The sequence below is a fragment of the Amazonocrinis nigriterrae CENA67 genome, from assembly GCF_016056305.1.
GTDB lineage: Bacteria > Cyanobacteriota > Cyanobacteriia > Cyanobacteriales > Nostocaceae > Amazonocrinis > Amazonocrinis nigriterrae.
The window spans coordinates 1-46,000 of sequence record NZ_JAECZC010000042.1 but is presented as its reverse complement, the minus strand read 5'-3'; the positions used below and the strand labels follow the sequence as shown (position 1 = coordinate 46,000).

Genomic DNA, 46,000 nt, shown 5'->3' with positions numbered 1-46,000 from the left:
GGGGATTGGGAATTGGGAATTGGGAATTGGGAATTGGGAATTGGGAATGGGGTATTAGTTCTTTTTCCCTATCTCCCCATCACCCCTGCTCCCCTGCTCCCCTGCTCCCCTGCTCAAGAAACCTGAACAACAAAAAAGCCCGGAGACTTAAAGTTCCGGGCGCGTTGTGATTCATCAGCATGACGCTATTTACCCGGAATTTGCTCTGGGCCAAAAGTAAAAGCCATAAAACCAGCTAGTCAAATAGGTCATGATGATGAAATTCTCCTCTTAAAACACAAAAACCGCAGAGTTGGCTCTGCGGTTCACCGGGCGGTTTCCAGACGGAAACTTGACTCACTCCCGGTGAACCGCCTTAAACCAAAAATAAAAGTAGTAACTGTTGCTGAACATTGTGGGGCGCTGGGCTAAAAACTTAATGTACACCTTTATTCGTCACAATAACAAAAGGAGTAGATGGCGTCAAGACCCGCACAACATAAAAAAAAGCGATAGACTCAGTACAACTCTGACAATGATGCCTTATTGCTTGTTGGCGTAGACAATCAATAGTTTGTGACTTAACATGACCAAATTTATATTAATTTTATTCTTTAGGCAATGTGTAATGAGTAATTAAAATCACCAGTGATAAATACTGAAAACTTAGACATTGACTTGATTAACTTTTGAGCAAAACTTAGTTCTATTATGCCCAGTTCTAAAATCTTAACTACATCTTTCAACTACCAGGGTGTTTATCCCTGCCCAGTCTGTCGGATAGGTAAGATTTCTCATATGCCATTAATGGAGGCGATGGCTTGTGACTTCTGCCATGAAATTTTTACCGTCAACTTAGAACAACAGCAAATAAAGATGCCTTCTCGGCAACCTCCCTTGATTTGGCGTTGGAATGGCTTTAATTGGACTGAAGCCCAGTTAGAAGGTATGGAGTTGGGCTGGGGTTATGGACTGGCTGCAATTGCTTTTGTATTTTTTCCTACTACTTTAATTGGCGTAGTCGCTTACTATTTTCCTCCAAATCCTCATGCTCCCATTACCTGGATGCCATATATCTGGACAATATTAACTTTTTTATCGCATTTATCAATTATTATTTGGATTTTTATTGAAGTTTATCAGATTCCAGTAGCGGCATATTTGAGAGCTATGAATCGATGGAGAAATGGAGAAATGGGCAGATAGGGATATTAAGTCAAAAGGTAACAGTAAAAAGTACAAAGAACAAATAAAAATTTAATTGACTTAGTGACAAAACTATGGGTAGATAACTGACAAATAACTGTATCTGTATTCATTGTCTATGAGATTAGCTTGCCTAGTGGCTCGCTGATGTCGGCTGGTGAACAGGAGTATACGGAAAAAAATGAATTTTATTTACCTGCTTTCTATGTACAAGTACAACTCAATTTCTGGCCGAAAATCCAGATCAATTTGGGAAATGGGTAAAAAGTGGCTTTGACATCTACACATAACTTCACGTTCTGCCTGACACAGAGTGTAACCACGAGTCAACCGACATAGTGGTGATATTTCGGTGTATATCAAGAACCATTAGTATTTTGGCTTTTGCCAACAAAAGAGTTATTGATGGACTTAGTTCACTGCGCTACGCTTGTATAATATTCAAATGTCAGTTGATCACCAAGCAACTTAAGCATAGTAGTAGCTGCTAGGGAACGGTTAGTCCTACTTCGTCCAAAATACTAAAAAAATATAAAACTGTATTTTATCTAAAATTTGATAACAAAAGGGATATTTGATCAAGGATTAAGCCTATAGAGAGTTGCATTACTCATAGTTAATTTGATTGTCTACTAAAACACCTTATGAGCGAGTTGGAGCGGTATTATCGAGTCTTGGAATTGGAACCTGGGGCGACCCTTGAGGAAGTCAACCAGGCTTACAAAGATTTGGTTTTTGTATGGCATCCCGATCGCATTCCCAATGACAATCCCCGCTTACAAAAGAAAGCACTGGAAAAGCTGAAAGCAATTAATGAAGCTCGTGAAAAATTGCGTTCTTTCAATGGTAAGCGTCAAACCATATATCATTCTCCCCCAACTCCACACAAAAAACCGTCTGCAAACACCTCTACTCCACCAAAGCAAAATACTGATTTAAGTGGTAAAGACTTCAGTCGAGCCAATTTAAGCAACAAAGATTTATCTGGCAGAAACATGAGTTATGCTAACTTAAGCGGTGCTGATCTGAGTGATACTTTCATGCACAAAGTTAATCTCAGGGGCGCAAATTTGTCAGAAGCAAATTTGTTTAGAGCCAATTTACTTTTAGCTGATATGAGGGAAGCGAATTTGCGATCTGCTAACTTGATTGGGGCAGATCTGAGTGGTGCTGACTTGCGGGGAGCCGATTTAACAGGAGCGCGGATTCGCTCTGGCGATCGCTTGCTGGTGAAACTGATTGGTGCTAACTTAGCTGGTGCAATTATGCCTGATGGTGTAATTCATAGTTAACAGCATTTAATACTAAGTTCAGTAGTGCTGAGGAGCCACTGCGTTGCGGAGGTTCCCTCCGTTGTAGCATGTGGCGTTGCTGAGTGCTGAGTGCTGAGTATAACCCCATAGTTAAAACCGCGGTGGCTTTGAAATCTTTTTTGAGATTTTGACTTGAATCCAAAATCTCAAATCTCAAATCTAAAATTGTCTCAACCATTAGTCATAAGTTACTAGTCAAAAACTCTTGTACTATTAACTTGAGACTCTGTGTTGAAATTATCATGAACATTGCAATCATAGGTTGTGGCTACGTTGGTTATGCTGTTGCTCAATATTGGCAGCAAAAAATGACTTTGATAGTTACTGCTACCACAACTACTCCTGAACGTGTGCCAATACTAGAAGCAGTCGCCCAAAAAGTCGTAGTAACCCAAGGAAATGACCCAGAAAAGCTCAAGTCTGTAGTGCAAAATCAAGACCTTGTGCTATTAAGTGTCGGTGCCCGCAGTGGTAATTTATATCGAGAAACCTATGTAGATACTGCTAAAACTTTAGTTTCTGTTTTACAGCAAAATACTTCTGTCAAACAACTTATATATACAGGCAGTTATTCAGTTTATGGTGATCAAAATGGTGCTTGGGTAGATGAAGCAACGGCAATTGAACCTACTCATACCAATGGACAAATTCTCAAAGAAACTGAGGAGATTTTGCTAACAGCATCTAGTGAAAAACTCCGCGTTTGTATCTTAAGATTGGGTGGAATTTATGGCCCTAACAGGGAACTGGTAAAAATATTTGGTGCCGCTGCTGGTAGAACCCGTCCCGGTGATGGTAAGGATATAACAAATTGGATTCACTTAGATGATATTGTTGGGGCTATAGAGTTTGTGCGGCAACACCATTTGCAAGGAATTTATAATCTAGTGGATGATGCACATCTTTCTAGCCAAGAATTACTTGATACTTTGTTTGAAAAACATAATTTACCCAAGGTGACATGGGATAATTCTGTTAAAAGCAACCGTTCATATAATGCCAAAGTATCAAATCAAAAGTTCAAATCAGCTGGATATCAGCTAATTCATCCAAAAATGATTTTTTAGCAATTATTGGTAATTGGGAATTATGCAACCATCTACTGGCGCTAACACAATCACTTTCTCCGCATCTCCTACGCAGTTTTACACTTGGCATAATTACCGCTGTGCTTACGAAATATATCAACCCGCTAATTTTACACCAGAGGGCATTCCTCTACTTTTAATTCATCCGATTGGTGTAGGATTGTCGCGGCAATTTTGGCGACGCTTTTGCAGCCAATGGTATAACACAGGTCATCGGAATAGGATTTATAATCCTGATTTGCTGGGGTGCGGTGAAAGTGATATGCCTCATGTAGCTTATAGTCCCAAAGATTGGGCAAAGCAGTTGCACTATTTTTTACAAAAAGTAGTGCAAAAACCTGTGATTATAGTAGTACAAGGTGCTTTATTACCAGTTGCCATAGAGTTAGTCAAGCAAGACGCAAATTTAATTGCCGGACTGATACTAGCCGGGCCTCCAGCTTGGGCTGTAATCACTAAAAAATCACCAGAATGGCAACAAAAAGTGATTTGGAATCTGTTAGATTCACCTTTTGGTAATGCTTTTTATCACTATGCACGTACACCCAAATTTTTGCAGTCTTTCTCAACTCGCCAACTTTTTGCTTCAGAAGATACTGTTGATGCTGAGTGGTTAAATACTTTGGTAAAAGGTGCAGAAAATATTGCCAACCGCTATGCAGTGTTTTCTTTTTTAGCTGGGTTTTGGCGACAGGATTATGGTAGTGATATCGCCTCTATCAAACAGCCCACATTGGTTGTTGTGGGACAAACAGCATCAAGTATTAGTGAAGAAGGTAAAAAAGAAACACCTGATGAACGCTTAGCTGATTACCTTGCCTATTTACCCCAAGGTCGTGGGATTAAATTGTTGGGTCGGAATGTTTTGCCATATGAATCAACTGCTGAATTTGTAGCAGCGATCGCACCATTTATTGAAAGCAACGGGAAACTCCATCCTCTTATGGGTGGAGAGGGATAGTCGCCCCGTCGCTTGGGCCAAGTGGGCATTAGTAGCTTCTTCCCCATGCCCTATGCCGATTCCCAATGCCCAAAAACTCCATCCCCTTGTGGATGGAGTTTTTCATTCGTCCTAGTGTACGCAGTGATGATGGCTACTTACTAACTTGGGATTTTGCGAATTACCAAGTAGTATTTTAGAAATTACACAATTGTATTAACTAAGACGAAACAAAAAGACTGATGAATGCCAAGATCAGAAAAAAAGCACGCCCTCAGCTAATTTAAATTATTATGCCAGAAATACACCAATCCATTGCACAGCACTACCACGAACGTACTAAATATCACCCTGAGACCCTTGCTTCAAAAGGTAATAGGTTAGACTGGACTAAGCAGCCAGTGCCGTTTAAAGAGTACAAAATAGGCTCTTCTTTTGATCTCAAACCTTATATCCAAGAGATACCAGAAACATTTGTTAACAATGTAGATGCTCAATGGTGGCAAAGACTATCACGACTACTGTTCCGCAGCTATGGACTAACAGCAAGAATGCCTTCTATGGGTAGTGCGGTGTATTTACGCGCTGCACCAAGTGCAGGTGGTTTGTATCCCGCTGAAGTGTATGTGGTTTCCCGTGGTACGCCGTTATTGCCACCTGGATTGTATAATTACCAGTGTCGAACTCATTCACTGATGCATTTTTGGGAAAGTGATGTTTGGCAGTCTTTGCAGTCAGCTTGTTTCTGGCATCCCGCCCTGGAAAGTACGCAATTAGCAATTATTATTACCGCGGTTTTCTATCGTTCGGCGTGGCGGTATGAAGATAGGGCTTACCGCCGGATTTTTTTAGATACGGGGCACTTATTGGGTAATATCGAGTTAGCTGCTGCTATTACCGACTACCGTCCGCACTTGATTGGCGGTTTTGTTGATGAAGCCATCAACGATCTGCTTTATATCGATCCGCAACAGGAAGGAGCGATCGCAGTTCTACCGCTGGCAGACTTATTAGATATTAAACAAAATTTGCCCACAGGATGTACAGCTTTACCGTCTGCTACTGAAACTAGTTACCCACAGATTCCTGATGGTGAACTGCTGAGATATTTTCATCAACACACCCAGCTACCAACAGGTATAATCGGTAAACTCAATCTACCAATGGTCAAACAAGAAAAGTCATTGGAAGATAAATATAATTTCCCTTTCTGTCTGAAAATTCCCACCTCCACCACACCCATTTTTTGGGGAGAACAACTGACAGACTTAGAAATCACTCTGCACAAACGACGTTCTACCCGTGCCTACACTGGTGAAGATTTAACTTTCGATGAACTTAAAGCTTTACTCGATTTTACTTATCAACCGCAAAATTATATTGACCAAAATTTAGATAGTTCACCAGACTACTTTGATCTCAATCTTATAGAAACATTTATTGCTGTTTCTGGCGTCAAAGACTTGGAGGCAGGCTGTTATTATTATGCACCCAAAGCACAGGAATTAAGACAAATTCGGTTTAAAAACTTCCGCCGAGAGTTACACTTCCTCTGCTTGGGACAGGAATTAGGGCGGGATGCAGCAGCAGTTCTTTTCCATACAGCCGACCTCAAATCAGCTATTTCCCAGTATGGCGATCGCGTTTACCGTTACTTACACATGGATGCTGGACATTTGGGACAAAGGCTGAATTTAGCCGCAATCCATCTGAATTTGGGTGTCAGCGGTATTGGTGGTTTCTTTGATGACCAAGTAAATGAAGTTTTAGGGATTCCTACTGATGAAGCTGTTCTCTACATCACTACCTTGGGGCGACCAAGATGAAAAACTATGCCCCTTGTGGGCATAGTTTTTGGGCATGGGACATGGGGAAGCCAGCGCACAGGCTCTTCTTTGCAGTTAGTTTTCGGTTTAGAAGTCAAGATTGTAAATAATTTTACCTGATAGTTTGTAAGTGTTTAATGCGATCGCCTCAATTTGACCCTGACTTTTGACTGATAGCCGAGTTTATGCCACTGCAAACATATATGAAAAATATTTAAGCAAAGTCTGCGTAGTTTCCTCCATGTGCCCAGTCCCTTTTACGTATTGCAAAAAGCGACCATAGTCTGTTAAAAGTGCTGGTAGAAGAGTATTTTTTTTCTCTTAAACCACTTTTAATGCACAACAAGAACTAATTTAAATGGTAACAAATTTTCTGCATTGACATTTAAACGCTACTATATAAATTATTAGTGTTTAACAAAATGGATACGAGCGTTAAAGATGATTTATAAAGTAAATCTTAAATTTTAGGGTGCGTTAAGCGTTGCTATAACGCACCATATTTATTTATAAATAGGCTCTTGGTAATTAGATATTTTACCTAAATCAACCAAATTAAAATATTTTTGTCAAAAATCAGTAATGTTGTTACCTGAAAATGAAAAGCGGCGGCTAGAAGTACTTGAACAATATCAAATTTTAGATACACCACCTGAAGAAACTTTGGACGAACTAACTCAACTAGCAGCAGATATTTGTGAGACACCTATTGCTGTAATTGGCTTAGTCGATGCTGAGCGAGAATGGTTCAAATCGAAAGTGGGATTAACTGCACCAGAAGTGCCTCGCAGCGAGTCTTTTAGTACTCATACTATTTTACAAAGTGAAATATTAATTGTACCGGACACTTTACAAGATGAACGGTTTGCTCAAAATTTCTTTGTGAACTCAGAACTTGATTTTCGCTTCTACGCGGGAGTTCCCTTGATTACCTCAAGTGGTTTCCCATTAGGTAGTCTTTCTGTAATTGATTTTGTTCCTCGGAATTTCAGCTTAAAAGAGCAAGCAATTCTAGAAAAACTAGCACGACAAGTAATGAGGTATTTGGAGTTATATCGACGCAAAAATATTGAAAATAATTCTATCAATAGAAATATTTTTTTTAAGAATCATCCTCATCTCATGTGGATTTATGATCAGAAGACTCTGCAATTTGTAGATGTCAATGAAGCTGCTATTATTCAATACGGCTACTCTCGTGAAGAGTTTTTGCAGATGCGAATTACTGATATTTGCCCCCCACAAGATGTACCAATACTGCTGAATTATTTAGCGAACAATCAAGATGAATTAAACTTCTCTGGACGATGGCAGCATATTCGCAAAAATGGACAGGTAATTGATGTTGAACTTTTTACACAGGTAATAGACTATGCTGGTTATGATGCTCGATTGGTTGATATCAGAGATATAACAGAAAACAAACAAATAGAACAAACTCTACATGAAAGTGAAACTAGATTTAGAACAGTTTCAGAAGCAATTCCTATTCCGTTAGTGATTTCTCGCTTGTCTGATGGATTAATTTTGTACGCTAACATTGAATTTATTCAAACATTTCGTTTTTCTCCAGATCATTTTAGTAATTGTCTAGTTTCAGATTTATACCACGATCCCAAAGAATTACAGGCACTTTTGGAAGCTCTTGACCAACATGGTTCGCTGCAAAATTATGAACTTCCACTCAAAAGGGCAGATGGAACTTCTTTCTGGGCGATGACTTCACTTCAATATTTAACTTTTAATGGAGAATCGGCGTTATTAACTGTATTATCTGACATCACTGAGCGCAAAAATACAGAAGTAAAACTCCAAGAAAAGAATGAATTTCTTCAGAATATTTTCGCTCGTCTACCTTTAATGATTGCACTGATTGATGCTGAAGGTAAGTTGCATTGGGTGAACCAAGAATGGGAAGATGTTCTTGGTTGGCAAATCAAAGATTTTGAAACAGTAGATGCTCTTTCTGTGTTATATCCTGATCCTGAATATCGACAGTATGTAATCAATTTTATTCAGTCTGCAAAACGCACTTGGGCTGATTTTAAAACTCAGGTGCGCTCTGGTAATGTCATAGATACTTCTTGGACAAATGTTAACCTTCCCAATGGTCAAATCATAGGTATTGGGCAGGATATCACAGAACGCAAGCAAATTGAACTTACTCTCAAGGCTCAGGCTGAACGAGAGCAATTGATGCGAGCTGTTGCTTTGCGAATTCGTCAATCTTTGAATCTCAAAGATATTCTCAATGCCACAGTTAAAGAAGTGCAAGATTTGTTGAAAGTTGATCGAGTTATAGTTTATCAGTTTGCTGCCGATATGAGCGGTAAAGTTGTAGCGGAATCAGTGCAGCCTGGTTGGACAGTTTCTTTAGGTGTAGAGATTGAAGATACCTGTTTTCAGACAGGGGGAGGCGTAGAGTATTATCAAGGGCGTAAACGAGCGATCGCAAATATTTACGAAGCTGGACTCAGCGATTGCCATCTTCAGCTGCTCGAACAGTTTCAAGTGAAAGCAAATTTAGTCGTACCTATTCTACTACAAGTAGGTGGAGATAATCCTGCCTCTTGGCTTTGGGGTTTACTCGTCGCCCACCAATGCTCTAGTTTCCGCGAATGGCAAGAAAATCAATTGGATTTACTTGATCAACTTACCGTGCAAATTGCGATCGCAATTCAACAATCTACTATATTTCAACAAGCTCAAAATGAACTAGTGGAGCGGCAAAAAGCTGAAATTAACTTAAGAAGTGCCTTGGCGGAAAAAGAAGTTCTCTTAAAGGAAATTCATCATCGAGTTAAAAATAACTTACAAATTGTCTCAAGTCTTTTACAACTCCAGTCGCAAACACTCAAAGACCCAGAAGTCATCAGAGTTTTCCGAGACAGCCAAAATCGCATTGATTCCATCTCTCTGATTCACAAAAATTTATATACTTCACCTAATATTGGACATCTTGATGTTGCTGACTATATCGAAAATCTGGCAACCAGCTTACTTATTTCTTATCAGATAGTAGCTGGGCAAATTGGTCTAGAAACCAATATAGATATAGTTCACTTAAATGTTGACCAAGCTATTGCCTGTGGGCTAATCATCAACGAATTAATTTCTAATGCTCTCAAACATGCTTTCCCTCAACAACAAACAGGTCAAATTATGATTAATTTACGTAATCTTGGCAATAGTATTGAAATGATTATTCAAGATGATGGCGTTGGTTTCCCAGATAATTTAGATTTGAGTAATACTGATTCTTTGGGTCTTTCGTTAGTTTATGATTTAGTCACAGAACAACTCGAAGGCTCTATTACTTTAGAAAGTAATCAGGGAACGGTATTTAAAATTCAATTTCCACGAATTTGTTTGTAGCAGTAAATTATCAAATGTACCAAGTGAGAATTTTAGTCGTTGAAGATGAAGTGATAGTGGCTAGAACTATTGCTAGCCAACTCAATCAACTAGGGTACATAGTTACGGGTACGGCTTCTTCTGGGAAAGTTGCCATTGCCAAGGCATCAGAGACGAAACCAGAATTAGTTTTGATGGATATCATCCTCAAAGGAGAAATGGATGGGATTACAGCCGCCGGTTTTATTCGTGAACAATTAGATATTCCGGTGATTTTTCTCACTGCTTATGGAGATCAGCATACTTTACAACGAGCGAAAATTACTCAACCTTTTGGTTATGTCGTCAAACCATTTACATTACAAGATTTACGTATCGCTATCGAGATCGGTTTGTTAAAACATCAATTAGAACGTGACCTGCGGGAGAATCGCGATCGCCTAGCAACTTTGTTAAACTCAATGAGCGATGCTGTAATAGCCACAGATGAACAAGGAATGGTGACATTCATGAATCCCGCAGCCGAGGCGCTGACTGGCTGGGAACAAACAGAAGCCCTCGGACATGACGTGTCAAATATTTTTCGTATTGTCGATGAAGTTACAGAAACTACACTAGAAAATCCAGTAAAAAAAGTCTTGCGGGAACAAGAGGTTGTTTATTTAGGGGAATATACATCTTTAATTACCAAAAATGGTCAAAGAGTACCCATTGGTGATAGTGCTTCACCCATAATGCGACCATCTAACCAAATAAGTGGTGTTGTAGTTGTTTTCTGGGATCTCAGTGAACGACGACAAACAGAATTTTTAGAGCAAGCATTAAATAAAGAGCGAGAACTCAACCATCTAAAATCCTTATTTATCTCAACTGTTTCTCACGAATTTCGTAATCCTTTAACTGTGATTCAAACAGCAGTAGAATTGATTGAAATTCAAGGAGATAACTTAACAGAAGCCAAAAAACAGACATACTTAAAACGAATTAAAAAAGCTGTTCAATCCATGAAACAACTCATGGAAGATGTACTATTCATGGGCAGGTCTGAGGCAGAAAAAGTTGTATGCGAACCTGCACCACTGAATATTGAAAATTTATGTAGAGAGCTAATTGCAGAATTTTCTGCTGTCACAAACACCGCTCATCAAATCATTTTTACTTGTCATAGTGATAATACAAATGCTGTGATGGATGAACGGCTGTTACATTATATCTTCATAAATCTACTTTCCAACGCAGTTAAGTATTCTGCCATTGGTAGTACAATTTGGTTTGATTTAACTTGTGACCGAATTGCAGGGGTAGCTATTTTTCGGATTCAAGACCAAGGTATTGGCATACCTGAAGCAGACCAAACTCGACTTTTTGAGTCGTTTTATCGAGCCTCAAATGTGCAATCAATTCAGGGAACTGGGCTAGGATTAGTAATTGTTAAAAGGTGCGTTGTAGCACATCATGGTGAAATTAATGTCAGCAGTCAAGTTGGGGTTGGCACTACATTCACAGTAATTTTGCCATTAGATTTTCAAGCATAATTAAATGAAACTTGAGGATATCTCCAACTTTCATTTTTTTACCCTGCTACTTCATTTAATACACCTAATTCACAAGATGCAGATAAACATGCTTTCTGGCTCGTGTCTATGAAATAATTTGCAAACAATTCTGATCTTGTCTTGTAGGAGTTAGTTAAATCTTTGTTGAAGAAGCTTGTTCTGCTGGATACAGCAGTTTGCAAGTAAATGAAGTACACAACGCAGAATTCATTCATCATATCAAGTTCGGCTAATTACTTATATCCTAATCCTCAACAATTTAATCCCGAACGTTTTCTAGAACGGCAATATTCTCCTTGGGAATATATTCCAGACTGAATGCAGAAGATAAAAGCGATCGCCTCTCATCCATCCTTTAACCTGGTATTCTTGCAACAATGGTAATTACAGCCATATTACGCAGCCATGACAGACGCAGCCGTTAGCATCAGCCAAACCGATATTGCAACCCTTGAGCAACTGTACACCTTCCAGTGATACTCACGCATATGTCTGGGAGCAATTTAAGCTTAATCCTGACGCACAATATCAATTAATTGCCAGGAACTTAAAACGATTGCGAGAATATCGTAATCAAGCAGATTATATTGATAAGTATCCCGGTTTATCTGGTATCACAATAATAGCTTTAAATTTATCTGAAGAAGTTATTGCCACTTTGATAAATCTCTAATCATCTACCTAAAACTTTATGCTTACCCAAGATAAACAACAACGTAACTGGAAACCCGTCATCAAAGCGTTAGAGGCTGTACTTGGTAAAAATGGGGTAGTGCAACGCCGCGAGGAACTGATTACTTATGAATGTGATGGTTTAACTAGCTATCGCCAACGTCCGGCTTTGGTGGTGTTACCCAGAACCACAGAACAAGTGGCTGAGGTGGTGAAGATATGTAACAAATACTCTGTTCCTTTTTTAGCACGGGGTTCTGGGACTGGTTTATCTGGTGGTGCTTTGCCTGTGGAAGATTCTGTTTTAATTGTGACTTCCTTAATGCGACAAATCCTGAATGTTGATTTGGATAATCAGCGCATTGTGGTACAGCCAGGCGTTATTAATAGTTGGGTGACACAAACTGTTAGCGGTGCTGGTTTTTACTACGCGCCTGACCCTTCTAGCCAAATTATCTGCTCTATTGGGGGCAATGTTGCCGAAAATTCTGGTGGAGTACATTGCCTCAAATATGGTGTCACTACTAACCATGTTTTGGGATTAAAAATTGTCACTGCTGAAGGCGAAATTGTCGATTTAGGCGGACAAATTCCAGAAATGCCAGGCTATGATTTAACGGGTATATTTGTCGGTTCCGAAGGCACTTTAGGTATTGCTACAGAAATTACTTTGCGAATTCTCAAAAGTGCAGAATCGATTTGTGTACTGTTAGCAGATTTTACTAGCATTGAAGATGCTGGGGCAACTGTTTCTGATATTATCAGCGCGGGCATTATTCCCGGTGGTATGGAAATGATGGATAACTTCAGCATCAATGCTGTTGAAGATGTTGTTGCAACTAATTGTTATCCCCGCGATGCTACTGCAATTTTGCTGATAGAAATTGATGGTTTGGAAGTGGAAGTTGCAGGAAATAAACAACGGATTACCGAAATTTGTCACAAGAATAATGCGCGTAGTGTCACTTCTGCCACTGACCTAGAAACTAGACTGAAATTATGGAAAGGGCGTAAAGCTGCTTTTGCTGCTGCTGGACATTTAAGTCCAGATTATTATGTACAAGATGGTGTGATTCCCCGGACTCAGTTACCATATGTTCTGCATGAAATTAGGATGTTAAGTGAACAATATGGTTATCGTATTGCCAATGTATTTCATGCTGGTGATGGCAATCTTCATCCGCTGATTCTTTATGATAGATCTATCCCTGGAGCGTTAGAACAAGTTGAAGAATTAGGTTCCAAAATTCTCAAACTTTGTGTGAAAGTCGGTGGTAGTATTTCTGGTGAACATGGCATTGGTCAAGAGAAAAAGTGTTATATGCCAGAGATGTTTAGTGCTACTGATTTAGAAACTATGCAATGGGTACGACAAGTATTTAATCCCAAAGGTTTAGCAAATCCTGAGAAAATATTTCCCACACCACGGACTTGTGGTGAAGCAGCAAATAAGGCAACTGATAAGCAGTTTGAAGGAGTGGAAAGATTTTAATTTTGAATAGAAATGATGACTAATGACTGTTAACGGTTGGAATTGACTCTCCGGGGCGTACAGCTGTACGCCCCTACAAGGTATCTGTTGTATTTTTTTTAAATTCGTATTATTTTTGACAAATTACATAGGCTGCATATATAACAATCTTTGTGTGTGACAAGTTATGATATCATTACAAGATCCGGATAAATACTATTTTATTTTGTAGGGATAAGTATTCGTCGAAAACTCAGTCAAACCCACAAATGAATTGGTTGACTAGAAGTAGCTTGATTTACTTGCTGTGCTTGGACTTAATATTATGCTTAACAGCATTTTCAGTTCCTTCACTTTCCAACTTGGAACAACAAACAAGCCCACAAACTATAACCGAAATTCGTGGTGTTTGGCTAACTAATGTTGCTAGTGGCGTATTCTTTGTACCTTGGGGAATTGAACGCGCTGTCAATCAACTATCCGCACTTAATTTCAATACTATTTATCCTGTAGTTTGGAACCGAGGACACACTTTTTATAAGAGTAATGTCGCCCAAGTTGTTACTGGTTCCCAGACTCAACCTATTGTTAATTTAATACATAGTGGACAGGATGTTTTAGCAAAGCTTGTGTATTTGGCTAAACCTAAAGGTTTGAGTGTTATTCCTTGGTTTGAATACGGTTTTATGACACCAATTAATTCAGAAATAGTCAGGCGTTATCCTGATTGGTTAACTAAGGGACAACAAGGTGTCAATTCTATTAAAGAAACTCCACCGGAAGAAGTCGATAATGGCTTAATACATAAACAAGCTTGGTTAAATCCGTTGCATCCAGAGGTGCAAAAGTTTATCCTCAAGTTAATTTTGGAAGTTGTTAGCAATTATGATGTAGATGGAATCCAATTTGATGACCACTTTGGAATGCCAGTACAGTTTGGCTATGATGCCTTTACTGTTGACTTATATCGCCAAGAACATCAGGACAATAGTCCCCCAAATAATCCATTTAACTCGGAATGGATGCGTTGGCGAGCAAACAAAATTACTGATTTTATGGCAGAAATTTATCAAGCTGTGAAAGAAGTTAAACCTGATGCTAAAATATCTCTGTCTCCAAATTCACATGCTTTTGCTTATAAATACTACTTGCAAGACTGGGATAGTTGGGTAAAAAAAGGTTTGGTAGATGAATTAATTGTACAGGTGTATCGAAATGATCGCAGCAGTTTTATTGCCAATCTGGAACAACCAGCGGTAAAATTTGCTCGTACTCAAATTCCTGTAGGTATTGGTATTTCAACGGGAACAGTACAAAATCCTGTAGAAATGACCCAAATTAGAGAACAAGTGGAGATAGTGCGCGATCGCTCTTTTGTTGGTATATCCTTCTTTTACTGGGAGAGTTTGTGGGGTTACATCACACCAGAATCACCCCGACAACGACGCAGGGCTTTTTTAGAGATGTTTGCCCAAAAAGCCACAAGACCATTACCACCGAACAAAGTTTGATGCGATCGCCAACTAAAACCCAATTAAAATTTATATTGCTGTGGATTGCAGCTACTTTTGGCGGTTTTCTGGTGAGTTTGTTGTTAATTGAAGTTGGTGAAAAGCCAGATGTTGGAGTGACACAAGCAACTCTTGGCGGATTAGCGATCGCACTACCCCAGAGCTTAATTTTCAGACAAACCGTCTTTTCTGTCAAATGGATTTTGTTAACTGTGATGGCTTGGGCTGTAATCACTGCTATAGGAGTAGGCGCAGTTGGTTGGATGATACCTACTAATCAATCTCTTGCCTCCAGACTACTCTTTGGCGCTATCTATGGAGCAATAGGCGGCTTGGGAATTGGGGTTGCACAATCGTTGGCAATTCAACAGCCAGTCTCCTCCTGGCTATGGATAGTTGTGAGTTCGGCAAGTTGGTCTGTAGCAATACCTCTAGGTTCTACTGTGGGCATCATTTTACACCGCTTGACGCACTTGTTCTTAGGCGAAGTCGTAGGATTAGCTGTTACTTGGCTTGTGGTTGCTATGCTAACAGGTGTCAATGCCTACAAATTACTTAGGTGATACGATTTTGGATTTTGCGAAAAGTTGAGCCAGTGCGTTGGACGGGTTTCCCGGCTTGAAGCAACTGGCGTTGCGTGCGGGGGTTCCCCCCGTTGAGTAAACTTTTCAAGACGGATTTTAGATTTTATTTCGCACATTAGGGTTGAGGCTTTTACGCTTCTCGTTGCCTTTCCAGACTCCAAACAAGCAAACTAAATATTTATTAACTGCCTATTAACCATTTATTGACTTACTACAATTTCTGGGGAAAAATGTCTTACTATTAACTGCTATTTTCTGTTATCCACGAGTGACGCAAACAATAGCGGAAACGCTTATCGTCACGTAGCGGCAATTTATCAATTGTCGCTACATCATGTGGCGTTGCGTCAGTCTTATTATGGAATCGCAACTTTATTAAAAAATGTAACATTTGTTTAATCTATAACGGAAGTTTAGTTAAAAATATGCAACAATTTTAGAAAATTATTAATAATAAATGTCATCAAAATCGCACCGTTCTGCAAATGTATTCTCATACTCAAAAAGCAGGATTTGTTATATTTAGTGCTATTAATTTGCTTACATTTCTGATAAAAAGTAGACAAAGGTACAAATATTTATCAGCAAAGATTCAATGCTTTGCTATAGGCGCTCTTATTAATTTTATACACGGAAATTCACAACAAAAAGCGCCTATAAGAGTCGGTAACAGCAAATAGGGACTCTCGCATGAATATAAATCCAACGGAATCTACTGTAGAGTTGAAACAAAAATCACATCCTCATATTCTCTTCGGGACAGAATTAGATGAAAACAGTGGCAGTGAACAGTTTCTGCTGAGCATGTATGATTCTGTGCAAGCATCTATATTTGTGGTGGATGTTTTGGAGGATGGGGATTTTCGGTATGTGGCACTCAATCCGACTCATGAGCGATGGTTAGGCATTCGCTCAGAAGATTTAAAGGGCAAAAAACCAGAGGACATTCTTTCACCAGTTGATGCTGTTAGAGTGCGTCAACATTACGCTGATTGTGTGCTATTTGGCAAAACTATTTCCTACGAACAATGCTTGCAATTCCAGGGAGTACCTACTTGGTGGAGTACCACTCTCACGCCCCTGCGGGATGCTAATTCTAGGATTTACCGATTAATTGGCACTAGTAGCAACATTACCCCAGCGAAACAAGTAGCACAAGCCAGGGAAATTCAAGCCCGAGGGCAGCAACTGTTAGAAGCGATCGCGCAACGAATTCGTGAATGTCTAGATTTAGAAACAATTCTGGATCAGACAGTTAAAGAAATCAGGCAGTGTTTAGACTGCGATCGCATACTGATTTATCAGTTCCAGCCTGATGGTAGTGGCACAATCGTTGCCGAATCAACAGTTAGCGCTGGTAGTGCGCTTTTAGGCAAAAACTTTCGAGATCCCAGCTTCAGTGATAAATATAAAGAACCCTATGGGCGGGGTTGTATTCAAATTATTGAAGATATTTATGCAGCAGGGTTACATCCACAACAAATAGATTTCCTCGCCTCTTTACAAGTGAGAGCCAATCTAGTATTGCCAATTTTGTTACAGCAAGACTTGTGGGGGCTTTTCATTGCTCAGTATTGTCATGAACCCCATCAATGGCAGCAAATAGAAATTGATCTAATCAAACAACTAGCAACTCAAATCGGTATTGCTGTGCAGCAACAAGAACTGCATCAGCAGATACAGCATCTGCAAACACAGTTAGAATCGCAGACACAGCAGCATCAAATACAGTTAGAGCAGGTGCGGAACTTTCAAGCCCTGGTACGATGTATTACCGAACAAATCCGCGACAATCAAAATGAAGCTCAGGTGTTGCAAACAGCCATTGAAGAATTGGCAAGGTTACTGAAACTTGAGTCTTGCTATATCGAGCTATATAACCCCTATCGCACCAGCACCACTGTCACCTACAAGTACGCAACAACTACCTTACCCCCAAACAAAGGATTTACCAGACAGATTGCAGACTTTATGGAAGTTTATCGGCCACTATTGGCAAAAGAATATCGGCAATCTGTGGAAATTGTTTCTGGATGGCATCCCAAGTTAATTGTTGTCACACAGCTAGCTTGTCCGATCTTTGACGATCAAGGAATTCTGGGAAATCTTTGGCTTGTGAGATCCACACAAGAGATGTTCGAGCAATTTGAAATCGAACTAGTGCAGCAGTTGGCAAATGAATGTGCGATCGCCATTCGCCAAGCAAGGCTTTATCAAGCAACTCAGACACAGCTACAAGAACTAGAAAAACAAGAACGCCTCAAAAACGAATTTCTCAGAACCCTCTCTCAAGAACTGCGGACACCCATAACTAGCATCAGCCTAGCGGCTCAAACACTCGAAAGTGTGCTGACCACAGAAGGAGTATTAAATATTGAAATAGTACCGCAACTATTGCAGATTTTGCATAACGAATGTGGACGAGAAAGCAAGTTAATTAACGATCTACTCACACTCACATATTTAGAAACCGAACCCGAACCCCCGACTTTAATTGCGATCGATTTACAAACCTGGCTTCCCCCCATTGTCGAGCCTTTTCGGGAAATTACAAGTTGCCAGCGACAGCAGTTAAAGCTGACAATTGACACTGCACTACCACCTTTAGAGACAGATATCACCGATTTAGAGAGGATTGTCACTGAATTGTTGAACCATACTTGCAAATATACCCCCCCAGGCGAATCAATCACAGTCTCTGCTGAGTTGACAGCAGACATAGTGCAACTGAGTATCAGCAATTCTGGATTAGAAATTCCCGCTAATGATTTGTCACGGATTTTTGAGCCGTTCTATCACCTTTCCAAAAACGACCCCTGGAAATATAGCGGTACAGGATTGGAAATGGCATTAGTGCAAAAAATGGTCAAGCATTTAGGAGGCTCAATTCATGTAGAAAGTGCAGTGGGTCAAACTACCTTCATTGTCCAATTCCCTAGAACAATTGCACTATAACTCATGCCATGCAACAAAACTAGTCAATCCCTGAGAAATTTGCTAATATGATTTCCATCACGGGTGACTAGCTCAACGGTAGAGCAGTAGACTCTTAATCTATTGGTTGCGGGTTCAAATCCCTCGTCACCCACTACCAGCCATTCATTTTTTCTCTCAGGTTTCTCTCATGGTGTAAGCTTAATTGACCCTATGAGACGTGATACGAATGGATGGCTGAAATAGAAATAACTTATAAATTACTGATATAGCCGTTGCCAGTAGTGTTACACCATTTCACGAAATCTCTGATACAAAAACATGGTAGAGACGTTCCGGTGGAACGTCTCCACAGGCAATTTACCGATGAAACGTCTCTACAGGCAATTTATATGTTGCAAATATTTTTGGAAATGGTATTAGGACATCAACAGATGATAAAACCTAGACACAAAGCGAAAAGCCGAAGTGGCAGCTAATGCCCTATCTGAACTTTTCAAGACAAAGACTTTTTACCCAATCCCCAGTCGCCAGTCGCCAGTCCCCAGCTATATCAGTTAACGCCTAAAACAAATATCTCAAAATTGACATATCCCAATGCCTAAAGGAACACAGAGGCGTATAATTCATTAGTTTGAGTGATGATTTGTGCGTCTATGCCTGCCAACACAACAGAGTTAGAAAAACGTTTATGGGATGCTGCTGATGAGCTAAGGGCAAACTCTAGACTGAAATCTTCAGAGTATTCTGTACCCGTACTGGGGTTAATCTTTCTCCGTTATGCAGACTGGAAATTTACCCAGGCTGAGAAAGTCTTAAAAAGCCAAGGAAGCGGTAGAAGAGGAATTACTAAAACAGATTATCAGGCAAAGGGTGTAATGTACTTGCCTGAAAATGCACGTTTTTCTCAATTACTAGAGTTACCTGAGAGTGCAGATTTTGGTAAAGCCATCAACCAAGCCATGAAGGCGATAGAAGATGAAAATACAGATTTAAATGGTGCTTTACCTAAAAATTATAATCGTCTCGATAATGAGCTACTTATAGAACTACTCAAAAAGTTTAGCAAGATTGATTTTGATGCTGACATAGAAGGGGATGCTTTCGGGAAGATTTACGAATACTTCCTTGGTAAATTTGCCATGAGTGAAGGGCAAAAAGGCGGAGAGTTCTTTACACCTACTTCTATAGTTAAATTAATAGTGGAAATCTTAGAACCATATTACGGACGTATATATGACCCAGCCTGTGGTTCCGGTGGTATGTTTGTTCAAAGTGCCAAGTTTGTAGGAAGGCATAAGAAGAACCCTAGCACAGAAATTAGTATTTATGGTCAAGAGAAAGTAGGTGAGACTGTTAACTTATGTCAGATGAACTTAGCAGTACATGGACTTTCAGGCAACATTAAACAGGGAAATACTTATTATGAGGTGAACCACGCCAATATAGATATAGGTCAATTTGATTTTGTCATGGCTAATCCACCATTTAATGTTGATAAGGTGGATAAAGAGCGAATGCAAGGTGATGTTCGCTTTAAAGATTTGGGATTACCCAAGGTAGATAATGCTAACTATATTTGGATTCATTTATTTTATAGTGCCTTAAATGAGACTGGTAGAGCAGGGTTTGTTATGGCTAACTCTGCTAGTGATGCTAGAGGTTCTGAGTTAGAAATCCGTAAAAAGTTAATACAGTTAGGTGTAGTAGATGTAATGGTTGCTATTGGTTCTAACTTCTTCTACACAGTGACTTTACCTTGCACATTATGGTTTTTAGATAAGGGTAAATGTAGAGACGTTCCGGTGGAACGTCTCCATAATCGCAAGAATAAAGTCTTATTTCTTGATGCTAGACATATTTACACGCAAGTAGATAGAGCGCATCGAGAATTTACAGCACAACAGATTGAATTTATCGCTAATATTGTTAGGTTATACAGAGGTGAGGCGGTAGAAAATACTAATCGTAGTGATGCAATGCTGCTAGAGAAATTCCCAGAAGGTAAATATATTGATGTAGCTGGGTTATGTAAGGTAGCAACTATTGAAGAGATAGAAGCACAGGGTTGGAGTTTAAACCCTGGTCGTTATGTGGGGGTTGCTGAAAGGGTAGTGGAAGATTTTGATTTTGCTGAGAAGTTGGAAGAGTTGAATGAGGAATTGGAAGTTTTAAATACTGAGGCTAGGGAGTTAGAAGAAAGAATTGCTGAGAATGTCAGTTTTTTATTAGAACAGAGTTAAATTTATATGCAAAAAAATATCAAATCGGACTGGAGTTCTAAAAAACTAAATGAATTAGGTTTTGTTGGTAGGGGTAAATCAAAACATCGTCCTAGAAATGAGCCATCACTTTACGGAGGTAATTACCCTTTTATTCAAACAGGAGATGTTAAAGCTGCTGAATTATACATATCAGAATACAGCCAAACCTATAATGATAAAGGTTTAGCTCAAAGTAAGCTTTGGCAGAAAAATACTTTATTAATAACGATAGCAGCTAATATTGCTGAAACTGCAATACTAAAAAAAGATGCTTGTTTTCCTGATAGTATAGTAGGATTCATAGCAGACCCATTAAAAGCAGATGTGAGGTTTATTAAGTATTACATAGATACTATTAAAATACAAATGCAGAGTATATCAAGAGGAACAACTCAAGATAATTTAAGTGTTGATAAACTTTTATCATTTGATATTTTAACACCTCCTCTTCCCACACAACAAAAAATAGCCTCCATTCTCTCAACCTATGATGACCTAATTGAAAACAACACAAGACGCATCAACATATTAGAAGAAATGGCGCAAACTCTCTACCATGAGTGGTTTGTCAAATTCCGCTTCCCTGGTCATGAACAGGTAAAAATGGTTGAGTCAGAGTTAGGTTTAATTCCTGAAGGGTGGAAGCGAAGCAAAATAAAAGATTTGCCTATTAAAATTATTGACGGCGACCGTTCAAAAAAATATCCTAAAGCTAATGAATTTCAGAAAGAAGGAATTTTGTTCTTAAATACTAAAAATATTGTTGACAATAAACTAGACTTTAGTGAAGCTAATTTTATTAGTAGTGAGAAATTCGACCAAATTACTAAAGGTCGTTTACAGCCTCTAGATATTGTCATGACTACGAGAGGTAGTATCGGTAAACTAGCACTTTTTAACTGTAAGCATTTAACGGGGCTTATAAACGCTCAAATGCTTATATTAAGAGCAGATAATCAGTGTGTTTATCAATTATTCTTATTTTATTTAATGTGTACCCATGATTTTCAAGAGTGTATTAGAGGTTTTTCTTCTGGTTCTGCTCAACCGCAAATTCCAATTCAAGACCTTAAAGAAATAGAAATTATTTGTCCGCCAGTTGAACTACAAATTAAATTTTCAGACTTTACTTACAACATCAATCAATTTATCAAAAATATTCAACACAAGAACGAAACCCTTCGCCAAACCCGTGACTTACTCCTACCCAAACTCATCTCAGGACAAATAGACGTAGAAAACCTAAACATTGACACCCTAGACATTGCCGCATAACATGGTAGAGACGACCCGCTGGGTCGTCTCTACTATATGATTGGATAAATATTGATAATTAATAACAACATCAATTTTATTTTTTATGACTCTATATAAAAATAAATATCGTATTGAATCAGCAAGATGCCCAAAATGGGATTACACATCTAATGGCTATTATTTTGTTACCATTTGCACCCACAATAAACAATCTTTTTTTGGAGAAATTATTAATGGGGAAATGCTGTTAAATCCTATTGGTGAAATTGTTGCCTTAGAATGGCAGAAAACCGAACAAATTCGCTCTAATATTAAATTAGATGCTTGGGTAATCATGCCAAATCATATGCATGGGGTCTTGATTATTGATAAACGTCTAGATAGGGAAAACCAGGTTCATGAGGTTAATGAGACGTTCCATCGGAACTTGATTATTGATAAATGTCTAGATAGGGAAAACCAGGTTCATGAGACGTTCCATCGGAACTTAATTATTGATAAATGTCTAGAAACGGAAAACCAGGTTCATGAGACGTTCCATCGGAACGTCTCTACGAATACAACGCGATTACAATCTAATTCTCTAGGCTCAATCATTGGTCAATTTAAATCTGTTTGCACTAAAAAAATTTGCACTGCTGGATATATAGATTTTCGTTGGCAAAGTAGATTTCATGACCATATTATACGTGATGAAGAATCTCTAAATCAAATTCGACAATATATTATTAATAATCCTCTGAAATGGGATGATGACGAACATCATCCGGCAAATATTCATGTGAAAAAATAACATGTAGAGACGACCCGGTGGGTCGTCTCTACCGAATAATATTCATTATTAAAAAATATTTCGTAGTAGAGACGTTCCGATGGAACGTCTACGCATTTAATGAAAAAATATTGCATAGTAGAGACGTTCCGATGGAACGTCTACGCATTTAATGAAAAAATATTGCATAGTAGTTATAGATAACCTGTGTAAATATACCAGCATCTATGCACTACCCTCACCCTGACTCAGAACAAGCGTTAGAAAATGCCACAATTAAACTATTCTCAGAATTAGGCTGGAATACTGCCAATTGCTACGATGAAGAACTAGGCATAAATGGCACATTAGGTAGACTAACCAGGGATGAGATAGTGTTACTTCCCAAACTGCGTACAGCCTTAACCAGACTGAACCCAGACTTACCAGATGAAGCTTTAGAACTCGCCACAGAAGAACTTACCCGCAGTCGTAACACCTTAAGTTTAGAAAACGCTAACCGCGAAATTCACCAACTACTCAAAACAGGCGTAAAAGTAAACTTCAAAGATGCTAATGATGAAGAACAGGTAGAAACAGTTAAGGTTATCGACTGGGAAAATCCTACAAATAATGATTTCTTCCTAGCTTCCCAGTTCTGGGTAACTGGAGAAATCTATACTAGACGTGCTGACTTGATAGGCTTCGTGAATGGTTTACCCCTAGTATTTATTGAACTTAAAGCCCATCACAAACGCTTAGAACTAGCCTATAAAAACAATCTGCGAGACTACAAACAAACAATTCCTCAGCTTTTCTGGTACAACGCCTTGATCATTCTTTCTAACGGTAGTAAAAGCCGTATAGGTAGCCTAACAGCATCCTGGGAACACTACAGTGAATGGAAGAAAATCAATAGTGAAGGGGAAGAAGGCATAATTTCCTTAGACACAATGATTAGGGGAACTTGTGACAAGACAAGACTGTTAGACCTGTTAGAAAATTTTATCTTTTTCTACACTGCTAAAGGTTCATTAGTTAAAGTAGTAGCTAAAAACCACCAGTTTCTAGGCGTTAACAGTGCCATTGAGGGAGTTAAACACATTCAAGACAACCAAGGTAAATTAGGTGTATTTTGGCATACTCAAGGAAGCGGAAAAAGTTATTCAATGGTGTTCTTTTCGCAAAAAATACTCCGTAAATTAGCAGGAAACTGGACATTTTTAATCATCACCGATAGAGAAGATTTAGACGACCAAATTTATAAAAACTTTGCTTATGCAGGTGTAGTCACAGAACCGGAAAAAGAAGTTAGAGCTAAAAACGCTGAACATTTAAAGCAATTACTCAAAGAAGACCACCGCTATATATTCACCTTAATTCAAAAATTCCGCACCGAAAAAGGTCAAAGCTACCCTCAACTATCTGACCGTACAGACATCATTGTAATTGCCGATGAAGCGCACCGTAGCCAATACGATACATTCGCCTTAAACATGAGAAATGCTCTACCAAATGCAGCATTTATCGGCTTTACAGGTACACCTTTAATGGCAGGAGAAGAAAAGACTAGAGAAGTATTTGGTGATTATGTTAGTATTTACAACTTCCGCCAATCGATAGAAGATGAGGCTACAGTACCTCTCTACTACGAAAATAGAATTCCTGAACTCCAACTTACAAATGATGACCTCAATGAAGATATGCAGCGCATCATTGAAAATGCAATGCTGGATGAAGAACAGGAAAATAATCTTGAGCGCCAATGCACTAGAGAATATCAAATTATTGTTAGAGAAGACCGCCTAGAAATCATAGCGGCTGATATAGTGACACACTTCTTAGGTAGAGGCTATAAGAGTAAAGCAATGGTAGTCTCAATTGATAGATTTACTGCTGTAAAAATGTACAATAAAGTACAGAAATATTGGCAGCAACATTTAAATAAACTTAAATCTGAACTAGCAACATCTAACCTGAGCGAATTTGAACAAAAGAAACTGTCTAAACAAATTCGCTACATGGAAGAAACAGACATGGCGGTGATAGTTTCTCAGTCTCAAGGTGAAGTAGAAGCTTTTCAGAAGAAAGGTTTAGATATTACGCCACACCGTAAACGAATAGTCACTGAATCACCTGGACTAGATGAGAAATTCAAAGATGCAGATAACCCGTTAAGGATAGTCTTTGTTTGTGCAATGTGGATTACAGGTTTTGATGTACCTAACTGTTCCACTATCTATTTAGATAAGCCTATGCAAAATCATACCCTAATGCAAACCATAGCAAGGGCTAACCGTGTATTCAAAGATAAAGTTAATGGTTTAATAGTTGACTACATAGGCGTATTCAGAGATTTACAAAAAGCCTTAGCAATATATGGTTCTGCATCTGGTGGTGGTATTCGTGAAGGGGAAACACCAGTTAAAGACAAATCCGCATTAGTAGAAAAACTGCGGGAAACTATAACTGAAGCTAAAGCATTTTGTACTGATAGAGGAATTAACCTTAGCACGTTAGAAAATACTCAAGATGCTTTTTTACGTACCAAAGTCTGGGATGAGGCTGTAGAAGCTATTTTAATTAATGACGATTCTAAACGTACTTATTTTTCTATCACCAGCCACGTAACCAGACTATATAAGGCAATTCTACCTGATACGGCTGCTAATGAATTTTCTCACGTTCAAGCCATTTTAGAAAGACTAGCAGAGAAAATCCGCTTAGAACTTCCAGACACAGATGTTTCCGATGTAATGGAAGAAGTAGGGGAACTTTTAGACGATTCTATTATGGCTGGTGAGTTCGTCATCTCCAGTAATCCTAAGCAATTAGTAAATCTTAGTCAATTAGACTTTGAAGAATTACAAGCAAGATTTAACAGTGGTTATAAGCGTACTGAAGCAGAAAAGCTCAAAGGTGCTATCAACCAAAAACTTCAGCAGATGGTGCAGTTAAACAGAACCCGCATTAACTATTTAGAGAAATTCCAAAGCATGATAGATGAGTACAATGCAGGTTCTCGGAATGTGGAATGGTTCTTTAGTCAGTTAATTAACTTTGCTCAAGATTTGAATGTAGAAGATAAAAGAGCAATGTCAAATAATTTAACTGAAGAAGAATTAGCTATCTTTGACTTACTGACTCAAGCCAAAATTAAGTTAACTAAGCAGGAACAACAGGAAGTAATACAAGTAGCTAGGGAACTACTAGAGACGTTAAAGAAAGAAAAGCTAGTTTTAGACTGGCGAAAACGTCAGCAAACTAGAGCAGGTGTAGAAGTCACCATTAAAGATATACTGGATAAACTTCCAGCAAGTTATTCAGCAGAAGTGTATGATAAAAAATGCTTAGAAGTCTATCAGCACATCTATGAAAATTATTCAGAGCGAGAGATTAGTATTTATCAAATATTTCATGATTAACTTTGTATAGCCCTAAAAACTCTCATTTATCTAATACCTTTTCCTAAAATATTTGCAATAATAAATAAATAGCCTGTAGAGACGTTCCACCGGAACGTCTCTACAGTATCAGATATTTCGTGAAATGGTATAATTTAGGGCATGATATTAAATATGGGACTCATATTTGATTTTTGAACAAAACTCAGTACACCTTTATTCCTTCTTCCCAGTCCCCAGTCCCCAGTCCCCAGTCCCTTACCTCTACGAGTGATTCTCCAAATCAAATCGGATTACTATATCTCTCAGATGTCTAGCCATACCCTGAAATAGTCCAGTTACCTACTATGTGGTAAATAATACATATGAATTACTATGTTATCTGTACTAAACATCAAATAACATTAAGACAGCATTAGGACAGCTTAAGGTAATCTAGGCTGTTAAAGATAGCGCCAGCTATGGAGAATAGGGAACTCGAATCCCTGACCTCTGCGGTGCGATCGCAGCGCTCTACCAGCTGAGCTAATTCCCCTTACAAGTGCTGAGTCAACAAAAATCTCTCTCGTTAACTCAACGATCTAATATAGTATAATATTTTAACATTCAGTTGTTGTAGGCTGAGACTCTTTTTGCAAAAAGACTTCCTGTACTCGTTCGAGTTCTAAATCAGTCAAATAATCCACAGTCCAGTTACAGCAGCGCTGGAGCATATGAAATGGGTAAGTATTCGCTACACCAACAACTTGCATATTAGCTCGTTTCGCCGCTTGAATACCCGCTGGGGTATCTTCTATTGCTAAACACTCTTGCGGTTGCAGATTCAAATCAGGGTATTGTTGATTCAGCCGTTCCACTGCCAGCAAATAACCGTCAGGTTTAGGCTTACTAGTGTTAACATCGTCACCCGACACGATAACTTGAAAATATTCAGCTAGCTTGGCGCGGTTGAGTACAAATTCTATTTCTTTGCGAATTGCACCACTAACTAACCCTATTTTCAGATTGCGGGAACGCACTTGATATATCAAGTCCTCCACACCTGGATATATAGGCAGTTTTTCGAGTTTTTCTATTTCCACGGCATAGGCTTTTGCCTTGCGGTTGAGTAACCCAGTTAAATACTCTTCAGTGGCAACTCTACCACGATTGCTGAGCAGTTCTTCAAAACAAGCGCGATCGCTGCGTCCCAGAGAAGCTTGACGCTCACTCACTTTTTGGGGTTGGAGATTTTCCTCAATGAGAATCTCGTCTATTAATTGTAGGTGAATGGCCTCATCTTTAATGATGATGCCATTAAAATCAAATAGAATTGCCTTTAAACTCATGCTGTTATGCCAAAAACTGGAGATCCAAAGTCCTCCAAATCATTATTATCTATTGTGCTATCTATTGATATCGGATTGTACTGTTGTACTTTTTTTTGAGCATTTACATCTGTTGAAGAAATGGGTTTAACGCCGCTATTTACCTGATTTACCCACCAAACATCTTGAGTTTGCACTGCTGCAAACCCTACCGCACTTATATTCGCAGCCAAATTTCCAGCAGCATACTCACGAATATACGGCTCCTCAAAAATATCATTGAGCCAGTCTAACTGATGTAAAGTTTTCTGATTACCATCTAAAACCAATATTTGCCCACCAGCAACCAACAACCGAAAACTTTCTCGCAAAATTGCCTGGCATACTACACTGGGTATTTCATGAAATAGCAAAGAAGCCGTGACTAAATCAAAAGCACCATCCCTAAAGTTGGTTTTTTCAGCATTCCCATGTCGCCATCTGATATCTAAACCAGCTCTTCTAGCTTTATCTTCTGCCCTCACCAGCATATATGGTGATAAATCTAAACCGATGACTTCTGCTTGGGGAAAAGCCTGCTTCAACATTAAAGTAGTTGAACCTGTGCCACAGCCTAAGTCAAGTATACGTCGCGGCTGTACCTTAACTGCATCAATCAAAGCTTGCCGTACTACAGTTTCATTAGGTAGGAGAACGTACTGAGTAATGGGATCGTAGGAAACCGCTGCTTGGGGGTTGAGATATCCGCCCTCAACACCGTGAAAGTTTTGGCTATCGTAGTATGAGGGAATTATGACATCAGGTTGACGCAAGCGATCGCTTTGTTTTTCCCAGTCGATACTATCTGCGTAACGCCGCCACTTTTCCTCATCAATCAAAAAACGCACCATCGGTGAAAGAAAATTTTCCCACATTGGATTTTGATGCACTGCCATAGGTGAGGGCACAGTCTTTTACTTTACAGATTTTAATAAGGGCGCTTGTGGGAGCGATCGCGTTGACACTCAAATTTATTTATACTACATTTGTAGTATATAATTAAAATCTAAATGCCATGCCATATATAAATTTTTATAAATAGCTACTGATCAACTACCAAATTCAGAGCTTAAACTCAAATTTCACGTTACGGATTCAAAATATCGCAAATTATGCCCTACGAAGAGTTAGAAATTACCACTCCGACACCCGTTTTATCTTGGGCAAATCATCCTTTGGGACATGAAGAAACCAAGATGGCGAAGAATGTCGCATCACTACCATTTGTATTTAAACATATAGCCTTGATGCCAGATGTTCACTTAGGAAAAGGTGCTTTAGTTGGTTCTGTAATTGCCACAAAAGAAGCGATTATCCCTGCTGCTGTAGGCGTGGATATTGGTTGTGGTATGTCCGCCATCAAAACACCATTTACAGCTGAACAATTAGAAGGCAAACTAAAGAAAATCCGCTTAGATATTGAAGCAGCAATTCCTACTGGATTCAACGAAAATAAAGACGTTGAAAAATTAGTTACCAACTGGCAACGCTGGCGTGATTTTCAAGATTTACACCCAGGTGTACAAGATTTGCAAGGAAAAGCAATGAAACAAATGGGTTCTCTCGGTGGGGGTAAAGAATTGCTCCTTACTGTAGTAATACAGTAATCAAAACTCGTCCAAATCGGTGAAGGCTGAGATTGCTAATACCGAGGGAAGCGGTAAAACGCCCCGTAGAGAGCAGAGGGACTTGGGCATCCTAGATTATTTAGGATGAAGGTGTGCTCCGAACTATATCGAATAGGAAGATATAGAATCAAGCAGAAATGACTTGATCGATTGTAACTTTCATTGAAAGCGTTAAGTAGAAGTCGAAAGAGTATTGAATTAAGACTCTGGAGACTTAGCAAACTTAACAAACAATCAGTAACAAATTGAATCACTTTATTGAGGTATGCCTCGATACAGAGAACCAAGTTTGGCTGATGCTACATTCAGGTTCACGTAACATCGGCAATAAACTAGCGCAGTGCCATATTCAAACAGCTAAGGAATTAGCTAAGCTAGCAGGTAATCACTTGCCAGATCCAGATTTAGCCCATTTTGTCGCTGGTACGCCCGAATTTCAGGCTTACTGGAACGATTTGCAATGGGCGCAAAACTATGCAAGTTTCAACCGTGATGTGATGATGGCACGTTTCAAGCACGTTGTTGAAAAACATTTAGCTGGTGGGAAGACAACTAAACCTTTATTGCAGGTAAATTGTCATCATAATTACGCTGAAAAAGAAGTGCATTTTGGTGAGGATGTCTACGTTACTCGCAAAGGTGCAGTACGCGCCCAAACTGAAGATTATGGTATTATTCCTGGTTCAATGGGGACGAAATCTTTCATTGTTAAAGGTAAAGGAAATGCCCACAGCTTTTGTTCTTGCAGCCACGGTTCAGGCCGTTTGTTGTCTAGAAACAAAGCTAAAAATGTCTACACCCTTGATGATTTGATTGCCCAAACTCAAGGCGTAGAATGCCGTAAGGATACTGGCGTGTTAGATGAAATTCCTGGTGCTTATAAGCCGATAGATCAAGTGATGGAAAACCAAGCCGATTTGGTTGAGGTTGTAGCAACGCTCAAGCAAGTTGTTTGCGTGAAAGGGTGAATTTTGTAGGGGCGTACAGCTGTACGCCCCTAGAATCAATTAATTTGTTGCAAAGATTATTCTGAAGACAAAAGTATTTTTATATACCTTTAATTAAATATTACGTTAGTCAATCTTATCTTAGTAAAATTTTACACTTGGTAAAATTCATCAAATACTATATATTTATTACCAATCAATTAAATGTTTTTTAGTAACAAAAAACATGAGAATTATACCTCTCATCATTCTGGTACTAATAGTTACCAGTTTATCTATCTACTTTCTACTCACTTCCAACGGTAGATGGCGAAAAAAGCAGAGAATCAATTCTCTGCCATCTAAACTACTGGTATCTAAGTTTAACAAAGCGATTATAATTGTGGCGGTCATAGCGATCGCCATCATTGCTGGAAACACTGTATCCGCCCAAGTTACCCCACCCTTAGCTTCCCTCAAAACAGTCAAAGTTCCAGAACCTGACAATCTCACAGACTTCGTGAAAAACAAAGTTGCCGCAGTCAAGTTAGGAAAAGCACTGTTTTGGGATATGCAGGTGGGTAGCGACGGAATAACCGCCTGTGCAAGTTGTCACTTCCATGCTGGTGCTGACAATAGATCCAAAAATCAAATTTCTCCTGGACTATTGCGAATTAACGCTGATAAAACAGCAAATCCAGATACAGTTTTTGATGTTGGTGGCGCACCCAACTATCAACTTAAGCCAGAAGATTTTCCCTTCCACCAGCTATCAAACCCCAATGACCCCACGACGGTGACATCAGACCGTAATGATGTCGTTTCTTCCCAAGGTATCTTCAATAGCGAGTTTGTGGATGTTAAGCCCGGTAATGCTGTAGACCAAGTAAATTTTTCGCCAGATCCAGTGTTCAACGTCGGCGGTACAAATGTGCGCCGTGTTGAACCGCGTAACACACCAACTGTAATTAATTCTGTATTTAACTTCCGTAACTTCTGGGACGGTAGAGCGCAAGACATCTTCAATGGAGTCAATCCATTTGGGTTGAGAGACCCTAACGCTTATGTTGTTAAGGCAAATACTCCCAGTCATCTGGAATCTGTAAAAGTTAGTCTCAACCATGCGTCTCTAGCCTCCCAAGCTGTCGGCCCCCCAATCAGTTCTTTTGAGATGTCTGCTGATGGTCGCACCTTTGCAGAAATTGGTGATAAGTTCGGAGTAGTTGATAAAAAATCCCACAGCGTTGGCAAGGGTAAGAAACTACTCAGAAAACTAGGAAAAAAGTTATTGGGCAAAGATACAGCTCTCAGACCGCTAGGTAAACAGATTGTCCATCCCCAAGATAGCGTCTTAGGTGAAGAAAGTAGATCCCCCTTACCCGGACTGCAAACTGCAACCTACGAAAATCTAGTTGCTGATGCTTTCAAACCTGAATGGTGGCGCTCAAATCGCATTATTCAAGTAAATCCCGACGGTAGCAGAACTTTTGTTAAAAAGCCAGACAACTCTTTGCAGACCAATGAATATACATTGATGGAGTACAACTTCCCTCTGTTCTTTGGGCTGGCGATACAGATGTACGAGTCCACACTCATTGCTGACGATACACCTTTAGATCGCTTCTTGGAAGGAAACACCACTGCGCTAAGTGCCCAGCAGCAACGAGGAAAACAACTGTTTGAAGGTAAAGCTCAATGCACTATTTGTCACAATGGAGCAGAACTTACCAGAGCTTCAGTTAGTGCTGTGCAGCAACAACGTATTGGCATACTAACCATCCCGAACTTTCCCAGAATTATCTTTGACGAAGGCTTCTTTAATATTGGTGTAAGACCCACTCTAGAAGATGTTGGTGTTGGTAGTAATGACCCCTTTGGTAATCCACTGTCAGAATCGCGATTATCTCTGTTAGGGACTTTTAAGCAATTGCTTGGTTCTGACCCGAATACTACTGTTACTTCCAATGACTTATTAATTGCGGACGGTAGTTTCAAGACACCCGGACTACGCAACATCGAACTTACAGCCCCTTACTTCCACAGTGGTGGCTATTTGACCTTGCCACAAGTTGTGGATTTTTACAGTCGTGGCGGAGACTTTCGTCAGCAAAGCGCCCTCGCCCAGTTGAATTTAACGGAAGATGAAAAAGCTGATTTGGTGGCGTTCCTTCAATCCCTCACTGATGAGCGAGTTCGCTATGAAAAAGCTCCCTTTGACCATCCGCAATTGTTCGTACCTAATGGTCATCCAGGTAACTCTAATTCTGTGACTGATGATGGTACAGGTAAAGCTACAGATAGCTTCTTAGAAATTCCCGCTGTTGGTGAGTTTGGTGGCAATGGTACACCTAATTTCTTAGCACAATAGTAAATTAGCTCAGAGTGCGTAATTCCTGTAATATCTTAGTACTGCCCCTGTATTTATACAGGGGTTTTCTGTAGAAATAAAGCTTAGTTTTTCCTCATGATTGCGTAAATCTTCAATTGGTTCGGAATTCTGTTTTGATAAAAACTAATCTAGAAATAACGCTATCAAATACTGGATAAAATCATGGTTGAGCAACTTCTAATCAATGATGATGATTACTATGTGCCAGATGCCAACCTGTTAATTACTGAAGATGATACACCTGTAGATAATTTCGCATCTGCCAAACAACAACGCCTTTTGGTTGGCTCTCTTTATAGTTCTTTACAAAATCAGACTTTTTTAGCAGCAGCAAATGTTGGCATTTACCATACAGATGGACATCCAGCAATTGTACCCGATATCTTTCTCAGCTTAGATGTCCAAGTACCTGCAAATTGATGGGAAAAGCAAAATCGTTGTTATATGGTTTGGCGATTTGGTAAACCTCCAGAAGTTGTGATGGAAATTGTCTCAAATAAAGAAGGTGATGAACTGACTAAAAAGCTGACAATTTATGAACATATGCGGGCGAGCTACTATATCGTATACGACCCCACTCAGCAATTAGGAGAGCAAATACTGCGCGTTTATGAACTCAGGGGAAGCCGCTATTTTGAAACTTCAGAAAATTGGTTAGAACAAGTTGGTTTAGGTGTAAATTTATGGCAAGGTGAATTTGAAGGTAGACATGATGTTTGACTACGCTGGTGCTACCAAGATGGAACTATTCTCACAACTGGAGATGAACGTGCTGAACAAGAAAAACAACGTGCTGAAGAAGAAAAACAACGCGCCGAACAAGCCCAACAACGCGCCGAACAAGCCCAACAACGCGCCCAATTACTAGCAGAAAGACTACGAGCATTAGGAGTTGAGCCTGATACTCTTAGTTAGCTTAGTTAGAATTGTCGAGAAAGTTTTGCACACGTTGCCAAACTTTCTCTAATAAATCAGGAGCATCTGCATCAAACCATGCAATTTGTGGATATGCACGAAACCAAGTGCGCTGGCGTTTAGCAAATTGTCTTGTATGCAAAACAATTAATTCTTTTGCTGCATCTAAGGAAATCTCCCCAGCTAAATATTGCTTGATTTCTTGATATCCTAAAGTGTTCAATAAAGGTAATTCAAAACCATATTTTTGACAAAGATATTCCACCTCAGCGACCAAGCCATCTGTTATCATTTGCTCAGTACGCTTGCGAATGCGTAGACCTAACTTTTCCACCTCACAATCCAAGCCAATTTGCAAAATCGGATAATCGGGTGGATTCTCCCCTTGCTGTTGTGAAATCGGAATCCCAGTTATATAAAATACTTCTAACGCGCGTAAAGTCCGCATATTATCATTAGCATGAATTTTGTTTGCAGCAACCGAATCAACTTGTTGTAACATACCATACAGTTGAGTTTGACCCAAAGATTCAAGTTGCGATCGCAATTTCAAATTCGGTGCAACTCTAGGAATTTTCATGCCTTGAACAATAGAACGTATGTATAAACCAGTACCACCAACCAAAAGCAGGGGTGCAGGGGAGTGAGGGAGCAGGGGGGAATTAATTAGGGCTTGTACTTGCTGTTGATAGTCTGCTACCGTTATTGTGTCTGTGGGATCGCAGATATCTATTAAATAATGAGGAACTAATTGTTGTTCTGCTAATGTTGGCTTAGCCGTACCGATATTAAACTCACGATAAACCTGACGAGAATCTGCACTGAGAATTACAGAATTCAACCGTATAGCCAAATTCAAAGCCAAGCCTGACTTCCCCGTCGCCGTCGCCCCACAAATTACAATCAATTTAGTCATTAGTCATTTGTCATTTGTCAGTTGTCAGTTGCGATTTCTCCCTCATCCTCTTCATCTCCCTCACCCCCCTGCTCCCCTGCAACCCCTGTATAAACTTCTCATAAAATTGCTCTCCAAACTCCACCAAAGCTTCTGTGTTAGAATTTTGGTGCTTTTTTACTTTTTTTGAGTATAAGCAATTTCAACCCCATTCATTAGCACAACTTTTACGAGAAATACTTATACATTATAAATTTCGTAATATGAGGCATTTCGCTGGAAAAACTTAAAGGGATACATACCATATATAAACTTCTTATAGAATTGCCCTACAGTCGTCAATAAGGCTTTTGTGTTATAATTTTGGTGTGTTTTTACTTTTTGCCATTGGGCGACTTCAACCCCACGCATCAGGAGAATTTTCATGACGAGCAGTTACAGTGCCGATCAGATTCAAGTTCTGGAAGGTCTGGAAGCCGTCCGCAAACGACCGGGGATGTACATCGGGTCTACCGGGCCGCGAGGACTCCACCATTTAGTCTACGAGGTGGTAGATAACTCTATTGATGAAGCTTTAGCGGGTTATTGCACTCACATAGAGGTGGATCTCAACGCTGATGGTTCTGTGACTGTAACAGATGATGGTCGCGGTATTCCTACCGATACTCACTCGCGCACAGGAAAATCGGCTTTGGAAACTGTGTTAACCGTACTGCACGCTGGCGGTAAGTTTGGCGGCGGTGGTTACAAAGTTTCAGGAGGATTGCACGGGGTTGGGATCTCTGTGGTTAATGCCTTGTCTGAAATTGTAGAAGTTACAGTTTGGCGCGATAAAAAGGTGCATACCCAGCGCTATGAACGAGGTGTTCCAGTCACCGACTTGCAAGTTAAGGCTTACAAAGAGGCTAGAACCGGTACTTCCGTCACCTTCAAGCCAGATACCCAAATTTTCACCACGGGTATTGAGTTTGATTACATCACCCTAGCAGGTCGCTTGCGTGAGCTTGCATATCTCAACGCAGGTGTCAAGATAACCTTTACAGACAACCGTTTAGAATTACTAAAAAGCGATACACCCAAGGTAGAAACCTACGAGTATAAGGGTGGGATCAAAGAATATATCGCTTACATGAACCGTGAGAAGCAGCCACTGCATGAAGAAATTATCTACGTGCAGGGAGAACGCAACAACGTACAAGTGGAAGTTTCTTTGCAGTGGTGTACTGATGCTTACACAGACAACGTGCTGGGTTTTGCCAATAACATTCGCACCGTTGATGGTGGTACCCACCTAGAAGGTTTGAAGGCGGTTCTGACTCGGACATTAAATGCGATCGCTCGTAAGCGCAATAAAATTAAAGAAAGTGAGCCAAACCTCAGTGGTGAACATGTCCGTGAAGGTTTGACAGCAGTAATTTCCGTCAAAGTCCCCGATCCCGAATTTGAAGGACAAACCAAAACCAAACTCGGTAACACTGAAGTGCGGGGGATAGTCGATTCTTTAGTGGGAGAAGTCCTCACCGAGTACTTAGAATTTCACCCCAGTATCGCCGACTCCATCTTAGATAAAGCCATCCAAGCCTTCAAAGCCGCAGAAGCCGCCCGTCATGCGCGGGAATTAGTACGGCGAAAATCCGTGCTAGAATCTTCGCCATTGCCAGGTAAATTAGCAGATTGCAGTTCTCGTGACCCTGGTGAATCAGAAATCTTCATCGTGGAAGGCGACTCCGCAGGCGGGAGTGCCAAACAAGGACGCGATCGCCGCACCCAAGCAATCCTACCTCTACGTGGTAAAATCCTTAATATTGAGAAAACTGACGACGCGAAAATCTATAAAAATAATGAAGTCCAGGCGCTAATTACAGCCCTTGGTTTAGGTGTTAAAGGCGAAGACTTCGACGCTTCCCAACTGCGCTACCACCGCATAGTCATTATGACTGACGCTGACGTAGATGGAGCGCACATCCGCACACTACTGTTAACATTCTTCTATAGATATCAGCGATCGCTCATCGAACAAGGTTTCATCTACATTGCTTGTCCGCCATTATATAAAGTAGAACGGGGACGCAATTACTACTATTGTTATAGCGATCGCGAATTACAACAGCGCATCGCTGAATTTCCCGACAACGCCAACTATACCATCCAACGCTTCAAAGGTTTGGGTGAAATGATGCCAGAACAACTCTGGACAACCACCATGAACCCAGAAACCCGCACCCTCAAGCAAGTGGAAATTGAAGACGCAGCCGAAGCCGATCGCATTTTCACCATTTTAATGGGCGATCGTGTTGCACCCAGACGCGAATTCATCGAAACTTATGGTTCTAAACTCAACTTCACAGACCTAGATATCTAATATCAAGCTAATATTAAATTACTCTGACTACTTTCACATGTAGTTCAGTTGGTAATTAATTGGTAATGAGTAAGTTAGTAAAAATCAACTTACTCATTACTTTTTTATATCTTTAATTCCCACTCCCTTCGGTCGTGGGGGCCCCGAGTTCCCCATTCCCAATTCCCCATTCCCCATTCCCAAATCTACCTCGTTAGGCTGAGGGACTACATGGCTAAATTCATTAACTATTGTCAGTAAATCTATATTTAGCAAAACTTTACGCAACAATTATGAAAGCAAGCAAAGGCGTAGTAGAAAAAGCATTGTTCAAGATGATTGCGATCGCTGGTCTAGTTGCTCTATCTGCTTGTGCTGAACCCAGAAGGGAAACTACAACAACAAATCTTCCTCCTGTCACCCAACCTCCAACAATCCCTACTGTAACGCCTCCCCTGACAACTACTTCTCCTGTTACTCCTAGTCCCGTCGGCACAACTGCCAACCGCAATTTAGCACAACTGGCAGAGTCGGCAGCAAGCCAAGGACAGTTTAAAACCCTAACACGGGCAGTCCAGGCCGCAGGCTTAAATAATCAGTTGACCACACCAGGGCCTTACACCGTATTTGCTCCTACTGACGCTGCTTTTGCTGCTTTACCAAAATCAACTTTAGATAACCTTTTAAAGCCAGAAAATAAACAGAAATTAGTGAGGCTTCTTGCTTACCACGTTATACCTGGGCAAGTTACCTCCAGCCAACTCACATCTGGACAAGTCAAAACAATAGAGGGTACTCCCGTCACAGTTAAGGTTGATAGTACTGGCAAAACAATCACCGTTAACGGTGCGAAGGTGACTCAAGCAGACATTCCAGCCAGCAATGGCATTGTACACATCGTTGACAAGGTAATTCTGCCACCAAATTTTTCAGGCGGCAGTGCCAAGACAACATCAACACCGTCACCAACATCGACACCACCACAGTAACTCAGCAAAGGAGAGCCTCCCTGGTAATAAGTAATACCAGGGATTTTTTTATATACTTTCTTAAACAATGAAAATTGTTTGATAGAATACATAAGTTATAAATTATCCAAGCTATTAATTTACCTGATGTCAGACAGCATAAAATTAATTTATTGTCAAGTACTTTTTCATACTGATTGAGTATTGTTTAGATTTGGCAAATTCGGCGGCGCTACAATCAGGTGCAAAAGTCCTAGTTTGTCAGTTCTAAATTGACTTTTCTTACAAGCTAGAAGAGCATTTGTTATGCTTGAAGAGCAAAACTCAATCTTATGTACCAAACGAAATGTTGAAATATCTTTCAAATTGAATATAACTAGACAAGCGTATTCTATTTAACAATTACCTCACGGTAAAACACTTTTTGTTAACTAGGTTGCAACTTCTCGCTGATATTTCAGCGGAGATTAAGAAAGCAAGTAACTTGCTAATAGCTCCACAAGATTAATCTGATAATGGCTATTGCTTTGCCTGTATCTGATAAATTTTTGCCTGAAGCGGGCTAATATCTATAATCTCAACTGTTAAATCCTTTCTAAATTGATTAAAATATCGTTGTATACAATAAGAACAGCTTGTCAAGTTTCATAAGGTTGAAATCTCAGCAGTGCGCTAATGTGTAAATAAGACTTAACCAGTTAACTTTCACTTGATCGTCATCTGCCTGATTCCGCCGTCACCTCAACTCCTTAGTTAAGGTAGCTGGCACACAACAGGCTAAAGATCTTAAGATAAGCATCACCACCCTTGCTGTATCTATCTGCGGGAATTCCCGCTCAACTCTTCGCAATGAGTCATTTATGAAGGAAATGTAAAAATGGGTGTATTACTTCTTCTTACCTAAGCTAATATAAAATACACAGTTTCTCAGTAATTAATGTTATTAAGCATACTAGAAATTGTGTAAAACTTTGTGGTTCCTTTCCAATCTAGTGTAAGAGTGCATGTATTCTCCTTCCAACGTCAAGATAATGCCACAGCAATTTCAAAAAGTTTTAGACAAAATTTAAGGGTATGACTACCAATTTCAATGGCTTTTTGCTAATAGTGGCTTTAACTTAGTTGAATGACTTAGTAATTACACACAAAAAGAGTGCAATTTCTGTGAAACAGGCTACAATCGGAAGAGTCTTGATAGGAAAATATGCCAAAAGTCATATTTTATTTGTATGAAGTGGTAGATTTTTTTTATTAAGACGAGTCTTTTTTGAGATGAGCCAGTTTCAAATTGTGTGCTGCTGCTGCACACAAAACTTTTGCTAAAGTGATTGAGTCAGCATTAACTGCAACTTTCTACACTTAGTAAACAATTCCTCTAAATATCAAAGAGGAACACAACTTCCGAAAACATCTCAGGGAAATTAGCCCAAAACCCTATTTTCGGTTATTAATTAGCTCTGTTACAAAGAGCAGTAAACACATCTTGAGTAATTGATTCTGCAAGGAGCATGAGGAACGCGGCATGAACCAGGCTAACAACGTACTCGAAAGCATATATCAGCCTGACCTAGAAATGATGAATCAGCCTGAACTCGAGTTAGAAGAACTCTTAATTGATGAAGAAGAGGACTTGCTGATTGCAGATGAAGGCGAAATTGATGAGTTTTTAGAGCCTCAGTCTGATGAGGACGACGCAAAGTCTGGAAAAGCCGCTAAGTCGCGTCGTCGGACACAAAGCAAGAAAAAGCACTATACTGAAGATTCAATTCGCCTTTACTTGCAAGAAATTGGTCGAATTCGCCTGTTGCGGGCAGACGAAGAAATCGAATTGGCGCGGAAAATAGCTGATTTACTGGAATTAGAGAGGGTACGAGAAAGACTTTACGAAAAGTTAGAACGCGAACCTCGCGATATTGAATGGGCAGAAGCAGTGCAATTGCCATTGCCAGCATTTCGCTATCGCCTGCATATTGGTCGTCGGGCAAAAGATAAGATGGTGCAATCCAACCTGCGCCTTGTGGTTTCAATTGCCAAGAAGTACATGAATCGTGGTTTGTCCTTTCAAGATTTGATTCAAGAAGGCAGTCTCGGTTTGATTCGTGCCGCAGAAAAATTTGACCACGAAAAAGGTTATAAGTTTTCTACATACGCTACATGGTGGATTCGTCAAGCAATTACCAGAGCGATCGCAGATCAATCTCGTACTATCCGTTTGCCAGTCCATCTCTACGAAACCATCTCGCGGATTAAGAAAACCACCAAATTACTTTCTCAAGAAATGGGTCGCAAACCCACCGAAGAAGAAATTGCTACTCGTATGGAAATGACCATCGAGAAGTTGCGGTTTATTGCCAAATCCGCCCAATTGCCCATTTCATTAGAAACGCCCATCGGTAAAGAAGAAGATTCTCGATTGGGCGATTTTATTGAGTCTGATGGCGAAACCCCAGAAGATCAAGTTTCCAAAAACCTTTTGCGCGAAGATTTAGAAAAAGTCCTCGATAGCCTCAGCCCTCGTGAACGTGATGTTTTGCGCCTCCGCTATGGCTTAGATGATGGACGCATGAAGACCCTTGAGGAAATTGGACAGATTTTCAACGTTACCCGCGAACGTATTCGTCAGATTGAGGCTAAAGCACTCCGCAAATTACGTCACCCAAATCGTAACAGCGTTCTCAAGGAATATATCCGGTAGTCAGTAGTTAATAATCACAACTAACAACTGACAACTGACAAATGAAAAACCTGGTAGTGTATCAGCACACCAGGTTTTTTATTTACAGGTCATCTTATATTTTAAAACTTAGAGAATACCCCAAAAGTGTAGAAAGCCTTGACCAGAAAATAGTTCAATCAAAAAGGCTGCTAAAAAGCCGATCATTGCTAAACGACCGTTCCAAATTTCTGCTTGGGGAGTAAAACCCCAGCGCCAAGCGTTGCGATCGTCAGTTATAGGGGTAGTGACTTTTGTTGTAGTTGCGTTTGTCATAGTTAAAAATGGGATGTAAATTTACAAAGAAGTATTGCTTTACGTAAACTAATATAACAATATTTTTATAGTTTGCAACATGTCTTCATATTTTTACTCCTATGGCTAGACATGAATAGTGGTAGATATTAGAGCCAGCTAGCTTTTACATCAAACTCTAGGTATAAATACCAAAAACTATATTTGTAAAAAGTTTATTGATAGTTATTATCAATAATCATAACAGCAAATGAGCCTTACTTGGTAGATAATCTCTGTCAAAGATTGATATTGATTGCAAATCATATATATTAGTTATATTGATTTTTAGTAAAAATTAGCATTAATGCAGATATAGCGAACTGTTGAGTATTGCTGCCAGATGACTAAGGAAAATACTTACTGCTCAATCAGTCTTGGCACTTACAGCACTTTTGAGGTAAATGAACCTCACCCCCAACCCCTCTCCTTACTAAGGAGAGAGGAGCCAAAGACGGGCGTTGTGTTCTATTCAAATGAAAATAGCTGTAATCTGGATTTTACTTAATTTTTCCTCAGTACCAAACAATTTCCATTTCTTTTGTAGTTAAGACAAAACCAAGCTTTTCATACAGAGGTTTACCATCCTTGCTAGCGTGAAGCCAAATGCGTTTTGCCTTAGTTTGTTTGACAAAGCTAATAATTTCTCTTAAAAGTGCTGTAGCAATTCCCTGGCCTCGCCATACTGGAACCGTGTAAACGTTCATCACATAGGCTTCTAAGCCTAGGAAATTGCCGTTATATGGAGGTCGTGTAAAAAGTACCAAGCCACTGGTGGCAACAATTTGATTTTCTACCTCAACAACCCAAGCTAAAAATTCACCTTGCGGCATTTTATCTAGCAGATACTTTCGGATTGCTTCTGCGATCGCTGCGGTATCGGTATCATTTTGAATGTCGCCAACCTCGCGCAGAAGAGCAAGGCGCAAGTTAACCAGCGCCTCTAAATCTGCTAAATTGGCTCGCCGCAGGTTAAACATTGTCTTCACTGTAAGCGGACTTCGGCGACGGTGATAATTTTTTCATCACGGTTGAGTTGGAGTATACTTTCACCTTTGACATCTTTGCCTAAGATAGGTACTGTCTCCACTCTTATCCTCACTACTCGCTCTTTGTTAGTCACCAGCGCCACTTCACCAGAAGCGGCTGTCACCATACCAGCTAGATTATCAGTTTTATTCGCGAATTTCAGCGCTTGTGTGCCTAAATCGCCGCGATTAGCTGCTCTTAATTGATTTGCAGGCATCCGCTTGGCATATCCTTCTTGAGTAACTAGCAACAACTGGTCATCTTTACCTACAGCCACACAGCCAACCATTTGCTGATTTCTCAATAGCCGGAATGCTTGTAAACCCATAGCTGTGCGTCCCATAACTGGTAGTTGTTCGTCATTGACTGCAAACCGCAACAAGCGACCACCGGAACTAGCTAAAATTAGATGTTGTCCTGTGGAGGCAAACTGGGTAAACGACAACTCGTCATCATCTTTCAGCTTCAAAATTGTAATGCCGCGACGAGTCAAGGTGGTAAATTCTTCCAAAGACAGGCGCTTAATTCGTCCTTGCTTTGTCAGCAGTATCATTTGCTGGCTGTCTAAATCTTCTGGCAGTAAAAAGCGGCTGATAACAGCTTCAGTAGTACCTTGAGCAGTATTGCTGAGTGTGGTAATTAACGGTGTTCCCCGTGGAGAACGTCCAGTAGTAGCGGGGATATCTCCTACACTCACAGGATAAACTTTGCCACCACTAGTTAATACCAACAACTCTTTGTCTGTGTCAGTTAACTCAGTTTGGATAATGAAATCATTATCTTGCAAACCATTTTCAATTTTCGGCTTTTTCCCTGATACCTGAATGCGGCGTACATACCCCCTTTGAGTAAACTCTAAAACTACTTCTTCTGCTGGCTGTTCTGATTTTGGATTGAGGATTTTGGATTTGGGATTATCTTCATCTTCTGCCTTTTTGCTTCCTTGCTCCCTTACTCCCCTGCTCCCCTGCTCTCTCTGCTCCTCTACTATCTTCGTCCGCCTATTATCGCTATACTTGCGCTTGAGCGATCGCAAATCTTTTTTCAGCGCCTTGAGTAATTCCCGGCGGTCACTCAGTAGCCTTTGCAACAAAGCAATTTGTTCGCTGAGTTCCTCAAACTCTCTTTGCAAGTTCTGCTGTTCTAAACTGGTGAGGCGGCGCAATGGCATAGCCAGAATTGCATCTGCTTGTCCCTCAGTCAATTCTAAGCGACTACAAAGGGTCATTTTTGCGGTACTACCATCGGCAGCTCGTCGTAAAATTTCGATTACCTCATCTAGGTTAGACAAGGCTTTGAGTAGACCTTCTACCACATGCAACCGATTTTCCGCTTTGCCAAACTCGTAAGTATAACGACGATTGAGCGTTTGTTCGCGGAAATTCAAAAATTCTTGTAACAACTGCCGCAAGCTTAACTGGCGGGGTTGTCCATCGACTATGGCTAAGAGAATCGCCCCAAAGTTAGTTTGCAAAGCGGTTTGATGATACAAATGCTGAAGAATTTCCTGCGGGTTAGTATCGCGTTTGAGTTCAATAACAACTCGCATACCTTCGCGATCGCTTTCGTCCCGAATGTCAGAAATTCCTTGCAAACGTCCTTGATTTACCAAATCAGCTACTTTCTCAATCCAGCCTGCCTTGTTAACTTGATAAGGCAATTCTGTAATCACAATTGCTGTGCGCCGCTTGCTTCCTCTACTAGGTGGAATTTCTTCTAAATTGGCGACTCCTCGTAGCACAATCCCACCTCTCCCAGTGGTGTATGCCTCCCGAATTCCAGCATCACCAACTATTTCGCCACCTGTGGGAAAATCTGGCCCTGGAATTAATTCCCATAATTTTTCATCTGGCAAATCCGGTTGGTCGATTAAAGCAATCAAGCCATCAACTAATTCCCCTAAATTGTGCGGGGGAATATTCGTCGCCATTCCTACGGCAATGCCAGTACAGCCATTGAGCAACAAAAATGGCAACTGAGCAGGCAATACACTTGGCTCTTGTTGGGAATTATCGAAGTTACCCACAAATTCCACAGTTTCTTCGCCAATTTCCGTCAGCATTCCCTCATGGCTGATGGGTGCCAGACGCGTCTCTGTGTAACGCATCGCCGCTGGTGGGTCATTATCGACGCTGCCAAAGTTACCATGTCCTGCCAGTAAGGGATAGCGGCTGGAAAAGTCCTGCACCAGCCTCACCAAGGCATCATAAACCGCTTGATCGCCGTGGGGATGGTATTTACCTAGCACATCTCCCACCACACGAGCGCATTTACGATAAGGTCTATCTGGTGTTAGTCCAAGTTCGTGCATAGCATATAAAATCCGCCGATGCACTGGTTTTAAGCCATCGCGCACGTCTGGCAACGCTCGCCCAACAATCACACTCATGGCATATTCTAGGTAAGACCGTTGCATCTCGGTGTGCAGGGCTGTTGTGATGACCTGTCCCGTTGAGAGAAGGTTTAACTGTTTTGCCATGAGTTTTTTCCCTGAATTTTAACTACACAAAAATCGATGTAATTGAAGATCGCAGCAAACACAGCATAACGGATGAAATGGGATTACTAACACAATCTTGATGGTCAAATAATAAAAAGCGGTAGTATTATCCTTGATGACGGGGATACACTTTGATTACTAAAAAGGAGCTAGACAATTGTTTTGCTCAGGTTGTAATCTCCCTCACCTCTATAAATAAAATTCTCATGAAAACCGTTTTGATTGTTGAAGACGATCTAATTAATGCTCGCGTTTTTTCCAAAATTTTGACCAAGCGGGGTGGCTTGGATGTGAAACACACCGAAAATGTGGAAGAAGTCATAAAAATTGCCCAATCAGGAGAAGCAGACCTGATTTTAATGGATGTTTCTCTCTCAAGAAGCGTTTACCAAGGTCAATCTGTTGATGGGATCAAGATTACACAAATGTTAAAATCTGATCCACAAACAGCAAAGTTACCTGTGATTTTGGTGACGGCACACGCTATGGAAGGCGATCGCGAGAACTTTCTCAAGCAAAGCGGTGCTGATGGCTACATCTCTAAACCCGTTGTAGACCATCAACAGTTTGTTGACCAAATCATGGCACTCCTCCCCTCAAACAACCACTAACAACTTACTACTTCTGTCACGAAGATATTCGCCCGCTCAGCTTTTCGGCGAATACCCTGTCACATAGTATATATGTACTATGAAATGGTAATATTCAGCAAGTGGTAAAAAATAAAGTTAGGAGTTAACAGTGTTGAGTTATGAGTTAAAGAAATTTATTTATTCAAAACTCCTAACTCATCACTTCTAACTCCTAACTTTCCTATTGTGTAGGCTGTGGTCTTCCCTGTTGCTCTAGAGCAGCTTGGATACTTGGTAGTTCTAAGAATTTTTTTGTATCAGCAAGTAAGCGTTGACCCCAGAGATTTTCCTTGAGGAAATTCAAATCTCCATAGCGCCCATCGATGCGGAGTGCGGCTTCTCCCAATTTGAGACTTTGTTGGCGATCGCCTTTGGTGTAAAGTGCCACTGCTAGGGCTAATAATGGTTCAGCGGCTTGCTGCTCAAGACTAACAGCAGTTTGCCATTGCTTAATCGCTCCTTCCCTGTCACCCTGCTCGTATTTGATTAAGCCAATGTTATTAATCGCCGGCCAGAATTTTTGATTTTGAGAGACTGCTTTGTTATACTGAGCGATCGCATCTGGCAATCGACCCAACATATAGTAAGCATTACCCAAATCAAACCACCCATCCGGGTCATTGGGTTTTAACTGTAAACCCGCTTGGTAATTGCTAATTGCTGCTTGATATTTTTGTTGTTGAAAATTAGCCGAACCCAAAGCAAATAGAACGTCGGCATTTTTAGGATTGAGAGATTGTGCCTTTTGCAATGCCGCTATTGCCGCATCATAATCTTTGGCTTGCAACTGCAAACCACCTAACAAAAACCACACTTTATCATTCTTAGGAGCTAGCTGACTGGCCAGTTTAGCGCGTGGCAAAGCCAACTCAAACTGTTGAAACTGTCCTAGTTGAGCTGCCTCTTGTGCTAAGCTCAACCCCTGCTTCTCCAACTTTGCTGCATCCAGTTGCAGTGTATGGGGTGTTAGCGCCTGTGCGTGAGCTGCTCTTGGCATACTCCACAAACTACAGACAACCATAAGAGAAATCAATCCAACGTGTTTAGGCACACTACCGCCTCTTAGCCACAACTCAAATAATCTTTCAGCTAGCTTAAACGATCTCCGCTCTAGACGAAAACCAAAGCTGATATTCGTTTAGCACTGGCTGCATCAATTACCTTAACCTAATTCACTAAAAAAGTGCGCTCGTGCTGAGTGCTGAGTTAGAAGTTAAGAGTGAGGAGTTGGAAGTTAGTTGTCAGTTGTCAGTTGTTAGTGGTCAGTTGTCAGTTGTTATTCACCCCATCTCCCCCATCTCCCTCATCTCCCTC

At 40.2% G+C, this 46,000-nt stretch carries 30 protein-coding genes, 2 tRNA genes and 3 pseudogenes; 26 read left to right on the top strand and 9 right to left on the bottom strand.

Going from position 1 to position 46,000, the window contains the following annotated elements; translation table 11 throughout:
- Positions 1-690 precede the first annotated feature (690 nt).
- Positions 691-1,185, top strand: a complete 495-nt coding sequence (locus I8748_RS19735) for a hypothetical protein (protein WP_096553119.1) — start codon at positions 691-693, stop codon at positions 1,183-1,185.
- 644 nt (positions 1,186-1,829) lie between these two features.
- On the top strand, positions 1,830-2,477 hold the full coding sequence (locus I8748_RS19730) for a pentapeptide repeat-containing protein (protein ID WP_198126260.1): 648 nt from the start codon (positions 1,830-1,832) through the stop codon (positions 2,475-2,477).
- Here I8748_RS19730 and I8748_RS34675 read toward each other — a convergent pair.
- A complete protein-coding gene (locus tag I8748_RS34675; RefSeq protein ID WP_214662668.1) occupies positions 2,449-2,676 on the bottom strand; it encodes a hypothetical protein in 228 nt (75 codons plus the stop codon). The two genes, I8748_RS19730 and I8748_RS34675, sit on opposite strands and share 29 nt — an antisense overlap.
- 64 nt (positions 2,677-2,740) lie before the next feature.
- On the opposite strand from I8748_RS34675, the gene I8748_RS19725 reads away from it, so the two are divergent.
- The 16 genes from I8748_RS19725 (at position 2,741) to I8748_RS19655 (ending at position 26,131) form a co-directional block, all read left to right on the top strand.
- Complete coding sequence (locus I8748_RS19725; protein ID WP_198126259.1) at positions 2,741-3,565, top strand: SDR family oxidoreductase; 825 nt, start codon at positions 2,741-2,743, stop codon at positions 3,563-3,565.
- Between the two features lie 22 nt (positions 3,566-3,587).
- A complete protein-coding gene (locus I8748_RS19720) occupies positions 3,588-4,547 on the top strand; it encodes an alpha/beta fold hydrolase (RefSeq protein WP_198126258.1) in 960 nt (319 codons plus the stop codon).
- A 272-nt stretch (positions 4,548-4,819) separates the two neighbouring features.
- Positions 4,820-6,352, top strand: coding sequence for a SagB/ThcOx family dehydrogenase (locus tag I8748_RS19715; protein ID WP_198126257.1), 1,533 nt, complete (start codon positions 4,820-4,822; stop codon positions 6,350-6,352).
- Between the two features lie 582 nt (positions 6,353-6,934).
- A complete protein-coding gene (locus I8748_RS19710) occupies positions 6,935-9,727 on the top strand; it encodes a PAS domain S-box protein (RefSeq protein WP_198126256.1) in 2,793 nt (930 codons plus the stop codon).
- A gap of 14 nt (positions 9,728-9,741) precedes the next feature.
- The gene (locus I8748_RS19705; RefSeq protein ID WP_198126255.1) at positions 9,742-11,241 is read left to right on the top strand and encodes a hybrid sensor histidine kinase/response regulator; all 1,500 of its coding nucleotides are present in this window, start codon (positions 9,742-9,744) and stop codon (positions 11,239-11,241) included.
- 207 nt (positions 11,242-11,448) lie between these two features.
- Positions 11,449-11,580 (top strand): hypothetical protein, encoded by a 132-nt coding sequence (locus I8748_RS36085; RefSeq protein ID WP_318781247.1) that lies wholly within the window; start codon positions 11,449-11,451, stop codon positions 11,578-11,580.
- A 133-nt stretch (positions 11,581-11,713) separates the two neighbouring features.
- Positions 11,714-11,935 carry a hypothetical protein gene (locus I8748_RS19700; RefSeq protein WP_214662667.1) on the top strand — a complete coding sequence of 74 codons (222 nt, stop codon included), beginning with the start codon at positions 11,714-11,716 and terminating at the stop codon, positions 11,933-11,935.
- A gap of 18 nt (positions 11,936-11,953) precedes the next feature.
- A complete protein-coding gene (gene glcD, locus I8748_RS19695) occupies positions 11,954-13,426 on the top strand; it encodes a glycolate oxidase subunit GlcD (RefSeq protein WP_198126253.1) in 1,473 nt (490 codons plus the stop codon).
- Between the two features lie 248 nt (positions 13,427-13,674).
- Complete coding sequence (locus I8748_RS19690; RefSeq protein ID WP_198126252.1) at positions 13,675-14,916, top strand: glycoside hydrolase family 10 protein; 1,242 nt, start codon at positions 13,675-13,677, stop codon at positions 14,914-14,916.
- Positions 14,916-15,479 carry a hypothetical protein gene (locus I8748_RS19685; RefSeq protein WP_198126251.1) on the top strand — a complete coding sequence of 188 codons (564 nt, stop codon included), beginning with the start codon at positions 14,916-14,918 and terminating at the stop codon, positions 15,477-15,479. The genes I8748_RS19690 and I8748_RS19685 overlap by 1 nt, the downstream gene beginning before the upstream one ends.
- A 711-nt stretch (positions 15,480-16,190) precedes the next feature.
- The gene (locus tag I8748_RS19680; protein WP_198126250.1) at positions 16,191-18,455 is read left to right on the top strand and encodes a PAS domain-containing sensor histidine kinase; all 2,265 of its coding nucleotides are present in this window, start codon (positions 16,191-16,193) and stop codon (positions 18,453-18,455) included.
- A 61-nt stretch (positions 18,456-18,516) separates the two neighbouring features.
- Positions 18,517-18,588: transfer RNA gene (locus I8748_RS19675), tRNA-Lys, on the top strand.
- A 502-nt stretch (positions 18,589-19,090) separates the two neighbouring features.
- Positions 19,091-20,677 (top strand): type I restriction-modification system subunit M, encoded by a 1,587-nt coding sequence (locus I8748_RS19670; protein WP_198126249.1) that lies wholly within the window; start codon positions 19,091-19,093, stop codon positions 20,675-20,677.
- 6 nt (positions 20,678-20,683) lie between these two features.
- Positions 20,684-21,973 (top strand): restriction endonuclease subunit S, encoded by a 1,290-nt coding sequence (locus tag I8748_RS19665; protein WP_198126248.1) that lies wholly within the window; start codon positions 20,684-20,686, stop codon positions 21,971-21,973.
- A 223-nt stretch (positions 21,974-22,196) separates the two neighbouring features.
- A complete protein-coding gene (locus I8748_RS19660) occupies positions 22,197-22,748 on the top strand; it encodes a transposase (protein ID WP_198126247.1) in 552 nt (183 codons plus the stop codon).
- Positions 22,749-22,954: 206 nt separating this feature from the next.
- Entirely contained in the window at positions 22,955-26,131 is a 3,177-nt protein-coding gene (locus I8748_RS19655) for a type I restriction endonuclease subunit R (RefSeq protein WP_198126246.1), read from the top strand.
- Positions 26,132-26,572: 441 nt separating this feature from the next.
- Here the strand turns inward: I8748_RS19655 and I8748_RS19650 are convergent.
- From I8748_RS19650 to I8748_RS19640, 3 genes are all read right to left on the bottom strand, one after another.
- Positions 26,573-26,645, bottom strand: a tRNA-Ala gene (locus tag I8748_RS19650).
- A gap of 64 nt (positions 26,646-26,709) precedes the next feature.
- Positions 26,710-27,438, bottom strand: a complete 729-nt coding sequence (locus I8748_RS19645; protein WP_198126245.1) for an HAD family hydrolase — start codon at positions 27,436-27,438, stop codon at positions 26,710-26,712.
- Complete coding sequence (locus I8748_RS19640; protein WP_198126244.1) at positions 27,435-28,352, bottom strand: class I SAM-dependent methyltransferase; 918 nt, start codon at positions 28,350-28,352, stop codon at positions 27,435-27,437. Before I8748_RS19640 ends, I8748_RS19645 begins: the two co-directional genes overlap by 4 nt.
- Positions 28,353-28,568: 216 nt before the next feature.
- Here I8748_RS19640 and I8748_RS19635 point away from each other — a divergent pair.
- From I8748_RS19635 to I8748_RS19620, 4 genes and pseudogenes are all read left to right on the top strand, one after another.
- A pseudogene (locus tag I8748_RS19635) lies at positions 28,569-29,030 on the top strand (RtcB family protein); the annotation flags it as partial.
- Between the two features lie 302 nt (positions 29,031-29,332).
- Positions 29,333-30,052, top strand: a pseudogene (locus I8748_RS19630) (RtcB family protein); the annotation flags it as partial.
- Between the two features lie 205 nt (positions 30,053-30,257).
- Positions 30,258-32,378: a cytochrome-c peroxidase gene (locus I8748_RS19625; RefSeq protein WP_198126243.1), complete on the top strand. Its 2,121-nt coding sequence runs from the start codon at positions 30,258-30,260 to the stop codon at positions 32,376-32,378.
- 183 nt (positions 32,379-32,561) lie between these two features.
- Positions 32,562-33,314 (top strand): annotated as a pseudogene (locus I8748_RS19620) (Uma2 family endonuclease).
- Between the two features lies 1 nt (position 33,315).
- On the opposite strand, the gene miaA reads toward I8748_RS19620, so the two are convergent.
- Positions 33,316-34,230, bottom strand: coding sequence for a tRNA (adenosine(37)-N6)-dimethylallyltransferase MiaA (gene miaA / locus I8748_RS19615; RefSeq protein WP_198126242.1), 915 nt, complete (start codon positions 34,228-34,230; stop codon positions 33,316-33,318).
- A gap of 403 nt (positions 34,231-34,633) precedes the next feature.
- On the opposite strand from miaA, the gene gyrB reads away from it, so the two are divergent.
- The 3 genes from gyrB (at position 34,634) to rpoD (ending at position 40,213) form a co-directional block, all read left to right on the top strand.
- Entirely contained in the window at positions 34,634-36,571 is a 1,938-nt protein-coding gene (gyrB, locus tag I8748_RS19610) for a DNA topoisomerase (ATP-hydrolyzing) subunit B (protein ID WP_198126241.1), read from the top strand.
- 272 nt (positions 36,572-36,843) lie between these two features.
- A complete protein-coding gene (locus I8748_RS19605; RefSeq protein WP_198126240.1) occupies positions 36,844-37,539 on the top strand; it encodes a fasciclin domain-containing protein in 696 nt (231 codons plus the stop codon).
- Between the two features lie 1,501 nt (positions 37,540-39,040).
- Positions 39,041-40,213 (top strand): RNA polymerase sigma factor RpoD, encoded by a 1,173-nt coding sequence (rpoD, locus tag I8748_RS19600; protein WP_198126239.1) that lies wholly within the window; start codon positions 39,041-39,043, stop codon positions 40,211-40,213.
- Between the two features lie 108 nt (positions 40,214-40,321).
- Here the strand turns inward: rpoD and I8748_RS19595 are convergent, their stop codons facing one another.
- The 3 genes from I8748_RS19595 to gyrA form a co-directional block, all read right to left on the bottom strand.
- On the bottom strand, positions 40,322-40,507 hold the full coding sequence (locus tag I8748_RS19595; protein WP_198126238.1) for a chlorophyll a/b-binding protein: 186 nt from the start codon (positions 40,505-40,507) through the stop codon (positions 40,322-40,324).
- A 533-nt stretch (positions 40,508-41,040) separates the two neighbouring features.
- Positions 41,041-41,505, bottom strand: a complete 465-nt coding sequence (locus I8748_RS19590) for a GNAT family N-acetyltransferase (RefSeq protein WP_198126237.1) — start codon at positions 41,503-41,505, stop codon at positions 41,041-41,043.
- A gap of 5 nt (positions 41,506-41,510) precedes the next feature.
- A complete protein-coding gene (gene gyrA / locus I8748_RS19585) occupies positions 41,511-44,033 on the bottom strand; it encodes a DNA gyrase subunit A (protein ID WP_198126236.1) in 2,523 nt (840 codons plus the stop codon).
- A 227-nt stretch (positions 44,034-44,260) separates the two neighbouring features.
- Between gyrA and I8748_RS19580 the strand changes: the two genes are divergently transcribed.
- A complete protein-coding gene (locus I8748_RS19580) occupies positions 44,261-44,665 on the top strand; it encodes a response regulator (protein ID WP_198126235.1) in 405 nt (134 codons plus the stop codon).
- Between the two features lie 202 nt (positions 44,666-44,867).
- Here the strand turns inward: I8748_RS19580 and I8748_RS19575 are convergent, their stop codons facing one another.
- Positions 44,868-45,737: a tetratricopeptide repeat protein gene (locus I8748_RS19575; RefSeq protein WP_198126234.1), complete on the bottom strand. Its 870-nt coding sequence runs from the start codon at positions 45,735-45,737 to the stop codon at positions 44,868-44,870.
- Positions 45,738-46,000 lie beyond the last annotated feature (263 nt).

Excerpts from the sequence above, each read along its gene's own strand:
- I8748_RS19735 (WP_096553119.1), top strand. The coding sequence starts at position 691 with ATGCCCAGTTCTAAAATCTTAACTACATCTTTCAACTACCAGGGTGTT.
- I8748_RS19730 (WP_198126260.1), top strand. The coding sequence starts at position 1,830 with ATGAGCGAGTTGGAGCGGTATTATCGAGTCTTGGAATTGGAACCTGGG.
- I8748_RS34675 (WP_214662668.1), bottom strand. The coding sequence starts at position 2,676 with ATGGTTGAGACAATTTTAGATTTGAGATTTGAGATTTTGGATTCAAGT.
- I8748_RS19725 (WP_198126259.1), top strand. The coding sequence starts at position 2,741 with ATGAACATTGCAATCATAGGTTGTGGCTACGTTGGTTATGCTGTTGCT.
- I8748_RS19720 (WP_198126258.1), top strand. The coding sequence starts at position 3,588 with ATGCAACCATCTACTGGCGCTAACACAATCACTTTCTCCGCATCTCCT.
- I8748_RS19715 (WP_198126257.1), top strand. The coding sequence starts at position 4,820 with ATGCCAGAAATACACCAATCCATTGCACAGCACTACCACGAACGTACT.
- I8748_RS19710 (WP_198126256.1), top strand. The coding sequence starts at position 6,935 with ATGTTGTTACCTGAAAATGAAAAGCGGCGGCTAGAAGTACTTGAACAA.
- I8748_RS19705 (WP_198126255.1), top strand. The coding sequence starts at position 9,742 with ATGTACCAAGTGAGAATTTTAGTCGTTGAAGATGAAGTGATAGTGGCT.
- I8748_RS36085 (WP_318781247.1), top strand. The coding sequence starts at position 11,449 with ATGAAGTACACAACGCAGAATTCATTCATCATATCAAGTTCGGCTAAT.
- glcD (WP_198126253.1), top strand. The coding sequence starts at position 11,954 with ATGCTTACCCAAGATAAACAACAACGTAACTGGAAACCCGTCATCAAA.
- I8748_RS19690 (WP_198126252.1), top strand. The coding sequence starts at position 13,675 with ATGAATTGGTTGACTAGAAGTAGCTTGATTTACTTGCTGTGCTTGGAC.
- I8748_RS19685 (WP_198126251.1), top strand. The coding sequence starts at position 14,916 with ATGCGATCGCCAACTAAAACCCAATTAAAATTTATATTGCTGTGGATT.
- I8748_RS19680 (WP_198126250.1), top strand. The coding sequence starts at position 16,191 with ATGAATATAAATCCAACGGAATCTACTGTAGAGTTGAAACAAAAATCA.
- I8748_RS19670 (WP_198126249.1), top strand. The coding sequence starts at position 19,091 with ATGCCTGCCAACACAACAGAGTTAGAAAAACGTTTATGGGATGCTGCT.
- I8748_RS19665 (WP_198126248.1), top strand. The coding sequence starts at position 20,684 with ATGCAAAAAAATATCAAATCGGACTGGAGTTCTAAAAAACTAAATGAA.
- I8748_RS19660 (WP_198126247.1), top strand. The coding sequence starts at position 22,197 with ATGCTGTTAAATCCTATTGGTGAAATTGTTGCCTTAGAATGGCAGAAA.
- I8748_RS19655 (WP_198126246.1), top strand. The coding sequence starts at position 22,955 with ATGCACTACCCTCACCCTGACTCAGAACAAGCGTTAGAAAATGCCACA.
- I8748_RS19645 (WP_198126245.1), bottom strand. The coding sequence starts at position 27,438 with ATGAGTTTAAAGGCAATTCTATTTGATTTTAATGGCATCATCATTAAA.
- I8748_RS19640 (WP_198126244.1), bottom strand. The coding sequence starts at position 28,352 with ATGGCAGTGCATCAAAATCCAATGTGGGAAAATTTTCTTTCACCGATG.
- I8748_RS19625 (WP_198126243.1), top strand. The coding sequence starts at position 30,258 with ATGAGAATTATACCTCTCATCATTCTGGTACTAATAGTTACCAGTTTA.
- miaA (WP_198126242.1), bottom strand. The coding sequence starts at position 34,230 with ATGACTAAATTGATTGTAATTTGTGGGGCGACGGCGACGGGGAAGTCA.
- gyrB (WP_198126241.1), top strand. The coding sequence starts at position 34,634 with ATGACGAGCAGTTACAGTGCCGATCAGATTCAAGTTCTGGAAGGTCTG.
- I8748_RS19605 (WP_198126240.1), top strand. The coding sequence starts at position 36,844 with ATGAAAGCAAGCAAAGGCGTAGTAGAAAAAGCATTGTTCAAGATGATT.
- rpoD (WP_198126239.1), top strand. The coding sequence starts at position 39,041 with ATGAACCAGGCTAACAACGTACTCGAAAGCATATATCAGCCTGACCTA.
- I8748_RS19595 (WP_198126238.1), bottom strand. The coding sequence starts at position 40,507 with ATGACAAACGCAACTACAACAAAAGTCACTACCCCTATAACTGACGAT.
- I8748_RS19590 (WP_198126237.1), bottom strand. The coding sequence starts at position 41,505 with ATGTTTAACCTGCGGCGAGCCAATTTAGCAGATTTAGAGGCGCTGGTT.
- gyrA (WP_198126236.1), bottom strand. The coding sequence starts at position 44,033 with ATGGCAAAACAGTTAAACCTTCTCTCAACGGGACAGGTCATCACAACA.
- I8748_RS19580 (WP_198126235.1), top strand. The coding sequence starts at position 44,261 with ATGAAAACCGTTTTGATTGTTGAAGACGATCTAATTAATGCTCGCGTT.